The sequence below is a fragment of the Streptomyces sp. H27-C3 genome (genome assembly GCF_030063415.1).
In the GTDB taxonomy this organism is placed as follows: domain Bacteria; phylum Actinomycetota; class Actinomycetes; order Streptomycetales; family Streptomycetaceae; genus Streptomyces.
In genome coordinates, this window is the sequence record NZ_JASITA010000007.1 from 57672 (window position 1) to 115342 (window position 57671).

At 69.5% G+C, this 57671-nt stretch carries 51 protein-coding genes and 1 pseudogene (2 of these 52 cut by a window edge); 38 read left to right on the forward strand and 14 right to left on the reverse strand.

The window, feature by feature from the left end; translation table 11 throughout:
• The 4 genes from uvrB to QMK30_RS08780 all read left to right on the forward strand — a co-directional run.
• On the forward strand, positions 1 to 2009 hold the 3' portion of the coding sequence (gene uvrB, locus QMK30_RS08765; RefSeq protein WP_283516622.1) for an excinuclease ABC subunit UvrB. 121 nt of this gene lie to the left of the window's left edge; the window shows 2009 of its 2130 coding nt (coding positions 122–2130); the start codon falls outside the window, past its left edge; it ends in the stop codon at positions 2007 to 2009.
• 267 nt (positions 2010 to 2276) lie between these two features.
• Positions 2277 to 2855 carry a TerD family protein gene (locus tag QMK30_RS08770; RefSeq protein WP_283516623.1) on the forward strand — a complete coding sequence of 193 codons (579 nt, stop codon included), beginning with the start codon at positions 2277 to 2279 and terminating at the stop codon, positions 2853 to 2855.
• A 136-nt stretch (positions 2856 to 2991) separates the two neighbouring features.
• On the forward strand, positions 2992 to 4986 hold the full coding sequence (locus QMK30_RS08775) for a TerD family protein (RefSeq protein ID WP_283516624.1): 1995 nt from the start codon (positions 2992 to 2994) through the stop codon (positions 4984 to 4986).
• 239 nt (positions 4987 to 5225) lie between these two features.
• The gene (locus QMK30_RS08780; protein WP_283516625.1) at positions 5226 to 6224 is read left to right on the forward strand and encodes a TerC family protein; all 999 of its coding nucleotides are present in this window, start codon (positions 5226 to 5228) and stop codon (positions 6222 to 6224) included.
• Between the two features lie 75 nt (positions 6225 to 6299).
• On the opposite strand, the gene QMK30_RS08785 is transcribed toward QMK30_RS08780, so the two are convergent.
• Positions 6300 to 6956, reverse strand: a complete 657-nt coding sequence (locus tag QMK30_RS08785) for an MBL fold metallo-hydrolase (protein WP_283516626.1) — start codon at positions 6954 to 6956, stop codon at positions 6300 to 6302.
• 9 nt (positions 6957 to 6965) lie between these two features.
• The gene (locus QMK30_RS08790; RefSeq protein WP_283516627.1) at positions 6966 to 7652 is read right to left on the reverse strand and encodes a maleylpyruvate isomerase family mycothiol-dependent enzyme; all 687 of its coding nucleotides are present in this window, start codon (positions 7650 to 7652) and stop codon (positions 6966 to 6968) included.
• A gap of 211 nt (positions 7653 to 7863) precedes the next feature.
• Between QMK30_RS08790 and uvrA the strand changes: the two genes are divergently transcribed.
• Positions 7864 to 10869: an excinuclease ABC subunit UvrA gene (gene uvrA / locus QMK30_RS08795; RefSeq protein ID WP_283516628.1), complete on the forward strand. Its 3006-nt coding sequence runs from the start codon at positions 7864 to 7866 to the stop codon at positions 10867 to 10869.
• Positions 10870 to 11101: 232 nt separating this feature from the next.
• Here uvrA and QMK30_RS08800 read toward each other — a convergent pair whose 3' ends face one another.
• On the reverse strand, positions 11102 to 12010 hold the full coding sequence (locus QMK30_RS08800; protein WP_283516629.1) for a carbohydrate kinase family protein: 909 nt from the start codon (positions 12008 to 12010) through the stop codon (positions 11102 to 11104).
• 133 nt (positions 12011 to 12143) lie between these two features.
• Between QMK30_RS08800 and QMK30_RS08805 the strand changes: the two genes are divergently transcribed.
• Positions 12144 to 12581, forward strand: a complete 438-nt coding sequence (locus tag QMK30_RS08805) for a Rieske (2Fe-2S) protein (protein WP_283516630.1) — start codon at positions 12144 to 12146, stop codon at positions 12579 to 12581.
• Positions 12582 to 13010: 429 nt separating this feature from the next.
• Positions 13011 to 13520: a hypothetical protein gene (locus QMK30_RS08810; RefSeq protein ID WP_283516631.1), complete on the forward strand. Its 510-nt coding sequence runs from the start codon at positions 13011 to 13013 to the stop codon at positions 13518 to 13520.
• Positions 13521 to 13759: 239 nt separating this feature from the next.
• Here QMK30_RS08810 and QMK30_RS08815 read toward each other — a convergent pair whose 3' ends face one another.
• The gene (locus QMK30_RS08815) at positions 13760 to 14710 is read right to left on the reverse strand and encodes a hypothetical protein (protein WP_283516632.1); all 951 of its coding nucleotides are present in this window, start codon (positions 14708 to 14710) and stop codon (positions 13760 to 13762) included.
• A gap of 229 nt (positions 14711 to 14939) precedes the next feature.
• Here QMK30_RS08815 and QMK30_RS08820 point away from each other — a divergent pair, with 229 nt between their 5' ends.
• From QMK30_RS08820 to QMK30_RS08890, 15 genes are all read left to right on the forward strand, one after another.
• Positions 14940 to 15536, forward strand: coding sequence for a papain-like cysteine protease family protein (locus QMK30_RS08820; RefSeq protein ID WP_283516633.1), 597 nt, complete (start codon positions 14940 to 14942; stop codon positions 15534 to 15536).
• 5 nt (positions 15537 to 15541) lie between these two features.
• The gene (locus QMK30_RS08825; protein ID WP_283516634.1) at positions 15542 to 16432 is read left to right on the forward strand and encodes a hypothetical protein; all 891 of its coding nucleotides are present in this window, start codon (positions 15542 to 15544) and stop codon (positions 16430 to 16432) included.
• A 204-nt stretch (positions 16433 to 16636) separates the two neighbouring features.
• Complete coding sequence (gene uvrC / locus QMK30_RS08830; RefSeq protein WP_283516635.1) at positions 16637 to 18730, forward strand: excinuclease ABC subunit UvrC; 2094 nt, start codon at positions 16637 to 16639, stop codon at positions 18728 to 18730.
• A 14-nt stretch (positions 18731 to 18744) separates the two neighbouring features.
• Positions 18745 to 19680 (forward strand): RNase adapter RapZ, encoded by a 936-nt coding sequence (gene rapZ, locus QMK30_RS08835; RefSeq protein WP_283516636.1) that lies wholly within the window; start codon positions 18745 to 18747, stop codon positions 19678 to 19680.
• Between the two features lie 305 nt (positions 19681 to 19985).
• Positions 19986 to 21017, forward strand: a complete 1032-nt coding sequence (locus tag QMK30_RS08840) for a gluconeogenesis factor YvcK family protein (protein WP_434600329.1) — start codon at positions 19986 to 19988, stop codon at positions 21015 to 21017.
• Positions 21008 to 21997, forward strand: a complete 990-nt coding sequence (whiA, locus tag QMK30_RS08845) for a DNA-binding protein WhiA (protein WP_283516637.1) — start codon at positions 21008 to 21010, stop codon at positions 21995 to 21997. The genes QMK30_RS08840 and whiA overlap by 10 nt, the downstream gene beginning before the upstream one ends.
• A 164-nt stretch (positions 21998 to 22161) precedes the next feature.
• On the forward strand, positions 22162 to 25128 hold the full coding sequence (locus tag QMK30_RS08850) for a M14 family metallopeptidase (protein ID WP_283516638.1): 2967 nt from the start codon (positions 22162 to 22164) through the stop codon (positions 25126 to 25128).
• A 197-nt stretch (positions 25129 to 25325) separates the two neighbouring features.
• A complete protein-coding gene (gap, locus tag QMK30_RS08855) occupies positions 25326 to 26330 on the forward strand; it encodes a type I glyceraldehyde-3-phosphate dehydrogenase (protein ID WP_283516639.1) in 1005 nt (334 codons plus the stop codon).
• 107 nt (positions 26331 to 26437) lie between these two features.
• The gene (locus QMK30_RS08860; RefSeq protein ID WP_283516640.1) at positions 26438 to 27649 is read left to right on the forward strand and encodes a phosphoglycerate kinase; all 1212 of its coding nucleotides are present in this window, start codon (positions 26438 to 26440) and stop codon (positions 27647 to 27649) included.
• 6 nt (positions 27650 to 27655) lie between these two features.
• Entirely contained in the window at positions 27656 to 28435 is a 780-nt protein-coding gene (gene tpiA / locus QMK30_RS08865; protein WP_283516641.1) for a triose-phosphate isomerase, read from the forward strand.
• Between the two features lie 142 nt (positions 28436 to 28577).
• Positions 28578 to 28808, forward strand: coding sequence for a preprotein translocase subunit SecG (gene secG / locus QMK30_RS08870; RefSeq protein WP_283516792.1), 231 nt, complete (start codon positions 28578 to 28580; stop codon positions 28806 to 28808).
• 178 nt (positions 28809 to 28986) lie between these two features.
• Positions 28987 to 29322, forward strand: coding sequence for an RNA polymerase-binding protein RbpA (locus QMK30_RS08875; RefSeq protein WP_283516642.1), 336 nt, complete (start codon positions 28987 to 28989; stop codon positions 29320 to 29322).
• 163 nt (positions 29323 to 29485) lie between these two features.
• Entirely contained in the window at positions 29486 to 31138 is a 1653-nt protein-coding gene (pgi, locus tag QMK30_RS08880) for a glucose-6-phosphate isomerase (RefSeq protein WP_283516793.1), read from the forward strand.
• A 5-nt stretch (positions 31139 to 31143) separates the two neighbouring features.
• On the forward strand, positions 31144 to 31638 hold the full coding sequence (locus QMK30_RS08885) for a PH domain-containing protein (RefSeq protein ID WP_502963102.1): 495 nt from the start codon (positions 31144 to 31146) through the stop codon (positions 31636 to 31638).
• A 32-nt stretch (positions 31639 to 31670) separates the two neighbouring features.
• On the forward strand, positions 31671 to 33179 hold the full coding sequence (locus QMK30_RS08890; protein WP_283516644.1) for a PH domain-containing protein: 1509 nt from the start codon (positions 31671 to 31673) through the stop codon (positions 33177 to 33179).
• 265 nt (positions 33180 to 33444) lie between these two features.
• Here the strand turns inward: QMK30_RS08890 and pgl are convergent, their stop codons facing one another.
• The 5 genes from pgl to tkt are packed head-to-tail and all read right to left on the reverse strand — an operon-like array spanning position 33445 to position 40051.
• Positions 33445 to 34230, reverse strand: coding sequence for a 6-phosphogluconolactonase (gene pgl, locus QMK30_RS08895; RefSeq protein WP_283516645.1), 786 nt, complete (start codon positions 34228 to 34230; stop codon positions 33445 to 33447).
• A complete protein-coding gene (gene opcA, locus QMK30_RS08900) occupies positions 34227 to 35276 on the reverse strand; it encodes a glucose-6-phosphate dehydrogenase assembly protein OpcA (protein WP_283516646.1) in 1050 nt (349 codons plus the stop codon). The genes pgl and opcA overlap by 4 nt, the downstream gene beginning before the upstream one ends.
• Complete coding sequence (gene zwf / locus QMK30_RS08905; RefSeq protein ID WP_283516647.1) at positions 35273 to 36805, reverse strand: glucose-6-phosphate dehydrogenase; 1533 nt, start codon at positions 36803 to 36805, stop codon at positions 35273 to 35275. The genes opcA and zwf overlap by 4 nt, the downstream gene beginning before the upstream one ends.
• A gap of 5 nt (positions 36806 to 36810) precedes the next feature.
• A complete protein-coding gene (gene tal, locus QMK30_RS08910; protein ID WP_283516648.1) occupies positions 36811 to 37929 on the reverse strand; it encodes a transaldolase in 1119 nt (372 codons plus the stop codon).
• Positions 37930 to 37963: 34 nt separating this feature from the next.
• Positions 37964 to 40051: a transketolase gene (gene tkt / locus QMK30_RS08915; RefSeq protein ID WP_283516649.1), complete on the reverse strand. Its 2088-nt coding sequence runs from the start codon at positions 40049 to 40051 to the stop codon at positions 37964 to 37966.
• A gap of 330 nt (positions 40052 to 40381) precedes the next feature.
• On the opposite strand from tkt, the gene QMK30_RS08920 reads away from it, so the two are divergent.
• From QMK30_RS08920 to QMK30_RS08930, 3 genes and pseudogenes are all read left to right on the forward strand, one after another.
• The gene (locus tag QMK30_RS08920; RefSeq protein WP_283516650.1) at positions 40382 to 41335 is read left to right on the forward strand and encodes a heme o synthase; all 954 of its coding nucleotides are present in this window, start codon (positions 40382 to 40384) and stop codon (positions 41333 to 41335) included.
• Between the two features lie 86 nt (positions 41336 to 41421).
• Positions 41422 to 41754, forward strand: coding sequence for a hypothetical protein (locus tag QMK30_RS08925; protein ID WP_283516651.1), 333 nt, complete (start codon positions 41422 to 41424; stop codon positions 41752 to 41754).
• A 64-nt stretch (positions 41755 to 41818) separates the two neighbouring features.
• Positions 41819 to 42435, forward strand: a pseudogene (locus tag QMK30_RS08930) (amidohydrolase family protein); the annotation flags it as partial.
• 10 nt (positions 42436 to 42445) lie between these two features.
• On the opposite strand, the gene QMK30_RS08935 reads toward QMK30_RS08930, so the two are convergent.
• From QMK30_RS08935 to QMK30_RS08945, 3 genes are all read right to left on the reverse strand, one after another.
• Complete coding sequence (locus QMK30_RS08935) at positions 42446 to 43417, reverse strand: COX15/CtaA family protein (RefSeq protein WP_283516652.1); 972 nt, start codon at positions 43415 to 43417, stop codon at positions 42446 to 42448.
• A gap of 145 nt (positions 43418 to 43562) precedes the next feature.
• Positions 43563 to 44330, reverse strand: coding sequence for an ABC transporter permease (locus tag QMK30_RS08940; RefSeq protein WP_283516653.1), 768 nt, complete (start codon positions 44328 to 44330; stop codon positions 43563 to 43565).
• On the reverse strand, positions 44327 to 45253 hold the full coding sequence (locus tag QMK30_RS08945; RefSeq protein WP_283516654.1) for an ABC transporter ATP-binding protein: 927 nt from the start codon (positions 45251 to 45253) through the stop codon (positions 44327 to 44329). The genes QMK30_RS08940 and QMK30_RS08945 overlap by 4 nt, the downstream gene beginning before the upstream one ends.
• A 146-nt stretch (positions 45254 to 45399) precedes the next feature.
• On the opposite strand from QMK30_RS08945, the gene QMK30_RS08950 reads away from it, so the two are divergent.
• From QMK30_RS08950 to QMK30_RS08985, 8 genes are all read left to right on the forward strand, one after another.
• Positions 45400 to 46158, forward strand: coding sequence for a helix-turn-helix transcriptional regulator (locus tag QMK30_RS08950; RefSeq protein ID WP_283516655.1), 759 nt, complete (start codon positions 45400 to 45402; stop codon positions 46156 to 46158).
• Positions 46155 to 47576, forward strand: coding sequence for a Fe-S cluster assembly protein SufB (sufB, locus tag QMK30_RS08955; protein ID WP_283516656.1), 1422 nt, complete (start codon positions 46155 to 46157; stop codon positions 47574 to 47576). Before QMK30_RS08950 ends, sufB begins: the two co-directional genes overlap by 4 nt.
• Before the next feature lie 68 nt (positions 47577 to 47644).
• Complete coding sequence (gene sufD, locus QMK30_RS08960; RefSeq protein ID WP_283516657.1) at positions 47645 to 48823, forward strand: Fe-S cluster assembly protein SufD; 1179 nt, start codon at positions 47645 to 47647, stop codon at positions 48821 to 48823.
• A complete protein-coding gene (locus QMK30_RS08965; RefSeq protein WP_283516658.1) occupies positions 48823 to 49140 on the forward strand; it encodes a bifunctional 3-phenylpropionate/cinnamic acid dioxygenase ferredoxin subunit in 318 nt (105 codons plus the stop codon). Before sufD ends, QMK30_RS08965 begins: the two co-directional genes overlap by 1 nt.
• Before the next feature lie 7 nt (positions 49141 to 49147).
• Positions 49148 to 49912: a Fe-S cluster assembly ATPase SufC gene (gene sufC / locus QMK30_RS08970; protein ID WP_283516659.1), complete on the forward strand. Its 765-nt coding sequence runs from the start codon at positions 49148 to 49150 to the stop codon at positions 49910 to 49912.
• Complete coding sequence (locus QMK30_RS08975) at positions 49909 to 51165, forward strand: cysteine desulfurase (RefSeq protein ID WP_283516660.1); 1257 nt, start codon at positions 49909 to 49911, stop codon at positions 51163 to 51165. Before sufC ends, QMK30_RS08975 begins: the two co-directional genes overlap by 4 nt.
• Before the next feature lie 11 nt (positions 51166 to 51176).
• Entirely contained in the window at positions 51177 to 51641 is a 465-nt protein-coding gene (gene sufU / locus QMK30_RS08980) for a Fe-S cluster assembly sulfur transfer protein SufU (RefSeq protein WP_283516661.1), read from the forward strand.
• Positions 51638 to 51997 carry a metal-sulfur cluster assembly factor gene (locus tag QMK30_RS08985; protein ID WP_283516662.1) on the forward strand — a complete coding sequence of 120 codons (360 nt, stop codon included), beginning with the start codon at positions 51638 to 51640 and terminating at the stop codon, positions 51995 to 51997. The genes sufU and QMK30_RS08985 overlap by 4 nt, the downstream gene beginning before the upstream one ends.
• Positions 51998 to 52105: 108 nt before the next feature.
• On the opposite strand, the gene QMK30_RS08990 is transcribed toward QMK30_RS08985, so the two are convergent.
• Positions 52106 to 53299 carry a DUF7847 domain-containing protein gene (locus tag QMK30_RS08990; protein WP_283516663.1) on the reverse strand — a complete coding sequence of 398 codons (1194 nt, stop codon included), beginning with the start codon at positions 53297 to 53299 and terminating at the stop codon, positions 52106 to 52108.
• 124 nt (positions 53300 to 53423) lie between these two features.
• Between QMK30_RS08990 and QMK30_RS08995 the strand changes: the two genes are divergently transcribed.
• The 5 genes from QMK30_RS08995 (at position 53424) to QMK30_RS09015 (ending at position 56402) form a co-directional block, all read left to right on the forward strand.
• Positions 53424 to 54197: a hypothetical protein gene (locus QMK30_RS08995; RefSeq protein ID WP_349362055.1), complete on the forward strand. Its 774-nt coding sequence runs from the start codon at positions 53424 to 53426 to the stop codon at positions 54195 to 54197.
• Complete coding sequence (locus QMK30_RS09000; protein WP_283516664.1) at positions 54137 to 54457, forward strand: DMT family transporter; 321 nt, start codon at positions 54137 to 54139, stop codon at positions 54455 to 54457. The genes QMK30_RS08995 and QMK30_RS09000 overlap by 61 nt, the downstream gene beginning before the upstream one ends.
• Positions 54457 to 55038: a TetR/AcrR family transcriptional regulator gene (locus tag QMK30_RS09005; protein WP_283516665.1), complete on the forward strand. Its 582-nt coding sequence runs from the start codon at positions 54457 to 54459 to the stop codon at positions 55036 to 55038. Before QMK30_RS09000 ends, QMK30_RS09005 begins: the two co-directional genes overlap by 1 nt.
• Positions 55039 to 55047: 9 nt before the next feature.
• Positions 55048 to 56037, forward strand: coding sequence for a 2,3,4,5-tetrahydropyridine-2,6-dicarboxylate N-succinyltransferase (dapD, locus tag QMK30_RS09010; RefSeq protein WP_283516666.1), 990 nt, complete (start codon positions 55048 to 55050; stop codon positions 56035 to 56037).
• A gap of 155 nt (positions 56038 to 56192) precedes the next feature.
• Positions 56193 to 56402: a hypothetical protein gene (locus QMK30_RS09015; protein ID WP_283516667.1), complete on the forward strand. Its 210-nt coding sequence runs from the start codon at positions 56193 to 56195 to the stop codon at positions 56400 to 56402.
• A gap of 17 nt (positions 56403 to 56419) precedes the next feature.
• Here QMK30_RS09015 and QMK30_RS09020 read toward each other — a convergent pair whose 3' ends face one another.
• Positions 56420 to 57671 carry the 3' portion of a DUF8508 domain-containing protein gene (locus QMK30_RS09020; protein WP_283516668.1) on the reverse strand. Its footprint extends 593 nt past the window's final position, so 1252 of the gene's 1845 nt are visible here — the last part of the coding sequence; its start codon lies off the right edge, out of view; it ends in the stop codon at positions 56420 to 56422.

Sequence of the window (57671 nt, forward strand, 5' to 3'; positions counted from 1 at the left end):
AGAAGGATGTCGTCCTGCTCGGTGCGACAGGCACCGGCAAGTCTGCGACCACCGCCTGGATGATCGAGAAGCTCCAGCGCCCCACCCTCGTCATGGCGCCGAACAAGACCCTCGCCGCCCAGCTGGCGAACGAGTTCCGCGAGCTCCTGCCCAACAACGCCGTCGAGTACTTCGTCTCGTACTACGACTATTACCAGCCCGAGGCGTACGTCCCTCAGTCGGACACCTACATCGAGAAGGACTCCTCGGTCAACGAGGAGGTCGAGCGCCTGCGCCACTCCGCGACGAACTCGCTGCTGACCCGGCGGGACGTCATCGTGGTCGCCTCCGTCTCCTGCATCTACGGCCTCGGCACCCCGCAGGAGTACGTGGACCGCATGGTGCCGCTGAAGGTCGGCGAGGAGATCGACCGGGACCAGCTGCTGCGCCGCTTCGTCGAGATCCAGTACACCCGCAATGACGTGGCCTTCGCGCGCGGCACCTTCCGGGTCCGCGGCGACACTATCGAGATCTTCCCGGTGTACGAGGAGCTGGCCGTCCGCATCGAGATGTTCGGCGACGAGATCGAAGCGCTCTCCACGCTCCACCCGCTGACCGGCGAGATCATCAGCGAGGACAGGGAGCTGTACGTCTTCCCTGCCAGCCACTACGTCGCCGGGCCCGAGCGCATGGAGAAGGCGGTCAGGGGCATCGAGAAGGAGCTGGAGGAGCGGCTCGCCGAGATGGAGAAGCAGGGCAAGATGCTGGAGGCCCAGCGACTGCGCATGCGCACCACCTACGACCTCGAAATGATGCGCCAGATCGGCAGTTGCTCGGGCATCGAGAACTATTCGATGCACATGGACGACCGCGAGCCCGGCACCGCTCCGCACACGCTCATCGACTATTTCCCCGAAGACTTCCTGCTGGTTATCGACGAGTCGCATGTCACGGTGCCGCAGATCGGCGCGATGTACGAGGGGGACGCGTCCCGCAAGCGGACCCTGGTCGAGCACGGCTTCCGGTTGCCGTCCGCGATGGACAACCGGCCGCTGAAGTGGGAGGAGTTCCAAAAGCGCGTCGGCCAGGCGGTCTACCTGTCCGCGACCCCCGGTGCGTACGAGCTCTCCCGCTCCGACGGCTTCGTGGAGCAGATCATCCGTCCCACCGGCCTCATCGACCCCGAGGTGATCGTCAAGCCCACCGAGGGGCAGATCGACGACCTGGTGCACGAGATCAGGAAGCGCACCGAGAAGGATGAGCGTGTCCTGGTCACCACGCTCACCAAGAAGATGTCCGAGGACCTCACCGAGTACTTCCTCGAACTGGGCATCCAGGTGCGCTATCTCCACAGCGACGTCGACACACTGCGCCGCATCGAGCTGCTGCGCGAGCTGCGGGCCGGCGAGTACGACGTCCTGGTCGGCATCAACCTGCTGCGTGAGGGCCTCGACCTTCCCGAGGTGTCGCTGGTCGCCATCCTCGACGCCGACAAGCAGGGCTTCCTGCGCTCCGGCACATCCCTGATCCAGACCATCGGCCGCGCGGCGCGCAATGTCTCCGGCCAGGTCCACATGTACGCGGACACGATCACCCCGGCGATGGAGAAGGCCATCGACGAGACCAACCGGCGCCGTGAGAAGCAGGTCGCGTACAACACCAAGCACGGGATCGATCCGCAGCCGCTGCGCAAGAAGATCAACGACATCGTCGCCACGATCGCGCGCGAGCAGGTCGACACCGAGCAACTCCTCGGCTCCGGTTACCGGCAGGCGAAGGACGGCAAGGGCGCCAAGGCACCGGTGCCCGCGCTCGGCGGCAAGGCGGCCAAGGCCGGCGCCGCGGGCAAAAAGAGCGAGGTCCTCACCGACCGCCCGGCCGCCGAACTGGCCCAACTCATCGAGGAGATGACCGAGCGGATGCGCGGGGCGGCGGCCGAGCTCCAGTTCGAGGTCGCCGCGAGGCTGCGCGACGAGGTGGGCGAGCTCAAGAAGGAGCTGCGCCAGATGCGGGAGGCGGGGCAGGCCTGACACCTGCGACCGGGCCCGGCGGAACGGGGGCAGGCCTGATGGCCGGAACGCCGGGCCCGGGCCGAGAGGTCTGCATCCGAGAGGTCCGCATCCGACGCGTTGGCATCCGACAGACCTGCATCCGACAAGTCAGCACAGGGCCGCACCTTATGTGTTGCAAGACCGACACGAAATGCACCGGGGTTGTGGCTCGGTCGGCGCCACTGCGTAGGGTGCTGGTCAGCCGCACCCACGGGCGGTGCAAGGCATGGGGAGAGGGGACAGCGCGTGACGGTCAACATGACCAAGGGCCAGGCCATCAGCCTGCAGAAGAGCGACGGGGCAACCCTGACCGCGGTGCGGATGGGGCTCGGCTGGCAGGCGGCGCCGCGTCGTGGCCTGTTCGGCTCTCGCACGCGAGAAGTCGACCTCGATGCCTCGGCGGTGCTGTTCGCGGACAAGCAGCCGGTGGACGTGGTCTTCTTCCGTCACCTCGTCAGTGACGACGGCTCGGTGAAGCACACCGGCGACAACCTGGTCGGCGGCGCCGGCCAGGGCGGCGACGACGAGGCGATCCTCGTCGATCTCCAGCGCGTGCCCGTGCACATCGATCAGATCGTCTTCACGGTGAACTCCTTCACCGGCCAGACGTTCCAGGAAGTGCAGAACGCGTTCTGTCGCATCGTCGATGAGACCAACGGCCAGGAGATGGCCCGTTACACGCTCGACGGTGGTGGCCAGTACACCGCCCAGATCATGGCGAAGGTGCACCGCGCGGGCACGGGATGGCAGATGACAGCCATCGGCAACCCGGCCAACGGCCGGACCTTTCAGGACCTGATGCCGTCGATCCTGCCGCACCTCTGAGCAGGGTCGTTCTCGCTACAGGCAGCTCTCGGAGGCATCGCGCCGCCGGGAGCTGCACCACTTGTATGACGTGCACCACCCGGCGCTGTCAGGCACCGACCGATCCAATTCGACTTCTACGTGGGGGAGACAGGCGATGACGGCCGAGCTGGTCCGGGGACAGAACCATCCATTGCCCCAGGCCCGTTTGGAGATCCGGGTGTCGGCCGGCAAGCCGATCGTGGCCGGTGCCACGCTCGGCGACGAGCAGGGCACCGTGCGCGGTACGGAGTGGGTTGCCCACCCCGGTTCGCCCCATCTCCCCGGGGTCGAAGTGTCCAAGCAGGCCGCGGCCGACCACCGGCTGGCCGTCGACCTCGGGGCCTTGCCCGCGTCCGTGCACCGGGTGAGCGTCCTGCTCGCCCTCCCGCTGGGCGTCGGCGGCCCGAGCAGTTTCGGCGCGCTCGCCGCCCCCTTCGTCGCCGTCACCGGGCTCGACGGCTCCGAGGTCGCCAGCTACACGGTCACCGGACTGGACAGCGAGTCGGCGGTCGTCGCCCTGGAGCTCTACCGCCGCCACGGCGCCTGGAAAGTACGTGCCATGGGCCAGGGGTATGCGGGCGGCCTCGCCGAGATGCTCGCCGACCAGGGCCTGCCGCAGGCCAACGAGCTCGCCGCCGCCATCCAGGAGGCCGTGAGCAGCGGCCTGGCCCGCTCCGTGCAGGCACCCCCGCCCCGCGCCCAGGACGACGACCGGGCGCGGCACACCGCATCGCGGACGAGGGCCCGCCAGGAGCAGGCAGGCAGCGGCACCACCCCGGCCGACGCGACTCCCACGCCAGCGCCCGCAGCGCCCGATTCCCCGCGCGGCTCCGTGGCCGGCGCCCCGTCCGCCGCGGTTCCCGGCGGCCCGGAGACCGGCGCACCGCAGGCCTCCGGCGGACCCATCGACTACGCGCACCCCCGCCGTCAGAACACCGCGCCCCCGCCGCCGCCCCCCACCCCGCCGGGGCAGCCGGCGCAGCCCGTCGCGGGCGACGCGACCGGCTGGTCCATGGAGGAGCGGCTGTACAACCAGGTGTGGGGCATGTTCGAGGACCTGGCCCGCACCACCGCGGCGTATCGCAGCGCCGTGGACTTCGCCGAGTCGAGGATGGAGCAGGAGCTCGACAAGGTCCTCTCCGACCCGCGCAGCCGGATCGGGACCGCGGGCGACACCGCCCGCCAGGCGGCCCGCGCCAAGCACGACAACCTTGTCGAGCAGGCCCGCGTGGTGCTGGAGCGGGACCTTGCGCAGCTCATCGCTGAGGCCGAAGTCGTCGAGCCCGCCCTGCCCCCGGCCTTCGCCTCCTGGCACAACCCCACCTGGCACGGCTACCGGGCCCCCATGGAGATCCCGATGGCGCTGCGCCTCGGTGATCTCCAGCTGCCCGAGAGCCCGGACCTGCGCATCCCGATGCTGGTGCGGCTGCCGCTGGAGCGGGGTCTGTGGATCGACAGTGGCCGCTCCGGTTCGGAGGCCGCGCTGATGATGGACTCCCACCAGCTGCGCAGGGCCGCCATGGACACGGCGGTCGCGCACGCCGCACGGCTCCTTGCGGCCTACCCCGCGGGGGAGTTCACCGTCCATGTCATCGACCCGGCGGGCTCGGGCGCGCTCGCGCTGGCCCCGCTGACCGGCTCCGGGGTGCTCGACGCAGCGCCCGCGGCCGGCGCGCAGGGCGTCAGCGCCGTGCTGGCCAAGCTCACCCAGCGCGTGGACCTGGTGCAGATGGCAGTGCGGGGACGCGCCGCCGACGCGCTCCCGCCCGACTTGGACACGGCCGAGCAGCTCCTGATCGTCAATGACTTCCCGCACGGCTTCGACGACCGTGCCGTCACCCAGCTGCGTTATCTGGCCGACGAGGGCCCGGCCGTCGGCGTGCACCTGATGATGGTCGCCGACCGCGAGGACACGAGTGAGTACGGGCCGGTGCTCGACCCGCTGTGGCGGTCGCTGCTGCGGGTCACCCCGGTGCCCGACGACCACCTGATCGACCCGTGGGTCGGCCATGTGTGGACGTACGAGCCGATGCTGCCGCCGACCGGCAGCCAGGTGCTGCAGGAGGTTCTTGCCCGGGTGGCGGCGGCGAGGCGCTCACTGCGCGGCTGACAACCCGACGCCGACCTGCGCGCTTGGGGCGTTTTTATCATCCCCTTTACCTTCTCTTGGGTATTCCTGTACTCTTCGAGCAGCGGAGGGGAGTACTCCCGGCTGCGACGTACCCGTCAATACGGACCGCCATCGGTCCCGGGGCGTCGGCCCGTAGCGCGAGAACAGCGCTCGGGTGGAAGAGACCTCCGGCAGCGACGACGCTGATTGAGTTGCCGTAGCTACCTGCCGGAGGCGCAGTGGACGTTTCATTGAACATGTGGATCCTGACCATTCTCGGTCTGGCCGCCCTGATCGCTGTCGACTTCCTCATCGGGCGCAAGCCCCATGACGTGTCGATCAAGGAAGCCGGAATCTGGACGGTCGTCTGGATCGTCCTGGCCATCCTCTTCGGCCTCGGCCTGCTGGTGTTCGGCACCACCCAGGCATCCGGAGAGTTCTTCGCCGGCTTCATCACCGAGAAATCGCTCAGCGTGGACAACCTCTTTGTCTTCGTCCTGATCATGGCGAAGTTCTCGGTGCCGTCCCACCTCCAACAGCGTGTGCTGCTCATAGGCGTGCTGATCGCCCTGGTGCTGCGTGCGATCTTCATCGCCGCCGGCGCAGCGGTCATCGCCAACTTCTCATGGATCTTCTACATCTTCGGCGCGTTCCTGATCTACACCGCCTGGAAGCTCATCCAGGAGGCGCGCTCCGGCGACGAGGAGGACGAGTTCGAGGAGAACCGTCTTCTCAAGTCCATCGAGACCCGCTTCGGCGTGGCCGACAGCTACCACGGCACCAAGCTCTTCATTCAGAAGAACGGCAAGCGCATCATGACGCCGCTGATGGTCGTCATGCTCGCCATCGGCACCACCGATGTGCTGTTCGCGCTGGACTCGATCCCCGCGATCTTCGGCCTCACCCAGGACCCGTACATCGTCTTCACCGCCAACGCCTTCGCCCTGATGGGCCTGCGCCAGCTGTACTTCCTCATCGGTGGCCTGCTCAAGAAGCTGGTCCACCTGAGCTACGGCCTGTCGGTCATCCTGGGCTTCATCGGCGTCAAGCTGGTGCTGCACGCGCTGCACGAGAACGGGGTGAACGTCCCCGTGATCTCGATTCCCTTCTCGCTGACTGTCATCTGCGGCGTGCTGATCATCACCACGATCACCAGCCTGATCGCCAACAAGAAGACCGAGCAGCGCGAGGCGGCCGAGGCGGCCGCAGCGGGCGACAAGGAGAGCATCGAGTCCTGACGACCCGATCCGTATGCATGACTGGGGCCCGTACGCATCGTGCGTACGGGCCCCAGTCATGCATACGGTCGCGGTCTACCAGCCGCGCTTGCGCCACTCCGGCAGCTGCGGGCGCTCGGCGCCGAGCGTGGTGTCGTCGCCGTGGCCCGGGTAGACCCAGGTCTCGTCCGGCAGGCTGCCGAAGAGCTTCTTCTCCACGTCGTCGAGCAGGCTGGTGAAGGCCGCCGCGTCCTGCCGTGTATTGCCCACGCCGCCCGGGAAGAGACAGTCCCCGGTGAACGCGTGCGGATGCCCGTGCGGGTCGTCGTACACGAGGGCAATGCTGCCGGGGGTGTGGCCGACCAGCCGGTGCGCGGTGAGCTCGACCCGGCCGACCCTGATCGTGTCACCGTCCTCGACCGGGACATCGGTCGGGACGGGGATGCCCTCCGCGTCGTACCGGCCGGCGTACGTGCGCGCCCCGGTCGCCGCGACGACCTCGGCCAGCGCCTGCCAGTGGTCGCCGTGCTGGTGGGTGGTGACGACGGACGCGATGCCGTCGTCACCGATCAGCCGGAGCAGGATGTCCGGCTCGGCCGCCGCGTCGATCAGCAACTGCTCGCCGGTGGCACGGCAGCGCAGCAGGTAGGAGTTGTTGTTCATCGAGCCGACCGCGACCTTCGAGATCATCAGGTCCGCGAGCTCGTGCACGTCCGCAGGACCGCCGACCCTGACCGTTCCGCTGTACGTCATACGCTCAGCCTATAGCGGGGGCAGGGCGGGCAGCAGGGCCCCCGAGGTGTTGAGCGAGGCACCGTCGCGGCGGCCCGCGAGCCAGCCCAGGAGGTCGGGAGCCGCGCCCGTGACGGGCATCGGATCACCCTGCGTGCGTCCCGTGTGCCACTGCCGTCCGTCGGCCGCGGTCAGCAGGACCGCGGGCACATCCGGGTTCCCGGCGAAACGCGCGGCCAGGAACGCGATCTCGCGCCCGGTGAAGTCCTCCGGCAGATCCTCCAGCTCGTAGCCGACGCCCAGGTCGACGTGGTGCAGCTCGATCTCGATCAGCCGACGGAACGGGATGCGGGAGGCGTCGTCGGTCACGCCGTTGCGCAGGGCGACCGTGCGGGTCCAGTCGGCGGGGGCGGCGCCCGCCTCCTGGAACAGGGCCGCGCTGTCGCGCACGTCCTGGAGCTGCACGGACAGGGGGCGGGGAGCGTCACGCTCGATGTCGGCGTCGCGGGTCTCGGCGCTCGCATACATGCGGCGGCCGGCCAGCACATTGACCAGGGCGTCCGCGTTGCGGGCGACATGGGCCAGCACATGGCCGCGCGTCCAGCCGGGAAGGTGTGACGGTTGCGTCACTCCGGCGTTGTCCAGCTTGCCGGCCGAGGTGAGGAGCCGGTCGGTCGCTTCGCGTACAGAAGCCAGGTCGCGCACATGATCGTTCATGGCGCCGACAATAGCTCCGCCACTCGATCGGGTGAAGCTGTTTGGCGACGACCGTAATTCGAATGCACGTGCTATAAGCTCGTCAGAGCCATCAGGCATCCTTGAAGTCGTTGCTCCTTAAGACATCGCTAAGACATCGCTGTGGCGACCCCCATAGTCTGGGATTGGGGGGCTCAGCCCCCTGCTTCTCTCAAGAAAGGTGCGGACCGGCGTGGCCGACCGTCTCATCGTCCGTGGCGCGCGCGAGCACAATCTCAAGAACGTCTCGCTCGACCTCCCCCGCGACTCCCTCATCGTGTTCACCGGGCTCTCCGGGTCGGGCAAGTCCTCCCTCGCGTTCGACACGATCTTCGCCGAGGGGCAGCGCCGCTACGTCGAGTCGCTCTCCTCCTACGCCCGCCAGTTCCTGGGCCAGATGGACAAGCCCGATGTGGACTTCATCGAGGGTCTGTCGCCCGCGGTCTCCATCGACCAGAAGTCGACCTCGCGCAACCCGCGCTCGACGGTCGGCACCATCACCGAGGTCTACGACTACCTCCGGCTGCTCTTCGCCCGTATCGGCAAGCCGCACTGCCCCGAGTGCGGCCGCCCCATCACGCGACAGTCGCCGCAGGCCATCGTCGACAAGGTGCTCGAGCTGCCCGAGGGCAGCCGCTTCCAGGTGCTCTCCCCGCTGGTGCGCGAGCGCAAGGGCGAGTTCGTCGACCTCTTCGCCGACCTTCAGACCAAGGGGTACAGCCGGGCGCGCGTGGACGGCGAGACGATCCAGCTCTCCGAGCCGCCCACGCTCAAGAAGCAGGAGAAGCACACCATCGAGGTGGTCATCGACCGCCTGACGGTGAAGGACAGCGCCAAGCGCAGGCTCACCGACTCGGTGGAGACCGCGCTGGGGCTGGCCGGCGGCATGGTCATCCTCGACTTCGTCGACCTCCCGGAGGACGACCCCGAGCGTGAGCGGATGTACTCCGAGCACCTCTACTGCACATACGACGACCTGTCCTTCGAAGAGCTGGAGCCCCGCTCCTTCTCCTTCAACTCGCCCTTCGGCGCCTGCCCCGACTGCACCGGCATCGGCACGCGCATGGAGGTCGACCCGGAGCTGATCGTCCCCGACGAGGACAAGTCCCTCGACGAGGGCGCGATCAACCCGTGGTCGCACGGACACACCAAGGACTACTTCGCGCGGCTCGTCGGAGCCCTCGCCGACGCGCTCGGCTTCCGTACGGACATCCCTTGGGCGGGGCTGCCGCAGCGCGCCAAGAAGGCTCTGCTGCAGGGCCACAAGACCCAGATCGAGGTCCGCTACCGCAACAGGTACGGGCGCGAGCGGGCGTACACCACAGCCTTCGAGGGCGCGGTGCCGTTCGTCAAGCGGCGGCACTCGGAGGCCGAGAGTGACAGCAGCCGGGAGCGCTTCGAGGGTTATATGCGCGAGGTGCACTGCCCGACCTGCAACGGCACGCGACTCAAGCCGCTCGTCCTCGCAGTCACGGTCATGGAGAAGTCCATCGCCGCCGTCGCCGCGATGTCGATCAGCGAGTGCGCGGACTTCCTGGGCCGGCTGAAGCTGAACGCCCGCGACAAGAAGATCGCCGAGCGGGTGCTCAAGGAGGTCAACGAGCGGCTGAAGTTCCTGGTCGACGTGGGCCTTGACTACCTCTCGCTGAACCGCGCCGCGGGCACACTGTCCGGTGGCGAGGCGCAGCGCATCCGGCTCGCCACCCAGATCGGCTCCGGTCTGGTGGGCGTGCTGTACGTCCTGGACGAGCCGTCCATCGGCCTGCACCAGCGCGACAACCACCGGCTCATCGAGACGCTGGTGCGGCTGCGGGACATGGGCAACACGCTGATCGTCGTCGAGCACGACGAGGACACCATCAAGGTGGCCGACTGGGTGGTCGACATCGGCCCCGGGGCGGGTGAGCACGGCGGCAAGGTCGTGCACAGCGGCTCCCTCAAGGAGCTCCTCGACAACGAGGAGTCCATCACCGGCCAGTACCTGTCGGGCAAAAGGTCCATCGCGACGCCGGACATCCGCCGCCCGGTGGATCCCACCCGGCAGCTCACCGTCCACGGCGCCCGTGAGAACAACCTGCACGACATCGACGTGTCCTTCCCGCTCGGTGTGCTGACTGCGGTCACGGGTGTCTCGGGCTCGGGCAAGTCGACGCTGGTCAACGACATCCTCTATACGCACCTGGCGCGCGAGCTGAACGGCGCCCGCACGGTGCCCGGCCGTCACACGCGTGTGGAGGGCGACGACCTCGTCGACAAGGTGGTCCACGTCGACCAGTCGCCCATCGGCCGCACCCCCCGGTCGAACCCGGCGACGTACACCGGCGTCTTCGACCATGTCCGCAAGCTGTTCGCCGAGACGATGGAGGCGAAGGTCCGCGGTTACCTGCCGGGCCGGTTCTCCTTCAACGTCAAGGGCGGCCGCTGCGAGAACTGCTCGGGCGACGGCACCATCAAGATCGAGATGAACTTCCTGCCGGACGTGTACGTCCCGTGCGAGGTCTGCCATGGGGCGCGCTACAACCGGGAGACCTTGGAGGTCCACTTCAAGGGCAAGTCCATCGCCGAGGTGCTGGACATGCCGATCGAGGAGGGCCTGGACTTCTTCGAGGCCGTCCCGACGATCTCCCGCCACCTCAGGACGCTCAACGAGGTCGGCCTCGGATATGTCCGGCTGGGACAGTCGGCGCCCACGCTGTCGGGCGGTGAGGCGCAGCGCGTCAAGCTGGCCTCGGAGCTCCAGAAGCGCTCCAGCGGGCGGACTGTGTACGTGCTGGACGAGCCGACCACCGGTCTGCACTTCGAGGACATCAGTAAGCTCATCAAGGTGCTGTCCGGCCTGGTCGACAAGGGCAATACGGTGATCGTCATCGAGCACAACCTCGATGTCATCAAGACGGCCGACTGGGTCATCGACATGGGCCCGGAGGGTGGCAACGGCGGCGGTCTGGTCATCGCCGAGGGGACCCCGGAGCAGGTCGCGTCCGTACCGGCCAGTCACACGGGCAAGTTCCTGCGGGACACCCTGGGCGACCGGGTCACCGACGCGGCTCCGGCAAAGCGGAAGGCGCCCGTGAGGAAGGCCGCCGCCAAGAAGGCGGTGGCGGCGAAGGCTCCCGCGAAGAGGACGGCGGCCACGGTGAAGACGGCTGCGGCGAAGACAGCCGTTGCGAGGAAGGCGGCCCGCTCGCCGAAGGCCTGACGGCGGGGAAGGGGTGCGGGTGCGTGGGCGGGTTGCCTGCGGCGCTGTCCCCTGTCCGCCCCTTCCCAGCTGTGACACTTCGCGGCTGCCGCCGCGTGGGGGCTCCGCACCAGACCCCGGTCCTCAATGCCGGACAGGCTGAAATGGGCAGGGTTCTCAGCCCGTCCGGCCTTCGAGGACACGCCCGCAGGGCGTCCCGGGGGCCGGCCGCCGGTTTCGGGAAGTAGGCGTCTCAGCCCGGCAGTTCCTTTGCGTACGGCGGCTGCGCTCCCCGGCGGGAGCAGGTGATCGCGGCCGCTCGCGCCGCAAAGCTCAGGGTGTCGGTCCAGGCGTCCTCGTCCAGCGCCGCGAGTGCCCGCGCCGACAGCGCGTCATGTGCAGGGAGCCGGTGCAGCAGCGCCGCGTTCACCGTGTCACCCGCGCCGATCGTGTCGGCAACCTCGCCGCGTACCGCCGGGACGTCGACCGCGGCCCCATTCCGCGTCCGGACCGTCAGGCCGTCGGTGCCCCGCGTCAGCACCACCGCTGCCGGACCCGCCGCCAGCCACTCCTCCACCGACCCACCCAGCCACTGGGCGTCGTCCTGCGACAGCTTCAGCAGGGTGACGTACGGCAGCCAGCTCCGGAAGCGGGCCCGGTAGGCGTCCGGGTCCGGGATCAGTCCGGCCCTGATGTTCGGGTCCAGCAGGGTGAACACCCCGCGCCCCGCCTCCCTCCGCAGCAATGCCTCGTACGCGCTCGCACCGGGCTCCAGCGCCAGCGAGCAGGTGCCGAACGCCAATGCCCGTACGCCTGAAGGGAGATCGGGCGGCAAGTCGAAGAGGCGGTCGGCGCTGCCCTGGGCGTAGAAGCCGTACCCGGCTGACCCGCCCTCGTCCAGTGTCGCCAGCGCCAATGTCGTCGGCTCGGGGCCGCGTTGGACGAGCGAGGTGTCCACCCCGGCCGTCCGCAGCCCGTCAACGAGGGCCTCGCCGAAGCCGTCCGTCGAGATCCGGGAGCAGAAACCGGTGCGCGCGCCCAGCCTGCCCAGCGCGACAGCGGTGTTGTAGGGTCCGCCGCCCAGCCTTGGCAGCAGAGGCGCGAGCGCACCCGTCTCCTGCGGCACCAGGTCGATCAGGGACTCTCCGGCGACGATGATCACGCGGAAGAACGTAGCCCATCACCGTTCGGTACGACAGCAGGTGCGAGGCCTGTGCGTGGCCCGCGCGAGAGGCTGCCGATCTCCGCCAGTATCGTCAGGTCTGTCACCAACACCTCTGACCAGTGGAGACCGCATGCCCGGCCAGCCCGCCCCCCGTCGCACCGTGCTGAAGGGCGTCGCTCTCGCCGGCGCGGCCGGACTGGGCGTGGCGGCCTGCTCCACCGAATCGAAGCTCGGGCACGCCGAGCCGCTGCCGACCGCTCCCGTGGACCTCGGTGCGCCGGACGAGGTCCCCGTCGGTGGTGCCAAGCTCTACCGCGAGCAGCGCATCCTCGTGAGCTGCGCGGCCAAGGGCGAGTTCAAGGCGTTCAGCGGCCAGTGCACTCATGCGGGCTGCGCACTGGAGAAGGTCGAGAAGGGCGTGGGGATCTGTCCCTGCCACGGCAGCCGTTTCGATGTGACCACCGGCAAGGTGCTGAAGGGCCCGGCGACCGTGCCGCTGTCCGTGATCCCGGTCAAGGTCGAGGGCGGCAAGCTGATCGCGGGACCGGCGGCCAGCCCGGCGGCGTAGGAGAGCTCGTCCTGGGGCGCCCCTTGAAGCCGCGCCCGCCCGCGATGCCCGGCACGCACGCTTCCCACGCCGAGGGCGCGCCCAGTGCTTGAGTTCGTGCACGTGCACGTGCACGAGCCCGGCCCGCACTCTCCCCAGCCGAGGGCGCGCCCAGCGCACCAGCGCCGCAACGCACCAGCGCCGCGGTGCCGCAGCGCACCAGCGCACCAGCGCCGCGGTGCACCAGCGCCGCGGTGCCGCAGCACGGGCACGATCGACCGCCGTGCGCGTAGCGGTCCGGGGGCTGAAGGAGTGACAGCGCGCGACCAGGTGGGTGTCCTCTTGTTCGTGGTCGTTGCTCGGAGAGCGCCTGCCGCGTTGAGGTGGGTTCGATTGTGCCCGTCGCCTCCGTGGGGACGGGCGACCCCTCTCTCATCCTGTGGAGGTCCCATGCCATGCTTCCGTGCCCGCCAGCTGTCCGCCGCCGTGGTCACCGCTGCCACGGCGCTGGCTGCCACCGGCGCGTTCGCTCTCACCGCCCAGGCCGCGCCCGCGGCCGAGGACAAGAGCAAGGACAAGGTCACGGTGCTCAACTGGGTGGCGCACAAGCACTCGGACACCAAACCGCGCTCGGTGCGTGCGGGTTCCGACTGGACGGTCTACTCGCACCTGTTCGAGAACAAGAAGGGCGGCGCGGGCAAGAAGATCGGTGACGCCACGGCGCAGTGCGGCGCTGTCGACGTGACCCCGCACGGGCATGTCGCGCAGTGCCACCGTGTTCTGCGCACGGACCGGGGCAGCATCACCCTGAGCGACACCATCGACTACTTCGGCCACGGCCCGCACGGCGGCGCGTCGGCCGTCACCGGCGGCACCGGTAAGTACGAGGCCGCCGAGGGGCAGGCCAAGATCACCTTCCACCGCGACCACGCCGAGCTGCGCATCAGCCTCGACGACTGAGGGCGAGCCCGACCGCCCGCGTCGCGACCGGGCCCGCGGTGGCAAGCAGACTGACTGCTTCGCGAGCGCGGCCTGCGTTCGGCCGACCGGAAGCCGTCCCGCACGCAGGCCCGCCGTTCCGCCCGTCCCTTTCAGCACGGGCGGGGTGCCACCGGCCCGACGAGGCGGCGCCACGCGCGCCGCGCCCGAACCCGGAACGACGGCCCGCGTTCCGCCCCACCCAGGCAGGCGGGCAGCCCTCACTCCCAGTCCCAGTCGATCCCGAGGATCCCGGCCCGTACCCCCTGCTCCACCAGGTGCACCGTCCCGTGCCGTCCGCTGAGGGTCAGGTCCTGGCGGGCCGCGTGCGCCGCGCCCGCCGAGGATTTCGCGAAGCGGTGGCACCGCACCGGCAGTGCCTGCTCGTCGAAGCGCACCTGGAGGACGTACTGGCCACCGGTGAAGCTGAAACCGCGGACGTACTCGCTGCTGGGGCCCCCGGTGCCGTCCTCGAAGGCGTAACCGAAGAAGTAGGTGTCACCGGGCCGCAGCCGCGCGTCGAAGAGCAACTCGGCGACCACCACCCCCGCTTCCCGGTCCCACCGCACGCGCCCCGTCCGGCAGTTCTCCCGCGCCTGCACCACGACCCGACCGGGGTCACAGCCCGGGTCCCCGTGGTGGATGGCCAGATAACGGTCGATGCCGTCGCGGTGCGCCCGTACGGCATGCTGCGAGTCACGGCCCAGGAGCTGTCGACCCGCTCCGATGCCTACGCGCTCGTGGTGGCCGACGGTGTGCAGTCCGCCGTCGGTGGGGAACTCCAGCTCGGCTAGCAGCTGCTCCAGGGCGCCGAACGGCTCGACGAGGGCGCGGTACGAGCGCGTGGCGGGGCGCTCGGTGGTGCCGTCCACGCCCCCCACGTCGAGCAGCCGGGTCAGTGAACCCCCGGGCAGTCGCAGTACCTCCTCCAGGGCGCTCACAGCGCGCAGCGACTCGGCGCGCTGAGGGCGGCGCGCGCCCTGTTGCCAGTAACTCAGGCTCGTCACACCGACCTTGATCCCGCGGCTCGCCAGATGATGGCGGACCCGCTGCAAGGGCAGACCGCGCGCCGCGAGTGCGGCCCGCAGCGCCAGGTGGAAGGGGCCGGTGTGCAGCATCTGCGACAGGTCGGCCGCCAGCGCGTCCGCCCCCTGCTCCAGGGTCCGCGGCATCGGGTACCTCCAGTGAACGTTCACTACCGGGCCGGCGCGGCGGTGCGCCGGTGGGGGGCCGGGGCCAGGTGGGCGAGGCGGGGGTGTTCACATCACAGGCCACACCGTTCACAGCGCCGTACCCCCGCATTGAAGCGTGTTGACCTGCACCCGACAACAGCTGATGCTCCTCAACAGCGTCCGGACGCGCTCCTCCAACCCACCCCCCCCCCGCCTTGGGAGGAACGCGATGCGCAACCGAAAGAGACGGCTATCCTTCGCAGCCGTCTTCACCGCATTCATGCTCGCTCTGCCGACCGCGGCGGCCACCGCCACGGCCGCCCCCAACGACGACTCGTCGGCGCTCGCCACCAAGCGCCTGAACATCACCATGCAGGCGCAGCAGAAGACCAACTGGTGCTGGGCGGCGGGCGGCAACACCATCGCCGCCTGGTTCGGCAAGAACTACAGCCAGAACCAGTTCTGCAACGCCGCCTTCGGCCGCTCGCAGAGTAGCGAGTGTCCGAACAACCAGGCCACCCTCGGTAATGTCCAGGACGGTCTCGACTGGGCGGGCATCAACCCCGGCTCGTACGTCACCGGATATCTGCGCTACCCGACCGTGCAGAGCGAGGTCAACGCGAACCGCCCCGTCGAGACCCGCATCCAGTGGTCGAGCGGCGGTGGCCACATGCACGTCATCTACGGCTACGACACCGCCAACAGTTGGGTGTACTGGGGCGATCCCTGGGCCAACAGCGACCGCTACAACTGGGCCTCGCACAGCTGGTACGTGAACAACAACTCCTTCTCCTGGACCCACTCGCTCTACCGGATAGGGGCGTGAGGGCCATGACCGGACACGTCAGAGGAGCTGGGCGCACCGCCGCCGTCCTCACCGTCACCGTCGCGGCCGCCCTTATCGGCGTGGCCCCGCAGGCCGTCGCCGACGAGAAGCCGGCCGCGCCCGCCGCGCCCTCCGCCGAGAACCGCGCCGCCGCGCACAAGGCCGCAGCCGCACCCGACACCCTCGACACCCTCGCCCGTTTCTTCGCCCGCGAGGGCGCCGTCACCCGCGCTGCCGCGGAGCCCCGCATCGACGGCGCAGCGGTGCCCGTCTACACACTCGCCCCCGAGTTCGTCGCGGGACGCGAGGGAGCCCCGGTCGCGCACCTGGAGTACCTCGCCAGCAGGGCCGTCTCGTCGGACGGGCAGAAGGCATCCCTGTGGAGCGTGCCGCAGGGTGGCTCGTGGCAGGTGGTGAACATCTCCACCGGCGACGACGAGACGCGGTACGCCTCCGAGGGTGCCCGCAGGCTCCCCGGCGGCACCGTCTTCCGCGAACCGCAGATCGACGCCTGGTACGTGCAGCGCCACGCGCGCGTGCTGCCCCTGGACGAGGACGCGGTGAAGGCTGTGGGCGCCCGCGGCACCACGCTCGCGGCCTACCAGGACCGCGTAGAGAAGGCGTACGCGGACAAGCTGCCCGGCTCGGCGTACGCGAAGAAGGGCAAGGCGGGCGGCTACGCGTCAGAAGCGAATCCGCAGGCACAAACGCAACCGCAGTCACAACAGCAACAGCAACAGCAACAGCAATCGCTCGCGGACGACGCCGCACCCACGGCGTCGTCCGGCGAGTCCTCGCCCGCCGTCCCGTCGGCCGTGCTCGCCGCAGGGCTCGTGACACTCGCCCTGGGCGTGACGGTGCTCGGGCTGCGGCGCCGGACGCGCTCCGGCGGCTGATCGGCACCAGGCCGCGGGCCGGGCGGTAGCCCCGATGCCCTACCCGCGGGCCGGGCGGTGGATCCGGCACGGACCGGCGGTCGGGCAGCAGGTCGGACCGAAGGTCCGGCAGCGGATCGGACGGTGGGGGCGGGAGGCGTCGAGTCCTCCCGCCCCCGGTTGGAGACAGCCGCACTGTCACTGACCGCAAGTAGGGTGTCTGACATGGCCGACCCCTCCAGCTACCGCCCCAAACCGGGACAGATCCCCGACTCGCCGGGGGTCTACAAATTCCGCGACGAGCACCGCCGGGTGATCTACGTCGGGAAGGCGAAGAGCCTGCGCCCGCGCCTCTCCTCGTACTTCCAGGACCTGGCGAATCTCCACCCGCGCACGCGCACGATGGTCACCACGGCCGCCTCCGTCGAGTGGACCGTCGTCTCCACCGAGGTCGAGGCGCTCCAGCTGGAGTACTCCTGGATCAAGGAGTACGACCCCCGGTTCAACGTCAAGTACCGCGACGACAAGAGCTATCCGTCGCTCGCCGTGACCCTGGGCGAGGAGTTCCCCAGGGTCCAGGTCATGCGCGGCCCCAAGAAGAAGGGCGTGCGCTACTTCGGTCCGTACGGACACGCGTGGGCCATCCGCGAGACCGTCGACCTGATGCTGCGCGTCTTTCCCGTACGCACCTGCTCGGCCGGAGTCTTCAAGAACGCGGCCAGGACCGGCCGCCCCTGCCTCCTCGGCTACATCGGCAAATGCTCCGCGCCCTGCGTGGGCCGTGTCACCCCGGAGGAGCACCGCGAACTCGCCGACGAGTTCTGCGACTTCATGGCCGGCCGCACCGGCGCCTATCTGCGCCGTCTCGAAAGGCAGATGCACGAGGCCGCCGAGGAGATGGAGTACGAGAAGGCGGGCCGCCTGCGCGACGACATGGAGGCCCTGCGCCGCGCCCTGGAGAAGAACGCGGTGGTGTTCAACGACGCCACCGACGCCGACCTGATCGCCGTCGCCGAGGACGAGCTCGAAGCGGCGGTCCAGATCTTCCACGTACGCGGCGGCCGGGTCCGCGGCCAGCGCGGCTGGGTCACCGACAAGGTCGAGGCCGTCGACACGGCGGGCCTCGTCGAGCACGCCCTGCAGCAGTTGTACGGCGAGGAGAAGGGCGACGCCGTCCCGAAGGAGGTGCTCGTCCCCGCCCTCCCCGAGGACGCCCCTGCCGTCTCGCAGTGGCTCGCCGAGCGCCGGGGGTCCAATGTGTCGCTGCGCATCCCGCAGCGCGGTGACAAGAAGGACCTGATGGCGATGGTCCGGCGCAACGCGCAGCAGACCCTCGTCCTGCACAAGACCAAGCGGGCCTCGGACCTGACGACCCGCTCCCGCGCTCTGGAGGAGATCGCGGAAGCGCTCGGCCTGGACTCCGCGCCGCTGCGCATCGAGTGCTTCGACATCTCGCACCTCCAGGGCGACGACGTGGTGGCCTCCATGGTCGTCTTCGAGGACGGCCTGCCCCGCAAGAGCGAGTACCGCCGCTTCCAGATCAAGACCTTCGAGGGGCAGGACGACGTCCGCTCCATGCATGAGGTGCTCACCCGGCGCTTCAGGCGTTATCTCCAGGAGAAGGAGAAAACGGGGGAGTGGACGGAGGCAGAGGACGGGACCGGAGCGTCCCTCGACACGACGGCCGAGACGTCCCACGAGGTGGCGGCGGACGCGGAGGACGACGGCAGGCCCAAGCGTTTCGCCTACCCGCCCCAGCTCGTCGTCGTCGACGGCGGGCAGCCGCAGGTGGCCGCCGCCCGACGTGCTCTCGACGAGCTCGGCATCGACGATGTCGCGATCTGCGGTCTCGCCAAGCGCCTCGAAGAGGTCTGGCTGCCCGGTGAGGACGATCCGGTGGTGCTGCCCCGCAGCAGCGAGGGTCTCTACCTCCTCCAGCGGGTCCGTGACACGGCCCACGATTTCGCCATCCGCTACCAACGGACCAAGCGCGCCAAGCGTTTCAAGGCCGGGCCGCTGGACGCGGTCCCCGGCCTCGGCGACACGCGCAAGCAGGCGCTGATCAAGCACTTCGGTTCGGTGAAGAAGCTGCGGTCCGCGACAATCGAGCAGATCTGCGAGGTCCCGGGGATAGGCCGCAAGACGGCCGAGACCGTCGCCGTGGTCCTCGCGCAGGCGGCACCGGCCGCGCCTGCCGTGAATATGGCGACAGGAGAGATCATTGAAGACGACGAGGGCGCTGCGCAGGCCGCACCCGCGGCCTCCCCGCCCGAGCGGGACCAGCAGGAATGCCCACCGGAGCGGGAACAGCAGGAATGAACGGGGGCAGCGAAATGACTGAGAACGACGGAGACGGAGCACAGGTGAGCACGGGCACACCGCGGGAGACCGTGGAAGCAGCCGATACACCCATCCCTGAGCTGGTAATCATCTCGGGCATGTCCGGGGCCGGCCGCAGCACCGCGGCGAAGTGCCTGGAGGACCTCGGCTGGTTCGTCGTCGACAACCTGCCGCCCGCCCTGATCCCCACCATGGTGGAGCTCGGAGCCCGCTCGCAGGGCAATGTGGCCCGCATCGCCGTGGTCGTCGATGTCCGCGGCCGGCGCTTCTTCGACAACCTCAGGGAATCCCTCGCCGACCTGGATTCCAAGCAGGTCACCCGGCGAGTGGTCTTCCTGGAGTCCTCCGACGACGCGCTGGTACGCCGCTTCGAGTCGGTACGCCGCCCGCACCCGCTGCAGGGCGACGGCCGGATCACCGACGGCATCGCGGCCGAGCGCGACCTGCTGCGCGAGCTGCGCGGCGACGCCGACCTGGTGATCGACACCTCCAGCCTCAACGTCCACGAGCTGCGCGCCAAGATGGACGCCCAGTTCGCGGGCGACGACGAGCCGCAGCTGCGTGCCACGGTCATGTCGTTCGGATACAAGTACGGCCTGCCGGTCGACGCCGACCTCGTCGTCGACTGCCGCTTCCTGCCCAACCCGCACTGGGTCCCCGAGCTGCGCCCCTTCACCGGGCTCAACGAAGAGGTCTCGGCGTACGTCTTCAACCAGCCGGGCGCCAAGGAGTTCCTCGACCAGTACACCGAGCTGCTCCAGCTGATCGCCGCGGGCTACCGCCGCGAGGGCAAGCGTTATGTGACCATCGCGGTCGGCTGTACGGGGGGCAAGCACCGCAGCGTCGCCATGTCGGAGAAGCTGGCCGCGCGCCTCTCCTCCGAAGGGGTCGAGACCGTCCTCGTACACCGGGACATGGGGCGCGAGTGAAGCTGCACCGGCCGGGCAGACGTGACACCGGGACACCGGGACTGCCTGCGGCCGCGCCCCGGGTCCCCGACCGCACTGTGCCCGCCCAGGCACAGGCCGGGAACCAGGCACAGGCCGAGGCCGACCTCCGGCCCCCGGCCCAGGAGCAGCCCGTGGAAAGGCCCCAGGACCGGCCCCGGGCCCGGCACCAGGACGGCACGCCCGCCACCCGGCACCAGGACGGCACGCCCGCCATCGCGAAGGCGGGCACCCCGTCCCCCAGCCCGCCCCCGGACACCCCGGCGCCGTCCGTCCGCAATCTCCGGCTGCGCCGGCTGCGGCGGCACACCCCCGAGCACGGCGAATCCGCCGCGCGCAGCAGCCGCAAGCGTGGCGCCCACCCCAAGGTCGTCGCCCTCGGCGGCGGCATGGGGCTGTCCGCCTCGCTCACCGCGCTGCGCCGGATCACCGGTGACCTGACCGCCGTGGTCACGGTCGCCGACGACGGCGGCTCCAGCGGCCGGCTGCGCGACGAGCTCGGCGTCCTGCCGCCCGGCGACCTGCGCAAGGCGCTCGCCGCGCTGTGCGGCGACGACGACTGGGGCCAGACCTGGTCGCGGGTCATCCAGCACCGCTTCTCCAGCCGCGGCGACCTGCACGACCACGCCGTCGGCAATCTGCTGATCGTCGCCCTCTGGGAGCAGCTCGGCGACCACGTCCAGGCCCTGGACCTGGTCGGCAAGCTCCTCGGCGCCCATGGCCGGGTGCTGCCCATGTCCGCCGTGCCGCTGGAGCTCCAGGCGCTCGTACGCGGCCACGACCCGTTGCGCCCCGACGCCGTCGACACGGTCCGCGGTCAGGCGACGGTGGCACTGACCCCCGGCGAGGTGCAGTCCGTCCACCTGGTGCCGCACGACCCGCCCGCCGTCCCCGAGGCCGTCGCCGCGGTCCTCGACGCGGACTGGGTGGTGCTCGGCCCCGGGTCCTGGTTCTCCTCCGTGATTCCGCATCTTCTGGTGCCCGAACTGCTCGACGCGCTGGTCGAGACGAAGGCCCGCCGCGTCCTTTCGCTCAACCTCGCGCCGCAACCCGGAGAAACCGATGGCTTCTCACCGCAGCGTCATTTGGAGGTTTTGGGACGACACGCCCCTAAACTCGCCTTGGACGTGGTGCTGGCCGACGAGGCTGCCGTGCCCGACCGCGATTCCCTGGCCGATGCCGCAAAACGGTTCGGCGCCGCGGTCGAGCTGGCGCCGGTCGCCGCGCCCGACGGCTCCCCGAAGCACGACCCGGAGCTGTTGGCCGCCGCGTACGACCGTATTTTTCGGATGCATGGAAGGATCGGCCCATGGCGATGACGGCAGCGGTGAAGGACGAAATTTCCCGGCTTCCCGTCACCCGGACCTGCTGCAGGAAGGCAGAGGTCTCGGCGATTCTTCGGTTCGCGGGCGGCCTGCACCTGGTGAGCGGCCGCATTGTGATCGAGGCGGAGCTGGACGTGAGTTTCGCGGCCCGCAGAATCAAAAAGGACATTCTTGAGATTTTCGGACACCAATCCGAGTTGGTGGTGATGGCCCCGAGCGGGCTGCGCCGCGGTTCGCGGTACCTCGTTCGGGTGGTTGCCGGCGGTGACCAGCTGGCCCGTCAGACCGGGCTGGTGGACGGCCGGGGCCGTCCCATCCGCGGACTGCCCCCACAGGTCGTCTCCGGCGCCACGTGCGACGCCGAGGCGGCCTGGCGGGGTGCGTTCCTCGCGCACGGCTCGCTCACCGAGCCGGGCCGCTCGTCCTCGCTGGAGGTGACCTGCCCGGGACCGGAGGCGGCCCTCGCCCTGGTGGGCGCCGCCCGCAGGCTCTCCATCGGGGCCAAGGCGCGCGAGGTGCGCGGCGTGGACCGTGTCGTCGTGCGTGACGGTGACGCGATCGGCGCCCTGCTGACCCGGCTCGGCGCGCACGACTCGGTGCTGGCCTGGGAGGAGCGGCGGATGCGCCGGGAGGTCCGCGCCACCGCCAACCGGCTCGCCAACTTCGACGACGCCAACCTGCGCCGCTCCGCGCGGGCCGCGGTCGCGGCGGGTGCCCGGGTGGGGCGCGCGCTGGAGATCCTCGGCGAGGAGGTGCCCGAGCATCTCGCCGCCGCGGGCCGGCTTCGCATGGACCACAAGCAGGCCTCCCTGGAGGAGCTCGGCGCGCTGGCCGATCCCGTCCTGACGAAGGACGCGGTCGCGGGCCGGATCCGCCGACTGCTTGCCATGGCCGACAAGCGGGCCCAGGACCTGGGCATTCCCGGTACGGAGTCCACGCTCACCGAGGAGATGGCGGACGGCCTCGTCGGCTGAGGCCGGGCCGACGCCCCCACCACGCCCAACCCGCCGCTGCCGGTGTCCCCTTGGGGCGCCGGCAGCGGCATGTACTGCCACCCTGCGCCCTATTGACATGACCATGAACTGTCATGAGCCTGGCGTCTGTCCACTTACGTGGCAGACAACAGCAAGGGGGGCACATGAGACGCAGAGCGAGATCGATCCTCGCAGCGGGCGCATTGCTGATAGGCGGCATGGCGGCGGCACCCGTCGCGCAGGCCGAGGGGACGGGCGCCGCAGGGGCGAGCACCGCGGACGCGGGCGCCGACGCGGTGAAGGTGTTCAACGCCGATGTCACCAAGGAGCAGATACCCCTGGTCCTCGCGGCCGGCCAGGACGCCCATGAACTGGGCGAGCAGGTGCCGGACAAGGGCACCACGAAGGTCGAGCTCTTCCTGACCGACGCCCAGGCGCGTGACCTGGGGAAAAAGGGCGTCAAGGTCACCGAGCGCAAGGTCTCGGCCAAGAGTGAGGCCCGGCTGCGGGCGGCGGGCGACGGGGTCTACCGGCCGTACAGCGGCGCGGGCAATCTCCAGGAAGAGATCGTGAAGACCGGGCAGGCGAACCCGGGCATCACCAAGGTCGTCTCCATCGGCAAGACCATCAAGGGCCAGGACATCCTCGCGCTCAAGCTCTCCAAGGGCGCGAAGAAGACCAAGGACGGCGCGAAGCCCTCCGTGCTCTACATGTCCAACCAGCACGCCCGTGAGTGGATCACCCCGGAGATGACCCGGCGGCTGATGCACCACTACGTCGACAGCTACGGCAAGGACCGGCGAATCACGAAGATCGTGGACTCCACCGAGGTGTGGTTCGTGCTCTCCGCCAACCCGGACGGCTACGACTTCACGCACCAGGCCGGCGGCGACCGCCTGTGGCGCAAGAACCTCCGCGACATCAACGCCGACGGCGCCATCACCGCGGGCGACGGCGTCGACCTCAACCGGAACTTCTCCTACAAGTGGGGCTACGACAACGAGGGTTCCTCGCCGCGCCCCGCGAGTGAGACCTACCGCGGCGCGGGTCCGGCCTCCGAGCCCGAGACCCAGGCCATCGACCGCTTCCAGAAGCGCATCGGCTTCGAGTACGGCATCAACTACCACTCTGCCGCAGAACTGCTCCTCTACGGCGTGGGCTGGCAGGTCGCGACTCCGACCCCCGACGACGTCCTCTACCGGGCACTCGCCGGTACCCCGGAGAACTCCGCGGTCCCCGGCTACTACCCGCAGGTCTCCTCCGAGCTCTACACCACCAACGGTGAGGCCGACGGACACGCGGCCAACATCAACGGGACGATGATGTTCACCCCGGAGATGACGACCTGCCAGGCGGCGTCGAACATCGACCCGAACGACCAGTGGCGCCCCGAGGACTGCCAGTCCGGGTTCAACTTCCCCGACGACGAGAGGCTGATCCAGGCGGAGTTCGCCAAGAACATCCCCTTCGCGCTCTCCGTCGCGGAGACGGCCTCCCACCCGGACCAGCCCTCCTCCGCGGTCGGCATGGCAGCGCCCGACTTCACCGTCGACGCCTTCAGTACCTCCTATGCCCGCTGGGACGCCCAGGAAGTGGCCGTCACCGCCCGCAAGTCCGTGCGCGACAAGGAACTCAAGTACCGCGTCAACGGCGGCCGTACGCACGACCAGGCGCTCAGGCCCTGGAAGGGCGGCGAGACGTACGGCGGCGAGGACAACATCTACTTCGACGAGTACCGGGCGAAGGTCCAGGACGGCGACGTCGGCGACAAGGTCGAGGTCTGGTTCACCGGACGGACCAAGACGGGCAAGCCCACCTCCAGCGAGCACTTCACCTACACACTGGCCGCGCGGCCCAAGGCCGAGACGCTGGTGATCGCCGAAGAGGGCGCAGCCGCCAAGGAGACCCAGAAGTACGTCGACGCGCTCAAGGCCAACGGCCGCGGCGCCGCTGTCTGGGACGTCGCCACACAGGGCGCACCGCACGCACTGGGCGTCCTCAGCCACTTCTCCACCGCGGTCCACTACACCGGCGCCCAGGCCCCCGGCGGACCCACCCAGCTGGCGGTCCGCGCCTTCCTCAACGAGGGCGGCAAGCTGATCGAGGCCGGTGAGCTGGCGGGCGGCAACACCCAGGTCGGCCGCGCCGCGACCAATGACTTCAGCCAGTACTACCTCGGTGCGTACGGACGCACCCCCACGCCCGCCGCCACCGGCTTCGCCGGAGCGGGCGGTCTGGCCGGGTTCACCGGACCACTGGCGGGCACGGCGACCAATCCGCTGAACGCGGCGGGTGCGTACACCGTCACCTCCGACACCCTGCCCGTCGCGGAGTTCCCGCAGTTCAAGAGCGCGCAGGCAGGCAAGTACACCGGGGTCACCAACCCTTACGCCCCCTATGAGGGCGAGTGGATGGCGGCCGCCACGCACGAGGACGGCGACTGGCGCAGGCTGGCCCGCACCGTCGACCTCACCGGGGTCGCAGCGGCCGACAAGCCCGAGCTGAAGTTCGCCCTCAACTGGAACACCGAGGAGGGCTACGACCACGCGGTCCTAGAGGCGCACACCGCGGGCGCCGAGGACTGGACCACGCTACCGGAGGCCGGTGGCGCCACCTCGTCCACCGTCCCGGCGGAGTGCGAGGCCGGCTTCTTCATCAACGGCCATCCCTTCCTGCGCCACTATCTGACCCTGGACGCGGGCGGCTGCACGGCCACCGGCACCAGCGGCGCCTGGAACAGCTTCACCGGCGCGGCCAACGGCTGGCAGCAGGTCTCCTTCGACCTCAGCGCCTACGCGGGTAAGAAAGTCGAGCTGTCGCTGGGCTACATCACCGACCCGGGCAGCGGCGGCCGCGGCGTCTTCGCGGACAACGCCAAGCTGTTCGTGGGCGGCGCGGAGAAGGAGTCCGAGGGCTTCGAGACCTCGCTCGGTGCCTGGACCGTCCCCGGCGGCCCCGAGGGAAGTCCGGTTGTCGAGGGCGACTGGGTCCGCTCCCAGGCGCTCTTCCAGTCCTACGGCGCCGTCACAACGCGTGACACCGTGCTGCTGGGCTTCGGCCTGGAGCACGTGCCGACCGCCGCAGACCGTGCGGCACTGCTCGGAAAGGCGCTGCGTTCCCTGCGAAGCTGACTCTCAGTGACGGGGGCGCAAGCCCTCGCGAGGGCGGCGGCCCGTACTCCTACTGGGGAGTACGGGCCGCCGCCCGCCGTCCGGGACCGCTCGATGTCACCCCGGCCCCCACGGAGAGGTAGGGTCGGAACCGGTCGGGGACATCCCATACATCTCGCCGGCGTCGAAACCCGGCGTACCAACGAGGAGATCGGTTCGTGACGATCCGCGTAGGCATCAACGGCTTCGGCCGCATCGGGCGCAACTACTTCCGGGCGCTGCTGGAGCAGGGTGCGGACATCGAGATCGTGGCTGTCAACGACCTGGGTGACACTGCGACAACTGCACACCTCCTGAAGTACGACACCATCATGGGCCGCCTCAAGGCCGAGGTGTCGCACACGGCGGACACCATCACCGTTGACGGCCACACCGTGAAGGTGCTGTCCGAGCGCAACCCGGCGGACATTCCGTGGGGCAAGCTCGGCGTCGACATCGTGATCGAGTCGACCGGCATCTTCACCAAGAAGGCGGACGCCGAGAAGCACATCGCCGGTGGCGCCAAGAAGGTCCTCATCTCGGCTCCGGCCAAGGACGAGGACATCACCATCGTGATGGGCGTCAACCAGGAGAAGTACGACGCGGCCAACCACCACGTCATCTCCAACGCCTCCTGCACCACCAACTGTGTGGCGCCGATGGCCAAGGTTCTCGACGAGAGCTTCGGCATCGTCAAGGGCCTCATGACGACGGTGCACGCGTACACCAACGACCAGCGCATCCTGGACTTCCCGCACTCCGACCTTCGTCGGGCGCGCGCTGCCGCGGAGAACATCATTCCGACCACCACGGGTGCCGCCAAGGCCACCGCGTTGGTCCTCCCGCAGCTCAAGGGCAAGCTGGACGGCATCGCCATGCGCGTCCCGGTCCCGACCGGTTCGGTCACCGACCTGGTCATCACGCTGGAGCGCGAGGTCACCCGTGACGAGGTCAACGCCGCGTTCCAGAAGGCCTCCCAGGGCGACCTCAAGGGCCAGCTGGTCTACACCGAGGACCCGATCGTGTCCTCGGACATCGTCGGCGACCCGGCCTCCTGCACCTTCGACTCTCTGCTGACCATGGCCGAGGGCAACCAGGTGAAGATCATCGGTTGGTACGACAACGAGTGGGGCTACTCCAACCGCCTCGTCGACCTCACGGTCTTCGTCGGCAACCAGCTCTGATCCGTACGGCAGGCACCTCGATGTGAGCACAGGGCCCGGGCGGCGCAACGTGGCGCTGCCCGGGCCCTGTCACGTGTTTTGTCTCCCAAGGAGTCCAGGAACAACAGATGAAGACCATCGACGAACTTCTCGCCGAAGGGGTCGCGGGCAAGCGGGTATTCGTCCGCGCCGACCTCAATGTGCCGCTCGACGGCACGACCATCACCGACGACGGCCGCATCCGGGCAGTCCAGCCGACCATCGAGAAACTGGCCGCTGCGGGCGCCAAGGTTGTCGTCGCCTCGCACCTGGGCCGCCCCAAGGGCGTCCCGGACCCGGCCTTCTCGCTGGCCCCCGTCGCCGCACGCCTCGGTGAACTGCTCGCCACCGACATCGCGTTCGCGACCGACACGGTCGGCGAGTCCGCCACCGCCGTGGTCGCGGGCCTGACCGACGGCCAGGTCGCCGTCATCGAGAACCTCCGCTTCAACGCGGGCGAGACCTCGAAGGACGACGCCGAGCGCGGCGCCTTCGCCGACCGGCTCGCCGAGCTCGCCGACGTGTACGTGGGCGACGGCTTCGGCGCCGTGCACCGCAAGCACGCCTCCGTCTTCGACCTCCCGGCGCGCCTCCCGCACGCCGCCGGCGGCCTCATCGCCACCGAGGTCGGCGTGCTGAAGAGGCTCACCGACGACGTCCGGCGCCCGTACGTCGTGGCCCTCGGCGGCGCCAAGGTCTCCGACAAGCTCGGCGTGATCGACCACCTGCTCGACCGAGCCGACCGGATCCTCATCGGCGGCGGCATGGCGTACACCTTCCTCAAGGCCCAGGGCCACGAGGTCGGCAGCTCGCTTCTTCAGGAGGATCAGGTCCCGAAGGTCAAGGAGTACCTGGAGCGCGCGAAGGCCAAGGGCGTGGAGTTCGTGCTCCCCGTCGACGTACTGGTCGCGCCCGCGTTCCCGGACCTCAAGACCAAGGCTCCGGCTCACCCGACGACGGTCGCGGCGGACGCCATGCCGGCCGGTCAGATGGGTCTGGACATCGGTCCTGCGTCCTGCAAGCTGTACGCATCGAAGCTCGCCGACGCGGCCACCGTTTTCTGGAACGGCCCGATGGGCGTCTTCGAGCACCCCGACTACGCCGAGGGCACCAGGGCGGTCGCCCAGGCCCTCATCGACAGCCCCGCCTTCACGGTGGTCGGCGGTGGCGACTCCGCCGCGGCCGTCCGCATCCTGGGCTTCGACGAAAACGCATTCGGCCACATCTCGACCGGTGGCGGCGCAAGCCTCGAATACCTCGAGGGCAAGACGCTTCCCGGCCTCGCCGCACTGGAGGACTGACCCCATATGAGCAGCACCCGCACCCCGCTGATGGCGGGCAACTGGAAGATGAACCTCAACCACCTCGAGGCCATCGCCCACGTCCAGAAGTTGTCCTTCGCGCTGGCCGACAAGGACTACGACGCCGTGGAGGTCGCGGTCCTGCCGCCCTTCACCGACCTGCGGTCCGTACAGACCCTGGTCGACGGCGACAAGCTCAAGATCAAGTACGGCGCCCAGGACATCTCGGCGCACGAGTCCGGTGCCTACACCGGCGAGATCTCGGGCCTCATGCTCGCCAAGTTCAAGTGTGCGTACGTCGCGGTCGGGCACTCCGAGCGCCGCCAGTACCACGCCGAGACCGACGAGATCTGCAACGCGAAGGTGAAGGCCGCGTACCAGCACGACCTGACGCCCATCCTGTGCATCGGCGAGGGCCTGGACGTCCGTAAGGCCGGCAATCAGGTCGCGTACACCCTTGCCCAGCTCGACGGCGGACTGAAGGACATCCCGGCCGAGCAGGCCGAGTCCATCGTGATCGCGTACGAGCCGGTGTGGGCGATCGGCACCGGCGAGGTCGCTACCCCCGAGGACGCGCAGGAGGTCTGCGGAGCGATCCGCGGCCGTCTCGCCGAGCTGTACTCGCAGGAGCTGGCCGACAAGGTCCGCATCCAGTACGGCGGCTCGGTCAAGTCCGGGAACGTCGCCGCGATCATGGCGCAGCCGGACGTGGACGGTGCCCTGGTGGGCGGTGCGGCACTGGATGTCGACGAGTTCGTCAAGATCGTCCGGTTCCGTGACCAGTAGGGCGACCAGTGAGTAGGCCTTAGGGGCGATCCGTCGTAGTCTTGCGGGGGCCGGGGGCTGTACAGACAGCCGTCCGGCCCCCGTCGTCGTATGTGAGTCCCGTCCGTTTGCGAAGTCCGAGGAAGTTGGTCCAGCCGTGGTTATGGGGTTCTCGATCGCCCTGATCGTCTTCAGCCTGCTGATGATGATGCTGGTTCTGATGCACAAGGGGAAAGGCGGCGGCCTCTCCGACATGTTCGGTGGCGGCATGCAGTCGTCCGTCGGAGGGTCCTCGGTCGCCGAGCGCAACCTCGACCGGATCACGGTGGTCATCGGTCTGTTGTGGTTCGCGTGCATTGTCGTTCTTGCGTTGCTGATGAAGCTGGACAGCTGACCCGTCCTCCGATAGGGAGGCGAGGTGCGGCCTATCATGGGCCCAGCGTCTCCACGCGTCCTGGAGTGCGGATGTAACTCCAGTAGCGGGATGCGCGTTGGGCCTTCGGTAGACCGGGGCGCAGCAGCCGAGCTGTTTGACGACGCTTCGCAGCACCATCACGCAGGGAGTTACGACCGTGGCAAGTGGCAACGCGATCCGGGGAAGCCGGGTCGGAGCGGGGCCGATGGGTGAGGCTGAGCGCGGCGAGTCCGCGCCCCGTCTCCGCATGTCCTTCTGGTGCTCGAACGGGCACGAGACGCAGCCGAGCTTCGCTAGCGACGCGCAGGTTCCGGACAACTGGGACTGCCCGCGCTGCGGATTCCCGGCGGGCCAGGACCGCGACAACCCGCCGGCCCCACCACGCACCGAGCCGTACAAGACGCATCTCGCGTATGTACGGGAGCGGCGCAGCGACGCGGACGGCGAGGCGATCCTCGCCGAAGCGCTCGCGAAACTACGCGGCGAAATCTAGGAATTGCGATCCGGCCGGATGCCTCAGGGTGTCCGGCCGGATCGCTTTGTCGGCCACCGCGTGCCACTGGGTGCTTCCGCACGCCGTCTGCCGCTCTGATCAATTAGGTTGGAGAGGCGGGGGGCATGGACGCAGGTACGAGAAGAATGGGCTGATGTCCGAGATGAACGCAGAGAGCCGCACCAGGCTGAACCACACGACCGAGTGGACCGCTCTGGGCAAGCATCGTGAGCAGCTGGGCCGGACACATCTGCGAGAGCTGTTCGCCGATGATCCGCAGCGGGGCACCGGGTACACCCTCACGGTCGGCGATCTCCATCTCGACTACTCCAAGCACCTGGTGACCGGCGAGACCCTTGGACTGCTGCGCGAGCTGGCCGCCGCCACCGGCGTCGCCGAGCTGCGTGACGCGATGTTCCGCGGCGAGCGGATCAACACCACCGAGGACCGTGCGGTGCTGCACACGGCGCTGCGCGCCCCGCGCGACGCGGTGATCGACGTCGACGGGGAGAACGTCGTACCGGCCGTGCACACCGTGCTCGACAAGATGGCCGCCTTCTCCGACCGGGTCAGGTCGGGGCAGTGGACCGGCCACACCGGCAAGCGCATCAAGAACGTGGTGAACATCGGCATCGGCGGCTCCGATCTCGGACCCGCCATGGCGTACGAGGCGCTGCGCTCCTTCACCGACCGCGGCCTCACGGTCCGCTTCGTGTCCAACGTCGACGGGGCCGATCTGCACGAGGCCGTGCGGGACTTGGACCCGGCCGAGACGCTGTTCATCATCGCGTCCAAGACGTTCACCACGATCGAGACCATCACCAACGCCACCTCGGCGCGCGACTGGCTGCTGACGAACCTCCGCGCCGGTGACGACGCCGTCGCCAAGCACTTCGTGGCGCTGTCCACGAATGCCGAGAAGGTCGCCGACTTCGGCATCGACACGGCCAACATGTTCGGATTCTGGGACTGGGTCGGCGGGCGCTACTCGTTCGACTCGGCCATCGGCCTGTCACTGATGATCGCCATCGGCCCCGACCGCTTCCGCGAGATGCTGGCCGGCTTCCACCTCGTCGACGAGCACTTCCGCACCGCGCCCGCCGAGGAGAACGCACCGCTGCTACTGGGCCTGCTCGGCGTCTGGTACGGCGGGTTCTTCGACGCGCAGGCGCACGCGGTCCTTCCGTACAGCCACTATCTGTCGAAGTTCACGGCGTACCTCCAGCAGCTGGACATGGAGTCCAACGGCAAGTCGGTGGACCGTGACGGCAACGCCGTCGACTGGCAGACGGGCCCCGTCGTCTGGGGCACCCCCGGCACCAACGGGCAGCACGCGTACTACCAGTTGCTGCACCAGGGGACCAAGGTCATTCCGGCGGACTTCATCGGCTTCGCCAAGCCGGTCGCCGACCTGACCCCCGGGCTGGAAGAGCAGCACGACCTGCTCATGGCGAACTTCTTCGCCCAGACCCAGGCGCTGGCCTTCGGCAAGACGCCGGACGAGGTGCGGGCGGAGGGTGTGGCCGAGGAGCTGGTGGCGCACAAGACCTTCCAGGGCAACCACCCGACGACGACGATCCTCGCCGAGGAGCTGACCCCGTCCGTGCTGGGGCAGTTGATCGCGCTCTACGAGCACAAGGTGTTCGTCCAGGGGGCCGTCTGGAACATCGACTCGTTCGATCAGTGGGGTGTGGAGCTCGGCAAGGTCCTCGCCAAGAAGATCGAGCCCGTGCTGACCGAAGGGACCCAGGGCGAGCAGCTGGACAGCTCGACCGCCGCACTTGTCGGCAAGTACCGCACGCTGCGCGGCCGTTGAACTCCATAGAGGCCCCCGTCCGGCTGAGACCGCCGAACAACACGCTGGACGGGCGGGTCGTCGGCTGGTGGCGCACACAGTGGCTGCTGCTGGTCCTGCCCGTGGTGGCCGTGCTGGTCGTGCTGAGCGTGCTCGTCGCGCCCGCACGGCCGTGGCTGCTGCTGTCCGCCGCCGCGGTCGGGGTGCCGGGGCTGGCCTGCGCGGTGTTCCTGCCGCTGTGGTGGTTCCGGGTGCACCGCTGGGAGGTCACGGACGACGCGGTGTACGTCCGTACCGGCTTCTTCTGGCAGGAGTGGCGGATCGCGCCCATGTCGCGGATCCAGACCGTGGACACCGTGCGCGGCCCGCTTGAGCAGGCCTTCAGACTCGCCACCGTCATCGTCACCACCGCCTCGTCCAAGGGCGCGGTGAAGATCGAGGGGCTCGACCATGAGCTGGCCGCGTCACTGGCCGAACAGCTGACGCGGATCACCCGGGCGACGCCCGGGGACGCGACGTGACCGGTACGGGGACGAAAGCGGGGGACAGCGCGATGGAGGAGACGCCGGACGGCTGGCAGCGGCTCAGTGTGCGCACGGTACTCGTCACCGCGCTGGTCATGGGCGGTGTGGGGGTGGGCGCCGGAGTGCCCGCCACGCTCGGCCTGGCGAACGGCCGGCCCCTGTGGGTCGCCATCGGTTGGGTACTGGCCGGCGCGGTCCTGGTGATCGTGGGTGGCACTGCGGCCGACTATGTGCGGTGGCGCAGGACCCGCTACCGCATCGGCGCCGAGCGCGCCGAACTCCACACCGGGCTGCTGCTCGTCAAGCGCCGCTCACTGGCCCGGGAGCGCATCCGCAGCGTCGACCTGACGGCCAATGTGATGCTGCGACTGCTCGGCCTGGTGAAGGTCCGTATCGGTACGGGCGAGAGCACCGGCGGTGGTGAGTCCACGCTCGAACTCGACCCGGTCACCCGCGAGGAGGGTGAACGGCTCCGCCGGGAACTGCTGGCGCGGGCGGCTCCCGGCGAACCCGGAGCGCACCGCGAGGGCGAACTGGCCACGCTCGACCTCCGCTGGATCCGGTACGCGCCGGTCTCCTTCGTCGCCCCGGCGCTGGGCGGCGCGGCGGTCGGCGGTCTGATGCAGGTCAGCGAATGGTTCGGCGCCCAGGGCAAGCTGATCAACTGGGTGGGCGACCGCTTCCAGGACACCTCGGTCGTCTGGATCGTCGTGTCGCTCGTCGTCGGGGCCTGCGTGACGGGCGCCGTCGGCGCGCTCGGCCTGTGGGTCGAGATGTGGTGGAACTACCGCCTGGAGCGGGAGCCCGGCGGCACACTGCGGGTGCGCCGCGGGCTGTTCACCACCCGCTCGATCTCCATCGAGGAGCGCAGACTGCGTGGGGTGGAGCTGGTCGAACCGCTCGGCGTACGGACCCTTGGCGCGGCCCGGGTGGACGCGGTCGCCACCGGCCTCGCCGAGGACGAGAGCAGCCGCAACGCCGACCACAAGACGCTGCTGCCCGCCGCACCCCGAGCCGTCGCGGAGTCGGTGGCGGCGGACGTCCTGCGCGTGGCATCGTCCCCGACGAGCACGGCCCGCCTCGCGCCGCACCCGCGCGCGGCCCGCGCCCGGCGGCTGCGCTGGGCCTTCGCCGCGGCCCTGCCGCCGGTGCTCGTCCTCGCCGTGCTCGGCGTCCTGCTGACCGACGTCCTGCTGTACGTGGCCGGGGCGTGCGTGGTGGTGCTGCTGCCGCTCGCGTACTACCTGGCCGCCGACGCGTACCGCAGCCTCGGGCACGCGATCAGCGGCGACTACCTGGTGGCGCGGTCGGGGACGGTACGTCGTACGACGGTGGCGCTCCAGCGGGGCGGGGTCATCGGCTGGACGGTCAAGCAGTCCGTCTTCCAGCGCCGGGCCGGACTGATCACGCTCACGGCGACGACGGCAGCGGGGGCGGGGGCGTACTCGGTCCACGACGCGGGGCAGCCCGAAGGGCTGAGGTTCGCGGCGGATGCGGTGCCGGGGGTGCTGGGGCCGTTTCTGGAGCGGGGGGAGTAGGGGGCGCGGGGTCGCGGGTGCGGGTGGGCGCCTGCGGCGGGCTTGTCCCCTACCCGCCCCTTCCCGAACTGGGGCTCCGCCCCAGACCCCGGTCCTCAATCGCCGGACGGGCTGAAGTGGGCCAGGGGCTTCAGCCCGTCCGGGGTCCGGGGCCTGCCCCGGTTTCGGGAAGGGACGGGTAGGGGAACAGCGCCGCAGGCAACCCCCATGCCGAAGGCCCGGCCCACCACATGGTGGGCCGGGCCTTCGGCGTAACTCGGGTCCGTCAGGACGTAGCCGGTGGGTACAACGAGCGCGGCAGCTGCGAAGCCGCCGCGTCGTCCAGCAGCCACAGGGTCCGGCTGCGCCCGTACGCGCCTGCCGCCGGCGCCTGAATCTCCCCGGCGCCCGACAGGGCGATCGCCGCGGCCTTCGCCTTGTCCTCGCCCGCGGCGAGAAGCCACACCTCACGCGCCGCACGGATCGCGGGCAGCGTGAGCGAGATCCGGGTCGGCGGCGGCTTGGGGGCGCCGTGGACGCCGACCACCGTGCGCTCCGTCTCCCGGACGGCGGGCAGCTCAGGGAACAGCGAAGCCACATGCGTGTCCGGGCCGACGCCCAGCATCAGGACGTCGAAGGACGGCACGGGGCCGTGGTCCTCCGGCCCAGCGGCGGCGGCCAGTTCGGCGGCGTACGCGGCAGCCGCGGCGTCCGCGTCATCGGCGTACGGACCGTCCGAAGCCGGCATCGCGTGCACCCGGGCAGGATCGAGCGGCACCGAGTCCAGCAGGGCCTCGCGGGCCTGCGTGACGTTGCGCTCCGGGTCACCGTCCGGCAGGAACCGCTCGTCGCCCCACCACAGGTCCAGGCGGCGCCAGTCGATCGCGTCCCGGGCCGGTGAGGAGGCCAGCGCGGCCAGCAGCCCGTTGCCGTTGCGTCCGCCCGTCAGCACCACCGACGCCGAACCGCGCGCGGCCTGGGCATCCACGATCTTCGTGATCAGCCGGGCCGCCGCGGCCTGCGCCATCAGCTCCTTGTCGTGATGCACGACAAGCTGAGGTGCACCACTCACTTCGACGCCGCTTTCTTGGCCGGAGCCTTCTTCGCTGCGGCAGCGGCGGGCTGCGCCTTCGCGTCGTCCGCCGTGGCACTCGCTTCCGCCTCCGCAACAGGCACCCGCGTCTGCTCCTCCGGCTCACCGAGCCGGTCGACGCCGAACTTCAGCGCGGTCGCGTACGTGTCGTCCGGGTCGAGCCTGCGCAGCTCCTCGGCGATCAGCTCGGCGGTCTCCCGCCGCTTGAGCGCCACCGCGCGGTTTGGCTGGCCATCGATGGACAGCGTCGCGAGCGAGCCGTCCGACCGGCCGAGCGAGATCGGTCCGAAGTCCGTCTCCATCCGCACGCCCGTCAGACCGGGCCCCGCGGACAGGGCGCGCTTGACCGGTACGGCCAGCCGCCCGGCCAGCCACATGGCGAGCAGCTCGACGCTCGGGTTGAACTCCTCGCCCTCCACCTCCACCGAGGTGACCTCGCACTGCACCTGGTCCAGCGCGGCCGCGAGCATCGAGCGCCACGGCGTGATGCGCGTCCAGGACAGGTCGGTGTCGCCCGGCGTGTAGGTGTCGGCGCGCGCCGACAGCTCCTGGATGGGGTGCTCGGCGGCATACGTGTCGGTGACGCGGCGCTGGGCCAGCGCACCGAGCGGGTCCTTCGCCGGGTCGAGCGGCGCGTTCACCGCCCACCACACGACGACCGGCGCGTCGGGCAGCAGCAGCGGCAGCACGACCGACTGGGCGTGGTTGATGACCTCGCCGTACAGCCGCAGGACGACCGTCTCACCGGTGCCCGCGTCCGCGCCCACCCGCACCTCGGCATCGAGGCGCGCCTTGGCGCGGTCGCGGGGCGAGCGCGAGACCCGCTTGATGACGACGAGGGTGCGCGAAGGGTGCTCGTGGGAGGCCTCGTTGGCCGCCTTGAGCGCGTCGTACGCGTTCTCCTCGTCGGTGACGATGACCAAGGTCAGCACCATGCCGACGGCGGGCGTGCCGATGGCACGGCGACCCTGGACCAGTGTCTTGTTGATCTTGCTGGCCGTGGTGTCCGTCAGATCGAATTTCATGGCCGACGCCAGCTCCGTCCGTCTCGTGCGAGCATTTCGTCCGCCTCGTCCGGGCCCCAGGTGCCGGCCACGTACTGCGCGGGCTTGCCGTGCTTGTCCCAGTACTCCTCGATCGGGTCGAGGATGCGCCAGGACTGCTCGACCTCTTCCAGACGCGGGAAGAGGTTGGAGTCGCCGAGCAGGACGTCGAGGATCAGGCGCTCGTACGCCTCGGGGCTGGACTCCGTGAAGGACTCGCCGTACGCGAAGTCCATCGAGACGTCCCGCACCTCCATGGAGGTGCCCGGCACCTTCGAGCCGAACCTGACCGTCACGCCCTCGTCCGGCTGCACGCGGATGACCAGGGCGTTCTGCCCCAACTCCTCCGTCGCCGTGCGGTCGAAGGGGGAGTGCGGGGCGCGCTGGAAAACCACCGCGATCTCGGTGACACGGCGGCCGAGGCGCTTGCCCGTACGGAGATAGAACGGCACACCCGCCCAGCGGCGGTTGTCGATCTCCAGCTTGACCGCGGCGTAGGTGTCGGTCGTCGACTTGGGGTCGATGCCCTCTTCCTGGAGATAGCCGACGGCCTTCTCGCCGCCCTGCCAGCCCGCCGCGTACTGGCCGCGCACGGTCTCCTGGCCCAGGTCCCTGGGGAGCCTGACGGCGCCCAGGACCTTGGTCTTCTCGGCGACCAGCGCGTCCGCCTCGAAGGAGGCGGGCTCCTCCATGGCGGTCAGCGCGAGCAGCTGCAGGAGGTGATTCTGGATGACGTCGCGAGCGGCGCCGATGCCGTCGTAGTAGCCGGCGCGGCCGCCGATGCCGATGTCCTCGGCCATCGTGATCTGGATGTGGTCGACGTACGACCGGTTCCAGAGGGGCTCGAACATCTGGTTGGCGAATCGCAGGGCCAGGATGTTCTGGACCGTCTCCTTGCCCAGGTAGTGGTCGATCCGGAAGACCTCGTGGGGCGGGAAGACCTCGTGCACGATCCGGTTGAGCTCCTGTGCGGAGGCCAGGTCGTGCCCGAAGGGCTTCTCGATGACGGCGCGCCGCCACGAACCTTCCTGCTGGTCGGCGAGCCCGTGCTTCTTGAGCTGCTTGACGACCTTGGGGAAGAACTTGGGCGGGACGGACAGGTAGAAGGCGAAGTTGCCGCCGGTCCCCTGCGCCTGGTCGAGCTCGGCGATCGTCGACTTGAGCGTCGCGAACGCCTTGTCGTCGTCGAAGTCGCCCTGGACGAACCGCATGCCCTGGATCAGCTGCTGCCAGACTTCCTCGCGGAAAGGCGTGCGTGCGTGTTCCTTGACGGCGTCGTGGACGACTTGGGCGAAGTCTTCGGTCTCCCAGTCGCGGCGTGCGAAGCCGATGAGCGAGAAGCCTGGCGGCAGCAGGCCGCGATTGGCCAGGTCGTAGACGGCGGGCATCAGCTTTTTGCGTGACAAATCGCCCGTGACGCCAAAAATGACCAGGCCGGACGGCCCCGCGATGCGCGGGAGCCGCCGGTCCTGAGCGTCACGGAGCGGGTTAGCTCCGCGTACAGCAGACAAGAGGGTCAGGCCTCCGAAGGGGAGAGGCGCTTGAGCTCCGCCTCGGTGGACTTGAGCAGGTCGTTCCAGGACGCCGCGAACTTCTCGACGCCTTCGTCCTCGAGGAGCCGCACGACATCGTCGTAGGCGATGCCGAGCTTCTCGATGGCGTCCAGATCGGTGCGCGACTGCCCGTAGGTACCGGCGATCGTGTTGCCCGTGATCTGGCCGTGGTCGGCAGTCGCGTCGAGCGTCGCCTCGGGCATGGTGTTCACCGTGCCGGGGGCGACCAGGTCATCGACGTACAGGGTGTCCTTGTACGACGGGTCCTTGACGCCGGTCGAGGCCCACAGCGGACGCTGCTTGTTGGCGTGGGCCTTGTCGAGCGCGGACCAGCGGTCGGACGAGAAGATCGCCTCGTACGCCTCGTACGCGAGACGGGCGTTGGCCAGCGCGGCCTTGCCCTTGAGGTCCTTGGCCTCGGCGGTGCCCAGGGCGTCCAGACGCTTGTCGATCTCGGTGTCCACCCGAGACACGAAGAACGACGCCACCGAGTGGATCTTCGCCAGGTCCAGGCCCGCGGCCTTCGCCTTCTCCAGACCCGCCAGGTAGGCGTCCATGACCTCGCGGTAGCGCTCCAGCGAGAAGATCAGCGTCACGTTGACGCTGATGCCGAGACCGATGGTCTCGGTGATCGCCGGGAGACCCGCCCTGGTGGCCGGGATCTTGATCAGGGTATTCGGCCGGTCCACCAGCCAGGCCAGCTGCCTGGCCTCGGCGGTCGTCGCCCTGGTGTTGTTCGCCAGGCGCGGGTCGACCTCGATGGAGACCCGGCCGTCCTGGCCGCCGGTCGCGTCGAAGACCGGCCGCAGGATGTCGGCGGCGTCGCGGACGTCGACCGTCGTGATCATGCGAATGGCTTCTTCGACGGTGACCTTGCGGGCGGCGAGGTCGGCGAGCTGCTGCTCGTAACCGTCGCCGGACGAGATCGCCTTCTGGAAGATCGACGGGTTGGTCGTGACGCCCACGACGTGCTGCTGGTCGATCAGCTCGGCGAGATTGCCGGACGTGATCCGCTTGCGCGAAAGGTCGTCAAGCCAGATCGCGACGCCTTCGTCGGAGAGGCGCTTGAGTGCGTCTGTCATGAGGTTTCCATCTCCTACTTGTCGTATACCGGCGTCAGCGCGCTGCGGCTTCGAGAGATTCCCGGGCGGCGGCGGCAACTGCGTCCGCGGTGAAGCCGAACTCGCGGAAGAGGACCTTGCCGTCGGCCGAAGCACCGAAGTGCTCCAGCGAGACAATGCGGCCCGCGTCACCGACGAAGCGGTGCCAGGTCAGACCGATCCCGGCCTCGACTGCCACCCGAGCCTTGACGGACGGCGGCAGTACCGAGTCCCGGTACGCCTGGTCCTGCTCCTCGAACCACTCGACCGAGGGCATCGAGACCACCCTGGTCGCGACACCCGCGGCCTGGAGCTGCTCGCGCGCCTCGACGGCGAGCCGCACCTCGGAGCCGGTGCCGATCAGGACGACCTGCGGCGTGCCGCCCTCGGCCTCGAACAGGACGTAACCGCCGCGCGCGGCGTCCTCGTTGGCGTCGTACGTCGGCACACCCTGACGGGTCAGCGCGAGCCCGTGCGGGGCGCCCTTGCCGAACTCCTTGGTGTAGCGCTTGAGGATCTCGCGCCAGGCGATCGCCGTCTCGTTGGCGTCGGCCGGGCGCACCACGTTCAGGCCCGGGATGGCGCGCAGCGTGGCCAGGTGCTCGACCGGCTGGTGCGTCGGACCGTCCTCGCCGAGGCCGACCGAGTCGTGTGTCCACACGTAGGTGACCGGCAGGTGCATCAGCGCCGAGAGCCGGACGGCGTTGCGCATGTAGTCGGAGAACACCAGGAAGGTGCCGCCGTAGATGCGGGTGTTGCCGTGCAGCGCGATGCCGTTCATGGCCGCGGCCATGGCGTGCTCGCGGATCCCGAAGTGGATGGTGCGCCCGTACGGGTCCGCGCCCGGCAGCGGGTTGCCCACCGGGAGGAACGACGAGTTCTTGTCGATCGTCGTGTTGTTCGAGCCGGCGAGGTCGGCGGAGCCGCCCCACAGCTCGGGCACGACCTCGCCCAGCGCCTGGAGCACCTTGCCGGAGGCGGCGCGGGTGGCGACACCCTTGCCGGTTTCGAAGACCGGGAGCTTCTCCTCCCAGCCGACGGGCAGCTCGCCCGCGGCGATGCGGTCGAACTCGGCGGCGCGCTCGGGGCTGGCGGTCCGCCAGGCGGCGAACGACTTCTCCCACCCGGCCTTGGCGTCACGGCCGCGGTCGAGGACCGCGCGGGTGTGCGCGATGACCTCGTCGGAGACCTCGAAGGACTTCTCGGGGTCGAAGCCCAGCACCTTCTTGGTCGCAGCGACCTCTTCGTCGCCGAGCGCCGAGCCGTGCGCGGCCTCGGTGTTCTGCGCGTGCGGGGCCGGCCAGGCGATGATCGAGCGGGCCGCGATGAACGACGGGCGGGTGGTCTCGGCCTTGGCCGCGAGCAGCGCCCTGTGCAGGCCGACCGGGTCGAGGTCGCCGTCGGGCAGCTGTGCTACGCGCTGGACGTGCCAACCGTACGCCTCGTACCGCGCCAGGGTGTCCTCGGAGACCGCGGCCTCCGTGTCGCCCTCGATCGAGATGTGGTTGTCGTCCCACAGCAGGACGAGATTGCCCAGCTTCTGGTGCCCGGCCAGCGAGGACGCCTCCGCGGAGATGCCCTCCTGGAGGCAGCCGTCACCGGCGATCGCCCAGATGGTGTGGTCGAACGGGGAGGTGCCCGCTGCGGCGTCCGGGTCGAACATGCCGCGCTCGTAGCGGGAGGCCATGGCCATGCCCACCGCGTTGGCGACCCCCTGGCCCAGTGGGCCGGTGGTGGTCTCCACACCGGTCGTGTGCCCGTACTCAGGGTGCCCCGGGGTCTTCGAGCCCCAGGTGCGGAACGCCTTGAGGTCGTCCAGCTCCAGGCCGTACCCGGCCAGGTAGAGCTGGATGTACAGCGTCAGGCTGGAGTGACCCGCGGACAGGACGAACCGGTCGCGTCCGGTCCATTCGGCGTCGGAAGGGTCGTGCCGCATCAGCTTCTGGAACAGCACATATGCGGCGGGGGCCAGGCTCATGGCCGTACCAGGGTGGCCGTTGCCGACCTTCTGTACGGAATCCATGGCCAGGACGCGGACGGTATCGACAGCCCGCTGGTCCAATTCGGTCCACTCGAGGTCTGTAGCGGTCGGCTTGGTGCTCACCCTGCGTCAGGGCTCCTCTCCACATGTCGAATCCCGGTGACTGGCAGCCGCACCGGGCGTTGTCGAGCCTACCCCCGTGGGAACACGCATCTTTTCGACTGCATGACTTCGAGAAAAACAGACACAGTCAGACTGCGGGGCGGTGCGCGAGCCCGCCTCCCGGCGGACGTATTTCCCTGCGCTGCCTCGGTACGTGGCTGTGCGACTCCCTGCTCAACACGACCCCACCCCCGCGAAGAGCGGCGTATGGGCAACGTCTACAGTGGCGTGGTACGCGCAAGCCTTTACCGGGCCTTCACGCCCGGAGCTTGCTGGATTTCTCTGTCAGGGGTGTGCGTGACGGCCGTCGAGTCCCGACCCGCAGGGGTCGTCTTGACTCCGAGCCCGGTAGGCCATCGGCCATTCGGAGCACGGGTCAAGGCGTTCGTGGCACTGACAAAGCCTCGGATCATCGAACTGCTGCTGATCACCACCGTCCCGGTGATGTTCCTGGCGGAGCAGGGTGTGCCCGACCTGTGGCTGGTCCTGGTGACCTGCCTCGGTGGTTATCTTTCCGCAGGCGGCGCAAATGCGCTGAACATGTACATCGACCGTGACATCGACGCGCTGATGGACCGCACGTCGCAGCGGCCCCTGGTCACCGGAATCGTGAGCCCGCGCGAATGCCTGGTCTTCGGCATCTCCCTCGCGGTGATCTCGACCCTCTGGTTCGGGCTGCTCGTCAACTGGCTGTCCGCGGCGCTCTCGCTGGCCGCGCTGGTGTTCTACGTCGTCGTCTACACGATGATCCTCAAGCGGCGCACCTCGCAGAACATCGTCTGGGGCGGCATCGCGGGCTGCCTGCCGGTCCTCATCGGCTGGTCCGCGGTCACCAACTCGATGTCCTGGGCCGCGATCATCCTCTTCCTCGTCATCTTCTTCTGGACGCCGCCGCACTACTGGCCGCTGTCGATGAAGGTCAAGGAGGACTACGCGCGCGTCGGCGTGCCGATGCTTCCCGTCGTTGCCTCCAATCAGGTGGTGGCCCGCCAGATCGTCGCTTACAGCTGGGTGATGGTGTTCGTCTCACTGCTGCTGACGCCGCTGGGCTACACGGGCTGGTTCTACACGGTGGTCGCGGTCGTGGCGGGCGCGTGGTGGCTCAAGGAGGCGCACGGGCTGCGGTCCCGCGCCAAGGCCGGGGTCACGGGCGCGAAGCTCAAGGAGATGCGGCTGTTCCACTGGTCCATCACCTACGTCTCGCTGCTCTTCGTCGCCGTGGCGGTCGACCCCTTCCTGCGCTAGCAGGGGTGTCCGGCCGGTACCCGTTGGCGCGGCAGCCGCACCCCACCCCTCGCCCATCGGGCTACTCGTCGGTAGCATCCTGTCTCATGGCAGACACGAAGCAGGCGACGAAGCAGGCAGAGCGCAAGGCGTCGAAGCTCGCCAAGGAGATCGGCGCCTTCGCCAAGCAGCACGGCGGGGCCGAGGGCCAGCTCGCGTACATCGGTCAGGTGGGCACCCGCATCGTGCTCGTCGGCGAGGACGGCGACTGGGGCGACCTGGTGGCGCCCGACCACGCCATCGCGCGGAGCGCCGCCGAGAAGGCCGGGATCACCCTCCACGAGTCCTTCGACGGCGCGTTCGCGGCCAAGGTGCGCACCGGACCGTACGAGTGGAGCCGCATGGCGGGCATCCAGATCGGCGGCCCGTCCAACGGGTAGCAACACCCAAGGCGGTTCACCCGTTAGAGCCTGTGGAAGGTACGTCCACCACGGGGAGCCCCGGATGATCGATACGCCTTCCCTGGTCGACCAGTACTGCCACGGAGTGCTCCGTACGGAGCTTGGCCTCTGGGCACCTTCGAGGCGCATCTGGGCAGGACCGCCGCGCCGCCCGCAGCCGGCACGACCTTCTTCGACACCCCGGCCGGCTTCGCGGTGCGCCGCTGGTGCCCGCCCCTGCGACTGCACGTCGGCGCCGCCGACCCGCAGTCGCGCATTGACCGTACGGACCCGATGCCGCTCACCGACTTCGTGGCCGCCACGGCCGGGCTCGGCACCGATCTGGTGCTGCTGCACGGCTACCCGTACCACCGGCACGCCGCGCACCTGGCGAGTGTCTTCCCGTATGTGTACGCCGACCTCGGCCCGGCCCTCGCGCACACGGGGGCACGGGTCGCCGCCGTCCTTGAGGAGATCCTGGAGCTCGCACCCTTCGGGAAGCTGCTCTTCGCCAGCGGCGCGAGCGCCCTGCCCGAGCCGCACGTGGTGGGCGCCCGGGTCTTCCGGGAGGCGCTGGAGCGGGTGCTGGGCTGCTGGGTCGGCGACGGGGCGTGGCTGCGGTCGGACGCCGAACGTGTCGCCGGGATGATCGCGGCGGGCAACGCCCGCCGCGTCTACGGCCCGGCCGCCGTCAGACGGAGGCTGACACCGACGAGTCGGACCGCGCGGGCAGCGACGCGGTGGCCACCGGCCGCTCGCGCAGGCTCAGGGCGACCCGCAGGACCGCGATCCACACCAGGCAGGAGCCGAGCATGTGGATGCCGACGAGGATCTCGGGCAGCTCGGTGAAGAACTGCACATAGCCGACGGCGCCCTGGGCGAGGAGCACGAGCAGCAGGTCACGCGCGCGCGCCTTGGTGTCCCTGGGCGCGTCGACGACGCGCAGGGCCAGCCACATGGCGAGCGCCAGCGCGCACACGACCCAGGCCGCGATCGCGTGCACATGCGCGGTGGTCGCCCAGTCGAACGGCATCCGCGGTACGTCGCTGCCGTCGCCCGCGTGCGGTCCCGAGCCGGTGACCACGGTGCCCGCCGCGATCAGTACGGCGGAGGTGGCGAGCAGGGCCCAGGACAGCTTGCGCACGGGTCCGGGGGCGCGGGGGCGCGGAGCGGTGTCGCCTTCGCGGGTGCGCTGCCAGGTGATCACGGCGACCGTGAGCAGCGAGGTGGCGGCGAGGAAGTGGCCCGCGACGGTCCACGGGTTGAGGCCCGCCATCACGGTGATGCCGCCGAGGACGGCGTTGAGCATGACGATCCAGAACTGGGCCCAGGCGAGCCGGGTCAGCCCGCGCCGCCAGGGCTTCGTCGCGCGCGCCGAGATGATCACCCAGCCGACCGCCGCCGAGAGCACGTACGTCAGCATGCGGTTGCCGAACTCGATCGCGCCGTGGATTCCCTCCTCGGGCGTCGCGAACAGGCTGTCGTCGGTGCACTTGGGCCAGGTGTCGCAGCCGAGGCCGGAGCTGGTCAGGCGTACGGCACCGCCGGTGACGACGATGAGCACGCTCATCACGACGGCGGCGAGCGCGGCGCGGCGCAGCGTACGGGGGGTGGGTGTCCAGCGCTGCGCGATGAAGGCGAGGGGGGTCAACACGGCAACCATCGTAGAGCGGTGCTTGTGCGGGAATTCACGAGGGGTCCGGGGGAGGCGTGTCCCCGGAGAAAGCGCGCTGCGAGTCCCTGGAGAACCCGGTGACTCGGTGCCAGGAGCGGGTGTTCTTTCCCGGAGGAGCGGGCATCCTCTCCCGCTACTCCCAGCGGAAGAAACGCGCCGCCGCGCCCAGGCCCAGCGCCGCCCACACCGCGAGGATTCCCAGGCCGCCCCACGGGGTGCCCGCGCCGTGCTGGAGCACGTCGCGCAGACCGTCCGACAGGGCGGAGATCGGCAGCAGCCCGAGAACCGACTGGGCGGCGTCCGGGAACTTGTCGAGCGGCACGATCACGCCGCCGCCCACCAGCAGCAGCAGGAAGACCAGGTTGGCGGCGGCCAGGGTCGCCTCCGCCTTGAGGGTGCCGGCCATCAGCAGCCCCAGACCGGAGAAGGCCGCCGTACCGAGGACCAGCAGCAGGAACACGGCGACCGGGCTGCCGTGCGGCGACCAGCCGAGGCCGAACGCGATCACCGTCAGCAGCACCACCTGGAGGACCTCGGTGACCAGCACTGACAGGGTCTTGGCGGTGAGCAGGGCCCAGCGCGGCAGCGGCGACGTACCCAGCCGCTTCAGCACGCCGTAGCGGCGCTCGAAGCCCGTCGCGATGGCCTGCCCGGTGAAGGCGGTGGACATGACGGCGAGCGCCAGGATGCCCGGCGCCAGGAAGTCGACGGCCTTGCCCGCTCCGGTGTCGATGATGTCCACCGACGAGAACAGCACAAGGAGCAGCGCCGGGATGATCACGGTGAGCAACAGCTGCTCGCCGTTGCGCAGCAGCATCTTCGTTTCGAGCACGGCCTGCGCCGCGATCATCGTGGGCAGCGGAGCCGCGCCCGGCTTCGGAGTGTAGGTGCCGCTGCTCATGAACGCAGATCCTTACCGGTCAGCTCGAGGAAAACGTCCTCCAGGGTGCGCCGCTCGACGGCGATGCCCTCGGGCATCACGCCGTGCTGCGCGCACCAGGAGGTGACGGTGGCCAGCAGCTGCGGGTCGATCTTGCCGGTGATCCGGTAGGTGCCCGGGGTCAGCTCGACGGCCAGGGTGTCCACGGGGAGCGCTTTGAGCAGCGACACGACGTCGAGACCCGGGCGGCCGGTGAAGCGCAGGGTGTTCTCCGCGCCGCCGCGGCACAGCTCGTCGGGGCTGCCCTGGGCGATGGCCCGGCCCGCGTCGATGATCACGACGTCGTCGGCGAGTTGCTCGGCCTCGTCCATGAAGTGCGTGGTCAGTACGGCGCTCACCCCGTCGGCGCGCAGCTCGCGCAGCAGGTCCCAGGTCGAGCGGCGGGCCTGCGGGTCGAGGCCCGCGGTCGGCTCGTCCAGGAAGACCAGCTCGGGGCGGCCGACGACGGCCATCGCCAGCGCGAGGCGCTGCTGCTGGCCGCCGGAGAGCCGCCGGTACGTCGTACGGCCGCAGTCGCCGAGCCCCAAACGCTCGATCAGCGCATCCACACCGAGCGGATGTGCGTGCAGCTTGGCCATGTGGCGGAGCATCTCGCCGGCCCTGGCCCCCGTGTACACGCCGCCGGACTGGAGCATCACGCCGATCCGCGGGCGCAGCTTCGCCGCGTCGGCGACCGGATCGAGGCCCAGGACACGCACGGTGCCCGCGTCCGGTCTGCGGTAGCCCTCGCAGGTTTCCACTGTGGTGGTCTTTCCGGCGCCGTTCGGGCCGAGGACGGCGGTGACGGTGCCCGCGCCGACCTCGAGATCGAGGCCGTCCACGGCGGTCCTGGTTCCGTACCGCTTGACCAGGCCGCGGACCTGGACGACGGGCTCGCTTCGCATGCTGGCGAGTGTAGGCAGGGGGGCCGGACAGCCGGGCCGCGGGGCCCGGCAGCAGGGAGATTAGGTGACCCTAAGTGATCGAGGCCACCGCCATCTGCTCACGGCTCCGCTTGTCGGACGCTGGGGAATTACGCAACAATGGTGTTGTGAAATACATTGGCGAGGCTCCGCAGGAGGAACTCGCGACAGGTGAGCGGTCGACCCGCAACCGTGTCGCGCGCTCCATCCTGGACCACGGCCCCTCGACCGTGTCCGATCTGGCCAAGCGCCTCGGCCTCACTCAGGCCGCGGTCCGGCGCCACCTCGACACCCTCGTCTCCGACGATGTGGTCGAGCCCCGTGAGCAGCGCGTCTACGGCGCACGTACCCGTGGCCGCCCCGCGAAGGTGTTCGCACTGACCGACTGCGGCCGGGATGCCTTCGACCAGTCCTACGACACGCTGGCAGCCGACGCCCTGCACTGGATCGCGCAGGCCGGCGGCGGCGGCGAGCAGGGGGAGGCGGCCGTCACGGCGTTCGCCCGTGCCCGCTTCGCCGCGCAGGCCGAGACGTACCGGGAGGCCGTCGAGGTCGCTCCGCCCGAAGCACGCACCGAGGCGCTCGCGAAGGCCTTGAGCGCGGACGGGTACGCTGCCATGGCGCGAATCGCGCCGAACGGGCAGGGCGAGCAGCTGTGCCAGCACCACTGCCCTGTCGCCCATGTCGCGGAGAAGTTCCCACAGCTGTGCGAGGCGGAGACGGAGATCTTCTCCAGCCTGCTCGGGACCCACGTCCAGCGACTGGCCACCATCGCCCACGGCGACGGGGTGTGCACGACGTACATCCCGCACAGCACCACGCGGCACAGCACCGCACAGACGACCCACTCAGCATCCGCAAGCACTGCCGGGAGGAACCCCGCATGACTCTCCCCACGGAGACTGCCCACCCCGAACTTGAGGGCCTGGGTACGTACGAATTCGGCTGGGCCGATTCCGACGCGGCAGGCGCCACGGCGAAGCGCGGCTTGTCCGAGGCTGTCGTCCGCGACATCTCGGAGAAGAAGAACGAGCCGGAGTGGATGCTGAAGCTGCGGCTCAAGGGCCTCAAGCTGTTCGGCAAGAAGCCCATGCCGAACTGGGGCTCCGACCTGTCGGGCATCGACTTCGACAACATCAAGTACTTCGTGCGGTCCACCGAGAAGCAGGCACAGTCCTGGGAGGACCTGCCGGAGGACATCAAGAACACGTACGACCGGCTCGGCATCCCGGAGGCGGAGAAGCAGCGCCTCGTCGCGGGTGTCGCCGCGCAGTACGAGTCCGAGGTGGTCTACCACCAGATCAACGAGGAGCTCGAAGCGCAGGGTGTCATCTTCATGGACACCGACACCGCGCTGAAGGAGCACCCGGAGCTCTTCCAGGAGTACTTCGGCACGATCATCCCGGTCGGCGACAACAAGTTCGCGTCGCTGAACTCGGCCGTGTGGTCCGGCGGCTCGTTCATCTACGTGCCCAAGGGCGTCCACGTCGAGATCCCGCTCCAGGCCTACTTCCGTATCAACACGGAGAACATGGGCCAGTTCGAGCGGACGCTGATCATCGTCGACGAGGACGCGTACGTCCACTACGTCGAGGGCTGCACCGCCCCGATCTACTCCTCGGACTCGCTGCACAGCGCCGTGGTCGAGATCATCGTGAAGAAGGGCGGCCGCTGCCGCTACACGACCATCCAGAACTGGTCGAACAACGTCTACAACCTGGTCACCAAGCGCGCCGTGGCGTACGAGGGCGCGACCATGGAGTGGGTCGACGGCAACATCGGCTCCAAGGTCACCATGAAGTACCCGGCCGTCTACCTGATGGGCGAGCACGCCAAGGGCGAGACCCTGTCCATCGCCTTCGCGGGCGAGGGCCAGCACCAGGACGCCGGCGCGAAGATGGTGCACATGGCGCCGAACACCTCCTCGAACATCGTCTCCAAGTCGGTGGCGCGAGGCGGCGGCCGTACCTCGTACCGCGGTCTGATCGAGATCGGCGAGGGCGCTCCGGGCTCGAAGTCCAACGTGCTCTGTGACGCGCTGCTCGTCGACACGATCTCCCGCTCCGACACGTACCCGTACGTGGACGTCCGCGAGGACGACGTGTCCATGGGCCACGAGGCGACCGTCTCCAAGGTCTCCGAGGACCAGCTCTTCTACCTGATGAGCCGCGGCATGACCGAGTTCGAAGCCATGGCGATGATCGTCCGTGGCTTCGTGGAGCCGATCGCCAAGGAGCTCCCCATGGAGTACGCCCTGGAGCTCAACCGGCTGATCGAGCTGCAGATGGAGGGCTCGGTCGGCTGACGCCGGACCGACCGTTCCCGTTCAGCAGCGACTGAATTCGCACCTAGGAAGAGAGCACAACGACAGCCATGGCTGAGGCTCAGAACATTCCGGCCGGCTCCACGACCGCCGGGTCCATCGCGGTGGCCGCGGAGTCCACCGTCGCCACGCGCATGAGCGCCCCGCCGTCCTTCGAGGTGGCGGACTTCCCGGTGCCCCACGGCCGCGAGGAGGAGTGGCGCTTCACGCCGCTTGAGCGGCTGCGCGGTCTGCACGACGGGACCGCCGAAGCAGGCGGTGTCCTCACGGTCGAGGTGAACGCGCCCGAGGGCGTCGTCGTCGAGACGGTGGACCGCGGCGACAAGCGGCTCGGCAAGGCCGGTACGCCGGTTGACCGGGTCGCCGCCCAGGCGTACAGCTCCTTCGAGAAGGCCTCGGTCGTCTCGGTGCCCAAGGAGATGGTGCTCAGCGAGCCGATCAGGATCGCCGTGCACGGCGAGGGCGGCACCGCCTACGGCCACCAGGTCGTGGAGCTCGGCGCCTTCGCCGAGGCCGTCGTCGTCATCGACCACACCGGTGACGCCGTGCTCGCCGCCAACGTCGACTTCGTCGTCGGCGACGGCGCGAAGCTGACCGTCGTGTCCGTCCAGGACTGGGACGACAAGGCCGTGCACGTCGCGCAGCACAACGCGCTGATCGGCCGGGACGCCTCGTTCAAGTCGGTCGTGGTGACCTTCGGCGGCAATCTGGTGCGGCTGCACCCCCGCATCACGTACGCGGGCACCGGCGGCGAGGCAGAGCTCTTCGGCCTGTACTTCACCGACCACGGCCAGCACCAGGAGCACCGCCTCCTGGTCACCCACAACGTGCCGCACTGCAAGTCCAACGCCGTGTACAAGGGTGCGCTGCAGGGCGACGGCGCCCACGCCGTGTGGATCGGTGACGTCCTCATCGAGGCCGCCGCCGAGGGCACTGACACGTACGAGATGAACCGCAACCTCGTTCTCACGGACGGCGCGCGGGTCGACTCCGTGCCGAACCTGGAGATCGAGACCGGCGAGATCGTCGGAGCGGGCCACGCCTCGGCGACCGGCCGTTTCGACGACGAGCAGCTCTTCTACCTCATGTCGCGCGGCATCCCCGCCGACGAGGCCCGCCGCCTCGTCGTCCGCGGTTTCTTCGCCGAGCTCGTCCAGCAGATCGGTCTGCCGGATGTGGAGGAGCGCCTCCTCGCCAAGATCGACGCGGAGCTGGAGGCATCCGTCTGATGGCCTTCGTCAAAGCCTGTGCGCTGAGCGAGCTGGAGGAGGACACCCCGAAGCGGGTGGAACTCGACGGCACGCCGGTGTCCGTCGTGCACACCGAGGGGGAGGTGTTCGCGATCAACGACATCTGCTCGCACGCGAACGTGTCCCTCTCGGAGGGCGAGGTCGAGGACTGCATGATCGAGTGCTGGTTGCACGGCTCGAGCTTCGACCTCCGCACCGGCAAGCCGTCCGGCCTTCCCGCGACGCGCCCCGTCCCCGTTTACCCCGTAAAGATCGAAGGGGACGATGTGCTCGTCTCCGTCACACAGGAGTCCTGAGACAGCCATGGCAACGCTTGAAATCCGTGACCTGCACGTATCCGTCGAGGCCGACCACGCCACGAAGGAGATCCTCAAGGGCGTCGACCTGACGGTCAAGCAGGGTGAGACCCACGCCATCATGGGGCCCAACGGCTCCGGCAAGTCCACCCTCGCTTACTCGATCGCGGGCCACCCCAAGTACACGATCACCAGCGGCACGGTGACCCTCGACGGCGAAGACGTCCTGGAGATGACCGTCGACGAGCGCGCCCGCGCCGGTCTTTTCCTGGCGATGCAGTACCCCGTCGAGATCCCCGGCGTCTCGGTCTCCAACTTCCTGCGCACGTCGGCGACGGCGATGCGCGGCGAGGCCCCCAAGCTGCGCACCTGGGTGAAGGAGGTCAAGACCGCGATGGAGACCCTCCAGATGGACCCGGCCTTCTCCGAGCGCAACGTCAACGAGGGCTTCTCCGGCGGCGAGAAGAAGCGCCACGAGATCCTCCAGCTGGAGCTCCTCAAGCCGAAGATCGCGATCCTCGACGAGACGGACTCCGGTCTGGACGTCGACGCGCTGCGCCAGGTCTCCGACGGCGTCAACCGCGTCCGCGCGTCCGGTGAGGTCGGCACGCTGCTGATCACCCACTACACGCGCATCCTGCGCTACATCAAGCCCGACTTCGTGCACGTGTTCGCGAACGGCCGCATCGCCGAGTCCGGCGGCGCCGAGCTCGCCGACAAGCTCGAGGCCGAGGGCTACGAGGCATACACGAAGGGTGGCGCGACCGCGTGACACAGTTGCCCGGCCTCCTCGACACCGAGGCGATCCGCAAGGACTTCCCCCTTCTGGATCGTGTGGTCCACGACGGGAAGAAGATCGTTTACCTGGACAACGCGGCGACTTCGCAGAAGCCGCGCCAGGTCCTCGACGCGCTGAACGAGTACTACGAGCAGCACAACGCGAACGTCCACCGTGGCGTGCATGTGCTGGCCGAGGAGGCCACGGCGCTGTACGAGGGCGCTCGCGACAAGGTCGCCGCCTTCATCAACGCGCCGAGCCGCGACGAGGTGATCTTCACCAAGAACGCCTCGGAGTCGCTCAACCTCGTGGCCAACATGTTGGCCTGGGCCGACGAGCCGTATCGCGTCGACAACGAGACCGAAATCGTCATCACGGAGATGGAGCACCACTCCAACATCGTGCCGTGGCAGCTGCTCTCGCAGCGCACGGGCGCGCAGCTGAAGTGGTTCGGCATCACCGACGACGGCCGTCTCGACCTGTCGAACATCAACGAGATCATCACCGAGAAGACGAAGATCGTCTCCTTCACGCTGGTCTCCAACATCATGGGCACGATCAACCCGGTCGAGGCGATCATCCGCCGGGCGCAGCAGGTCGGCGCCCTTGTCTGCATCGACGCCTCGCAGGCCGCGCCGCACATGGTGCTCGACGTGCAGGCGCTGCAGGCCGACTTCGTGGCCTTCACCGGGCACAAGATGGTCGGCCCGACCGGCATCGGTGTGCTGTGGGGACGCCAGGAGCTCCTGGAGGACCTGCCGCCGTTCCTCGGCGGCGGCGAGATGATCGAGACCGTGTCGATGCACTCGTCGACCTACGCGCCGGCCCCGCACAAGTTTGAGGCGGGTACGCCCCCGATCGCCCAGGCCGTCGGCCTCGGTGCGGCCGTGGACTACCTCTCCGCGATCGGCATGGACAAGATCGCCGCCCATGAACACGCGATCACCGAGTACGCCATGGAGCGACTGCGGAACGTCCCGGACCTGCGGTTCATTGGCCCGACGACGGCCGAGAACCGCGGCGCGACGATCTCCTTCACGCTCGGTGACATTCACCCGCACGACGTGGGCCAGGTCCTCGACGAGCAGGGCATCGCGGTCCGGGTCGGACACCACTGCGCACGGCCGGTCTGCCTGCGGTACGGAATTCCTGCGACCACGCGGGCGTCGTTCTATCTGTACTCCACGCCGGCCGAGGTCGATGCCCTGGTCGACGGCCTGGAGCACGTACGGAACTTCTTCGGTTAGGGCTGGGGATCGTGAAGCTGGATTCGATGTACCAGGAAGTCATCCTGGACCACTACAAGCATCCGCACGGGCGCGGTCTCAGAGACGGCGACGCCGAGGTGCACCATGTGAACCCGACGTGCGGCGACGAGATCACGCTCCGCGTGAAGTACGACGGCGACACCATCACGGACATCAGTTACGAGGGCCAGGGCTGCTCCATCAGTCAGGCCAGCGCGTCCGTGCTCAATGAGCTGCTGGTCGGCAAGGAGCTGGCCGAGGCGCAGAACATCCAGGCGAACTTCCTGGAGCTGATGCAGTCCAAGGGCAAGCTGGAGCCCGACGACGCGATGGAAGAGGTGCTGGAGGACGCGGTCGCGTTCGCCGGTGTCTCGAAGTACCCGGCGCGAGTGAAGTGTGCTCTGCTGAGCTGGATGGCATGGAAGGACGCGACGGCCCAGGCACTGGGCGACGGCGCCGAGAGGAAGACCGCATGAGCGAGAACGCAGTGACACCCGTCGAGACCGCGGGCCTGACGACCAAGCCGGCCTCCGAGGAGGAGGTCCGCGAGGCGCTGTACGACGTGGTCGACCCCGAGCTGGGCATCGACGTCGTCAACCTGGGCCTCATCTACGGCGTCCACGTCGACGATTCGAACGTCGCCACCATCGACATGACGCTGACGTCCGCGGCCTGCCCGCTGACCGACGTCATCGAGGACCAGGCGAAGTCGGCGACCGAGGGCATCGTCAACGAGCTGAAGATCAACTGGGTCTGGATGCCGCCGTGGGGCCCGGACAAGATCACGGACGACGGTCGCGAGCAGCTGCGCGCGCTCGGCTTCAACGTCTGAGTTCGTTTTTTCGACGTCTGAGTTCGATCACCGGGGCCTACGGCCCCGACAGCGATGCCCGCCGGTCCTCATGACCGGCGGGCATCGCTGTTCGCGTCGGGGTCCCGCTCAGTGGCCGGCGGGCGGCGGGGGCACCGCGGCGCTCTCGGCGAGAACCGGCGCCAGGTTCTCCTTGCGGATGCGCTGGTCGACGTAGAGCAGGCCGGTCACCAGCTGGGGGAAGGTGGTGGCGAAGATCTGGCTGACCATCACGCCCAGCATGATGAACACCATGTAGGTGCCCACAGCGACGAGGATCTGCGCAGGACCGGGCTCCGAACCCATGTCCGACATGGTGGGGAGCATCGACAGCACGCCGATCATGGTGAACGGGATCTGGATGATGTAGCCTGCGATCATGGCCATGAACCCGGCCAGCGTCGTGATGCCGAAGATCCGCCACCAGGAGCCGCGCACCAGCTCGATCGAGCGGCGTAGTGCGGCCACGGGGCGCTGGGACTCGAAGACCACCGCGGCCGGGGCCAGGCTGAACAGCACCCAGGCCCAGGTGACCAGCGGGATCGTCGCGAGGAAGCCCACGAAGCCCACCGCGGCCCAGACACCCGAGGCGACGTCCGACTCCATGGGGGTCAGGCTGACGAGCAGCGAGACATAGCCGAGCAGGAAGAGGCCTGCGGCGACCGCCACGGCGAGCCACGGCAGCAGCATCGCGCCGATCACTGCGGGCACCCGGGGCCAGGCACGGCGCCACACCGCGCCGATGGTCGTACGACGGCCGAGAACCGCTTCCTGGAGCACCGCGGGACACGCGGCCTGGATCGTCGCGGTGGCGACCACCATGGCCAGGATGGCGACGAGCCATACCGCGCCGAAGGCGATCCCCAGTGACCAGCCGGTCTCGGAGGTGAAGTCGTCGTTGTTCGCGGAGGAGTCGAAGACCAGGTCCAGATCGTTCTTGACCGCGGATATCGCCACCGCCAGCGCCGCGCCCGATACCAGGAGGGCGGCGCCGTACATCAGCACGGCTATGCCGAACAGTTGCTTCCAGTAACGGCCCATGGTGGTGAAGCTGCCGCCCAGGATGTCGCTGAGGGCGAGCGGGCCCAGCGGGATCACGCCGGGCTTGGGCGGCGGCGGGGGCGCCCAGCCGGGCCAGCCGGGCGGCGGCGGCCCGGCGTACGGGCCACCGTGGTGCGGGCCGCCGCCCTGCGGACCGCCACCGGGATACGGGCCGCTGTTCTGCGGCCCGGCGTCGTGCGGCCCCCCGTGGGGCGGCCCGTTCGGTCCTGAATCCTGCGTCACTGCTGCTCACTCCGTCGTGTTTCATGCCTGACCAGGCGGTACACCGTAGCGGGTGGGCGCCGGGCGCGGAACGGAGACTGTGGCTGCGCAGACATTCTGCTCATGGACGTGCGGGCCTAGGTTTGTGGACCAACAGCCTTACGACCTCGGGGGCAACGTCACCGTCGGCGGCCGCGGGGTCAGCCGGCGGATCAGCGTCCGCGCACGAGGCGTGGGCTACTGCGATCTCACGCTGCGGGTCACGGGGCTCGGCGGGCGGATGTCCGCGACGACGCTGCACTACGCGGGATCCGGCGTTGTCCAGCACGCCTCCGACACCCGCTACTTCACGCACGCGTGCGACGCCTCGGCCGCGGTCGATGTCGGCGGCGGCCATGTCGTCGTCGCCGACGACGAGACGAACGTGCTGCGCCTGTACGGGCGAGGGGAGTCCGGGCTGGGCGGGCTGAGCATCCGCGACCTGCGCAAGAATTCCGCCGACCAGTTCCTGATCGTGGCCGGCTCCTACGCGGCCGACGACAACACCGACCCGTACGCCCTCTACTCCTGGGACGGCATCGCGGACCACGCCCCGGTCCGGGTCATGGACCTGCCGACGAGTGATCCGGGCGGCTGGGAGTGCGTCGTGCACGTGCCGGACCTCGAAGTGCCGGGCGCCCGCGTGCAGTTGATCACGGACAGTGGCTCGACGGACTGGTACGGCGACGGCACGGAGGCCAAGGACCTGCCTCATCCCGAGCTGAAGAAAACGCGGGCGGTCTGGTTCGCCGTGACGGAGCGAGCGGGACGGAGCTGCTTTGTGTACGGGCGTACGCAACGATGTGTACACTCGTACGCATGCCTTATGCACTGCTGGCCGCGGCCATCGCGGCGGAAGTGGCCGGGACCACGGCCATGAAGTACAGCGGGGGCTTCAGTAAGCTGTGGCCCTCGCTCGGAACGGTCGCGGGCTATCTGCTCGCCTTCACCCTCCTCGCCCAGACCCTCAAGACGATGCCCGTCGGCACCGCCTACGCGATCTGGGCCGGCGTCGGCACGGCCGCCGTCGCCGCCATCGGCATGTTCTTCCTGGGCGAGTCGGCGAACGCGGTCAAGCTGGCGGGCATCGCCCTGGTCATCGGCGGTGTCGTCCTGCTCAACGCCGGGGGCGCGCGCTGATGGCCCGCCGATACGACCCCGAGCGCCGCCAGCGCATCATCGACGCCGCGATCCGGCTGGTGGGCAGCAAGGGTATCGCGGGCCTGAGCCACCGGTCCGCCGCCGCCGAGGCCGATGTGCCGCTCGGCTCGACGACGTACCACTTCAAGACCCTCGACGAACTGATGGTCGCCGCACTGCGCCAGGCCAACGAGGGCTTCGCCAAGGCGGTCAGCGCCCGCGGCGCGTTCGACGACCCCGGGGTCGATGTCGCGGCCGAACTCGCCGCGCTGCTCGGGGAGTGGCTCTCCGGGGACCAAACCGGTGTGGAACTGGAGTACGAGCTCTATCTGGCCGCGCTGCGCCGGCCCGCGCTGCGTCCGGTCGCCGCCGAGTGGTGCGAGGGGGTGGCCGAAGTGCTGGCCCGGCGCACCGATCCGGTGACCGCCCGTGCGCTGGTCGCACTGATGGACGGGATCTGCCTCCAGGTGCTGCTGACCGGCGCCAGGTACGACGAGGCCTACGCCCGCGAGATGCTCGCCCGGCTGATTCCGCGCCCGGCATCCGGGACCGGTTCGCCTCCGCGTACCCCTCCCGGTTAGCGTTCGGCCATGACCGATTCGACTGCTACTCGCACCACCGGCGCCGTCGCCGCCGGACTCGCCACCCTCACCGAAGACGGCACCGTCCTCGACACCTGGTTCCCGGCGCCCGAGCTCGTCGCCGAGCCCGGCCCCGCGGGCACCACACGGCTCTCCGCCGAGCGGGCCGCGGAGCTGCTCGGCCAGGCCGCGCCCAAGGCTCTCGGTCCCGACGCCCGCCGGGGCGTCGAGGTCGTCGCCGTCCGTACGGTCATTGCCTCGCTCGACGACAAGCCGCTGGACGCGCACGACGCGTACCTGCGCCTGCACCTCCTCTCGCACCGCCTGGTGCTGCCGCACGGCCAGAACCTGGACGGCGTCTTCGGGCTCCTCGCCAACGTCGCCTGGACCTCGCTGGGCCCGGTCGCCGTCGACGACGTCGAGAAGGTCCGACTGAACGCCCGCGCCGAGGGGCTGCACCTCCAGGTCACCTCGATCGACAAGTTCCCCCGGATGACGGACTACGTCGCCCCCAAGGGCGTCCGGATCGCCGACGCGGACCGGGTCCGCCTCGGCGCGCACCTCGCCGCCGGCACCACGGTGATGCACGAGGGCTTCGTCAACTTCAACGCCGGCACGCTCGGCACCTCCATGGTCGAGGGCCGCATCTCCGCCGGAGTCATCGTCGGCGACGGCTCCGACATCGGCGGCGGCGCGTCCACCATGGGCACCCTCTCCGGCGGCGGCAAGGAGCGCATCACCATCGGTGAGCGCTGCCTGATCGGCGCCGAGGCGGGCGTCGGCATCGCCCTCGGTGACGAGTGCGTCGTCGAGGCGGGTCTCTACGTGACGGCGGGCACCCGCATCACGCTGCCCGACGGCCAGATCGTCAAGGCGCGCGAGCTGTCCGGCGCGAGCAACATCCTCTTCCGCCGCAACTCGGTGTCCGGCACGGTCGAGGCCCGGCCCAACAACGCGGTCTGGGGCGGGCTCAACGACGTCCTGCACAGCCACAACTAGCCACACTGCGCGCAACTTCCGCGGCCCGCACCGGTGTTGCTCCGGTGCGGGCCGCAGTCGTTGTCGGTCGTCCCGGCGGTCCCGGCCCCCGGGGGCAGTGGTCTGGAATGATTACCCAGGCGAAACCGCGGGCCGCACATGGGGGAGCAGCTGTCATGGACATACGAGGAGCCGGGCGCCCGGCCGCACTGTTGCTCGCCGGAGTGCTTGCCCTGACGGGGTGCGGCAGTCTCGTGGTGCCCGACGGTGAGGGCGAACCGTCGCCGACCCCCACCCCCGGCGGGAAGGCGCGGAAGTTCCCGCTGGAGGACGAGATGCGGATCCTGGACGAGTTCACCGTGACCGCCTGGCACACCGCGCCGTAGCGGTCAGCGGGCGCCGGTCACGGGCGGAAGCGCAGCACCTGCGGGTCGTGGTCGCTGTTCTGGTCGGCGAACTCCGCGTTGATGTGCACGCTGTCGTAGGCGAAGTCGTCGATCGACGGGCTGGTCAGGATCTGGTCGAGCACCTGGCTGTTGCCCTGGTAGACGTAGCTGTAACGCTCGGACTTCGGCAGTGACTTGACGGCGGGGTACAGCGCCCCGCCGTCCGTGAGCGCCTTCGTCGTCGCGGAGAACTCGAAGTCGTTGATGTCGCCCAGGACCAGGACATCGGCGTCGCGCTGGGCCTTGAGGATGTCCTTGACGAAGGCGTTGACCGACTTCGCCTGCTCAAGACGCTTGACCTCCGAGCCCCGCACCGGCGGCTGGTGGTGCGAGACCAGACTCTCGTCACCGCCCTTGGAACCGAAGTGGTTGGCGATCAGGAAGACCGTACGGCCGCGGAAGGTGAACTCACCGGCGAGCGGCTTGCGGCTGTTGTTCCACGCGGCGTTCGCCGGGTCGATACGGCCGGGGGAGAGCGTCAGGGCCGCGCGGCCCTTCTCCCGTACGACACCGGTCGGCGTCACCGCGTCGCCGCCCGGGCGTGCGGTGAAGGAGACCCGCTCGGGGTTGAAGAGGAAGACCTGGCGGATGTTGCCGCCGGGCTCCCCGCCGTCCTTCTTGTCGACCGGGTCGATGCTCCGCCACTCGTACGCCGGACCGCCCGCCGCCGTGATCGCCGTGATGAACTTCCGCAGCGTCTCGTCGGCGGCCACTGTGCCGTCGTTCTTCGCGCCGTTGTTGTCCTGGATCTCCTCCAGGGCGAGGATGTCGGGGGAGGCCAGGTTGTCGACGACCGCCGCGGCGAGGGCGTCGAACTTCTCCCTCGGGTCGCTCGGGTCGAGGTTCTCGACGTTGTACGTCGCCACCGCCAGCTCACCGCCGCGCTGCTCCCGGGTCGCCTCGCGCACCTGGCCGAAGTCGGTGACCGTGCCGAGCGTGCGGGCCGTCAGGGTGTAGCCGCCGAACTGGTTGAAGTCCAGTGGCCCTTCGGTCCTGCCGGAGAGCACGTCACCCACATCGGCCTTCGGGAAAGGCTGCTGGGCGACCGGGGCGAGCTGCTGGATCTGGATCCGGCCGGTGTTCTGTGCGGAGTACGAGCCGTAGACCACCCCGCCGCGCCGGCTCGCGTTCTCGTGCGGCTTCACCGAGATCCACAGCTCGTTGTACGCGTCGGTCGCGCCGACCACTCGCGAGCTGCCGACGCGGACA

Coding starts and splice junctions, on each gene's coding strand:
- QMK30_RS08785 (WP_283516626.1), bottom strand. CDS start 6,956: ATGACGTACAGCGGAACGGTCAGGGTCGGCGGTCCTGCGGACGTGCAC.
- QMK30_RS08810 (WP_283516631.1), top strand. CDS start 13,011: ATGCCATGCTTCCGTGCCCGCCAGCTGTCCGCCGCCGTGGTCACCGCT.
- QMK30_RS09015 (WP_283516667.1), top strand. CDS start 56,193: ATGGACATACGAGGAGCCGGGCGCCCGGCCGCACTGTTGCTCGCCGGA.
- QMK30_RS08890 (WP_283516644.1), top strand. CDS start 31,671: ATGGAGGAGACGCCGGACGGCTGGCAGCGGCTCAGTGTGCGCACGGTA.
- QMK30_RS08860 (WP_283516640.1), top strand. CDS start 26,438: ATGAAGACCATCGACGAACTTCTCGCCGAAGGGGTCGCGGGCAAGCGG.
- whiA (WP_283516637.1), top strand. CDS start 21,008: ATGGCGATGACGGCAGCGGTGAAGGACGAAATTTCCCGGCTTCCCGTC.
- QMK30_RS08965 (WP_283516658.1), top strand. CDS start 48,823: ATGGCCTTCGTCAAAGCCTGTGCGCTGAGCGAGCTGGAGGAGGACACC.
- QMK30_RS08935 (WP_283516652.1), bottom strand. CDS start 43,417: ATGGTTGCCGTGTTGACCCCCCTCGCCTTCATCGCGCAGCGCTGGACA.
- sufD (WP_283516657.1), top strand. CDS start 47,645: ATGGCTGAGGCTCAGAACATTCCGGCCGGCTCCACGACCGCCGGGTCC.
- QMK30_RS09000 (WP_283516664.1), top strand. CDS start 54,137: ATGCCTTATGCACTGCTGGCCGCGGCCATCGCGGCGGAAGTGGCCGGG.
- QMK30_RS08790 (WP_283516627.1), bottom strand. CDS start 7,652: ATGAACGATCATGTGCGCGACCTGGCTTCTGTACGCGAAGCGACCGAC.
- QMK30_RS08820 (WP_283516633.1), top strand. CDS start 14,940: ATGCGCAACCGAAAGAGACGGCTATCCTTCGCAGCCGTCTTCACCGCA.
- sufB (WP_283516656.1), top strand. CDS start 46,155: ATGACTCTCCCCACGGAGACTGCCCACCCCGAACTTGAGGGCCTGGGT.
- tal (WP_283516648.1), bottom strand. CDS start 37,929: ATGACAGACGCACTCAAGCGCCTCTCCGACGAAGGCGTCGCGATCTGG.
- tpiA (WP_283516641.1), top strand. CDS start 27,656: ATGAGCAGCACCCGCACCCCGCTGATGGCGGGCAACTGGAAGATGAAC.
- opcA (WP_283516646.1), bottom strand. CDS start 35,276: ATGAAATTCGATCTGACGGACACCACGGCCAGCAAGATCAACAAGACA.
- sufC (WP_283516659.1), top strand. CDS start 49,148: ATGGCAACGCTTGAAATCCGTGACCTGCACGTATCCGTCGAGGCCGAC.
- secG (WP_283516792.1), top strand. CDS start 28,578: ATGGGGTTCTCGATCGCCCTGATCGTCTTCAGCCTGCTGATGATGATG.
- QMK30_RS08850 (WP_283516638.1), top strand. CDS start 22,162: ATGAGACGCAGAGCGAGATCGATCCTCGCAGCGGGCGCATTGCTGATA.
- QMK30_RS09005 (WP_283516665.1), top strand. CDS start 54,457: ATGGCCCGCCGATACGACCCCGAGCGCCGCCAGCGCATCATCGACGCC.
- QMK30_RS08805 (WP_283516630.1), top strand. CDS start 12,144: ATGCCCGGCCAGCCCGCCCCCCGTCGCACCGTGCTGAAGGGCGTCGCT.
- QMK30_RS08945 (WP_283516654.1), bottom strand. CDS start 45,253: ATGCGAAGCGAGCCCGTCGTCCAGGTCCGCGGCCTGGTCAAGCGGTAC.
- QMK30_RS08825 (WP_283516634.1), top strand. CDS start 15,542: ATGACCGGACACGTCAGAGGAGCTGGGCGCACCGCCGCCGTCCTCACC.
- QMK30_RS08775 (WP_283516624.1), top strand. CDS start 2,992: ATGACGGCCGAGCTGGTCCGGGGACAGAACCATCCATTGCCCCAGGCC.
- dapD (WP_283516666.1), top strand. CDS start 55,048: ATGACCGATTCGACTGCTACTCGCACCACCGGCGCCGTCGCCGCCGGA.
- QMK30_RS08940 (WP_283516653.1), bottom strand. CDS start 44,330: ATGAGCAGCGGCACCTACACTCCGAAGCCGGGCGCGGCTCCGCTGCCC.
- QMK30_RS08925 (WP_283516651.1), top strand. CDS start 41,422: ATGGCAGACACGAAGCAGGCGACGAAGCAGGCAGAGCGCAAGGCGTCG.
- pgi (WP_283516793.1), top strand. CDS start 29,486: ATGAACGCAGAGAGCCGCACCAGGCTGAACCACACGACCGAGTGGACC.
- QMK30_RS08815 (WP_283516632.1), bottom strand. CDS start 14,710: ATGCCGCGGACCCTGGAGCAGGGGGCGGACGCGCTGGCGGCCGACCTG.
- rapZ (WP_283516636.1), top strand. CDS start 18,745: ATGACTGAGAACGACGGAGACGGAGCACAGGTGAGCACGGGCACACCG.
- uvrC (WP_283516635.1), top strand. CDS start 16,637: ATGGCCGACCCCTCCAGCTACCGCCCCAAACCGGGACAGATCCCCGAC.
- QMK30_RS08985 (WP_283516662.1), top strand. CDS start 51,638: ATGAGCGAGAACGCAGTGACACCCGTCGAGACCGCGGGCCTGACGACC.